We start from the raw sequence: 57,671 nt of genomic DNA on the forward strand, positions 1-57,671 counted from the left end.
GAATGCCCAACTTGTTTAATATGCAACGTTTTACGAATCGCCGCCACGCAATCATGGCTGCTCATCCCCGCTGCTTTATATAGTGGTAAAATTCCGTCCACTTAACCACTCCGTTTCTATTTCTCAAATACTTATAGTATACCGTAGAATGCGCAAAAATTAAAAATAGATTTTAGCGAATTTTTTATTTTGGGGCAACAAAAAAACACCCTTACGAGTGCTTTTTGTCAAAATTCTATTTTTCTGTTTCATGGAGCTGGCGAATAAGTTCATCAATTCGTTCCCCATATTGAACAGATTTATCTTGTAGAAAGGTTAATTCTGGAATTTTGTAAATTTTAATCCGTTGCCCTAATTCTCGGCGAATTAAGCCATTTGCTTTATCCAATCCAGCTTGTGCTTTTTCAACATCACTCGCTTTATCAGATAAAATAGAATAGTAAATTTTACAGTGTTGTAAATCACCGGTCAAATCAACACCGGTAATCGTGACCCCATCTACTCTAGGATCTCTGACGCGTTTTAATAAAATATCTGTTACTTCTTTATTAATTTCTTGTTCTACTCGTCCAATTCGATGTTTCATCATGCACCTCCAGTATTGAAATACAATTATTAATTACAATTATTTGGCTGGAACTTCTTCCATAATATATGCTTCAATTTCATCTTCAACTTTAACATCGTTATAGTTTTCAATGGTCAAGCCACATTCAAAGCCTTGACGGACTTCTTTAACGTCATCTTTGAAGCGTTTCAAGGAAGCTAATTTACCTTCATAAATAACGATCCCGTTACGAATCAAACGAACGCCTGAATCCTTTGTAATATAACCGTTATTTACATAAGCACCGGCAATCGTCCCAATCTTAGAAGCTTTATAAGTTTCCCGGATCGTTAAGTTACCCGTCACTTTTTCTTGATAAGTTGGTTCCAACATACCCTTCATGGCAGATTCAACTTCTTCAATGGCATTGTAAATGACATTGTACAAGCGAATATCCACGTCTTCGGTTTCAGTTTGGGACTTTGCATTAACGGTTGGCCGAACATTAAACCCAAGGATGATTGCTTGGCTGGCCGCAGCTAAGGTGACGTCACTTTCATTAATCGCCCCAACAGCCCGGTGAATAATGTTGACGCGAACGCCTTCAACTTCAATTTTTTCTAAACTATTGGCTAATGCTTCAACAGAACCTTGAACGTCCCCTTTGATGATCACGTCAACTTCTTTAAGTTCCCCTTGTTTCATCGATTCAAACAAGTTGTCTAAAGTGACATGGTTTGTATGGCTACGTTCTTCCAATAGTGCTTGTTTTGCCCGTTCTTCACCGGCGGCACGCGCTGTTTTTTCATCAGCAAAAACTGCAAATTTATCAGCTGCTGCAGGGACATCATTTAAGCCGGTAATACTAACTGGTTCAGAAGGCAAAGCTTCTTTAACACGGCGGCCCCGGTCATTGGTCATTACCCGGACACGGCCAAACGTATTCCCGACCACAATTGGATCCCCGACATGCATTGTCCCTTGTTGCACTAATAGTGAAGCGATTGGGCCTTTACCTTTGTCTAAGCGGGCTTCTAAAACAGTCCCGACAGCCCGTTGTTTTGGATTGGCTTTTAGTTCCAGCATATCGGCTTCCAAAAGTACCATTTCCAATAATTCATCAATATTTTTGCCGAACTTAGCTGAAATTTCAACAAAAATTGTATCGCCGCCCCAGTCTTCTGGAATTAAACCATATTCGGTTAATTGTTCCATCACGTGGTTTGGATTGGCGCCTGGTTTATCAATCTTATTCACCGCTACAATAATTGGTGCATGGGCTGCTTTGGCGTGGTTGATCGCTTCAATTGTTTGTGGCATGACCCCATCATCAGCCGCAACGACTAAGATGATAATATCCGTTACATCGGCCCCACGCGCCCGCATGTTTGTGAAGGCAGCATGTCCTGGTGTATCTAAGAAAGTGATGATTCGATCATTTAATTTAACTTGATATGCCCCGATATGTTGGGTAATCCCGCCGGCTTCACCTTCTGTAACATGGGTGTGACGTAATTTATCCAACAGGGTTGTTTTACCATGGTCAACGTGACCCATGATTGTAACAACGGGTGGCCGATTTTCAAGATGTGTGTCATTACTTGTTTCTTCTTCAAAGATTCTTTCTAAATCACTGATGTCCTCTTCGACTTTTTCTTGTGCGCCAATCCCGTAGTCTGTCGCAATTAATTCAATGGCGTCTTTACCTAGTGATTGGTTTTGATTGGTCATAACGCCAAGCATGAACAACTTCTTAACAATTTCTGCGGGTTCACGGTGTAAGATTTTACCTAAATCTTGCGCGTTCATGCCATCTGTATAAATTAATACTTCTGGCAATGGCCGATCTTTACGCTGTGGCATTACTTTCTTAGGGGCATTATTATCTCGGCGCCGATTGTTGCGCTTGTTACGGCGTTTATTATTGTTCCAAGAATTTCCCCGGTTATTGTTGCGGCCGTTATTATTGTTGTTACGATTGTTAAAGCCGCCACCGTTACTGTTGCCATTACGATTATTATTAGCTGTCCCAGAACTTGCAGGACGTTGCGTTGTATTGCTGTTGTTACGTGTATTATTCGTATTATTTGGCCGTGCAGCAGTCGTGTTATTACGATTGCTGTTGTTACGGTTTGTATTATTGTTATTGCTGCGATTTGTATTATTGTTGCTATTACGGTTCGTATTATTATTATTACGATTATTAGCTGTCGTTGTTATAGTACTACCACCTTGAGAATGATTATTGTTGTTATGGGTATTTTGGCCCCGATTTACATTTGCATTGGTTCTTTGCGTATTATTCGCCGATCTAGGTTGGCTATTTTGCGCGTGGTTATTGTGATTTTCTGAAACATGCTGGCTATTAGCAGCCGTTTGTGGTCGATTAGCATTAGTTTTAGCAGGCTGGTGTTGGCTTTGCGCTGGTGCCGGTTTTGCCTGAACAGGCCGTGCTGGTTTTGGCTTTGCCGTGCCGCCTTTTAAAATTTGTTTGATCTTTGTTTCTTGATCAGCTTCCACAGTAGCCATGTGATTTTTAATGTCTAAGCCGGCTTTTTGAGCGGCTTCGACAACCTTTTTACTCGGTAAATCTAATTCTTTTGCAAATTCATAAATTCTTTTTTTCCCCATATCTTCACGCTCCTTAATTTACATGAGCTTCACCATACCTTTTGCAAATCCAGCGTCATTGACACCAATAATTTTTCTTGGTCGGCCAAGGGCTTGAGTGAGCTGCTCCGTACTTAAATCGTCATGTATGGGTACATGATAGTAAGTTGTTTTATCGGTTAATTTTTTTTGTGTGGCTGTTCCAGCGTCACTGGCAATGATCACAAGTTTTAATTGATGTGCTGCTAATGCTTTTAAAACTTGTGGTTCACCGGTGGTCAATGCACCTGCTCGAAACGCTAAGCCAATTAAATTCAATAATTTTTGTGTTTGATCCATTGTCATTAATCGTTACCGAATAATTCCTGTCGCGCCTTTTTATGGTCTACATAATCAAACAATTCATCATAAAATTCGTCTGGAATAGGACTTTCAAAGACTTCATTTAAGATTTTTGCTTTTTTTGCAGCTTTAATGGCCTCTGGATTCAAAGACACATATGCCCCACGGCCCGGTTTTTTACCAGTTGTATCCAAAGAAATTTCACCGGCTTTATTTTTCACAATCCGGACCATTTCTTTTTTCGGGTGCATTTCATTGGTTAAAATATCTTTGCGCATAGGGATTTTACGTTTTTTCATAATTCACCTACTTCAATCATTCGTTCAAATCTGTCTCATCATTTGTTGTGTCTACATCTGATTCTGCAGTTTCTGGGGCAGGTGCTTCAGTCATCGGCGCACTTTCTGGCAGATTGTCTGCTTCACTTTCCCGTTCGATATCAATCCGATAGCCTGTCAATTTAGCGGCTAACCGCGCATTTTGACCTTTTTTACCAATGGCTAAGGATAACTGATCATCTGGGACAATTACAACACAATTATGGTCGTTGGTTTCGTCAAAATTCACGTTTAGCACTTCTGCAGGATTCAAGGCATTGGCAATGTAGTCGGCAGGATTTTCTTCCCAAGCGACAATATCCATGTTTTCACCATGTAATTCATTTACTACAGCTTGAACCCGTTGTCCTTTCGGGCCAACACAAGTGCCGACAGCATCAATATTGCTATCGGTTGACCGTACAGACATCTTCGTCCGATCGCCGGCTTCACGGACGATGGACATAATTTCAACAGTCCCATCATAAATTTCAGGCACTTCTTGTTCAAATAAGCGTTTGACTAAATCTGGATGTGTCCGGCTAACAAAGACTTGTGGGCCCTTTGTGGTATTTTCCACTTTAGAAACATAAACTTTGATCCGATCATGGGGTTGATAGTCTTCATTTGGAATCTGATCTTGACGGCCTAAAACCGCTTCAATCCGACCTAAGTTCACGTAAACAAACCGATTATCCCGGCGTTCTACGACCCCTTGCATAATTTCATTTTCGTATTGACTATATTCATTGTAAACAATACTGCGTTCAGCTTCACGAACCCGTTGCATAATAACTTGCTTCGCAGTTTGTGCGGCAATACGGCCAAAATCTTTAGGCGTCACTTCAAATTTGATTTGATCGCCAATTTCATAGCCCCGATTCAATTTTAAAGCTTCATCCAAACTCACTTCAAGTCGTGAGTCGAAAACTTCTTCGGTCACTTCTTTAACGGCGTAGACATGGATATTACCTTTTCTGTCGTCAAATTCTACTTCTACATTTTGGGCTTGTCCGTAATTACGTTTATATGCGGAAACTAAGGCAGCTTCTAGGGCTTCGATCACAATCTCTTTTTTGACACCTTTTTCTTTTTCTAAGGCATCTAAAGCTTCGATCATTTCTTTACTCATGTTAATTCCTTCCTGAAATCAAAATTCAATGGCCAAGCGTGCTTTGGCAATATTCTGGCGTTCGAATTTTTTTGTTTGATGACGTGTTTTAATTTTAATATCTAAAGTTAATGTTTGATCGGTGACTTCTAAAAGAGTCCCTTCATAAATCTTACTTTGATCAATTTTTTGATATAACGAAATATGAACATAGGTCCCAATCGCATTTTGTAAGTCTTGTTCCGTTTTTAATGGTCGTTCGGCGCCTGGTGAAGAAACTTCTAAAAAGTACGCTTCTTCAAAAGGATCTGGATTCAAAGCATCGAGTTTTTCACTCAACTGTTCACTGACTAAAACGCACTCGTCAATGTCAATGCCGCCGGGTTTATCAATATAGACCCGCAAGTACCAGGATTGACCTTCTTTTTCATAAACGGTATCCACAAGTTGGAAATGATGTGCCTCAACAATTGGCTGAACCAGCTTTTCAACAATAGTGACGACGTTACTCAAAAAATCACCTCCAATGAATTAGTTCAATAAAAAGAGTGAGCACTTCTGCTCACTCAAACGAAAAGTATCAAATTACAATGTTAAATATACCATAAATTTAATCGTTAGGCAAATTTAGAGCGGCCCTATCACATTTTGACTAAAATAATGACAATTGATTTTCATCTGGCAGCTCATCCAAAACATGGAATCGGGTCAAATCATCAATCAAGGTGCTGGAAACTTTACCTCGATTAGAAAGATCTTCCTTAGATAAAAATGGCCGCTCTTCTCTAGCTGCAACAATTTGCTTTGCAACGCTGTCCCCTAATTTATCAACGGCTTTAAACGGTGCCAGCAGTGTATGATCATCTAAAATAATAAATTGATCAGAATCTGACTTTTCAATATCCACCATTTTAATGGTAATGCCCCGTTCCAAACATTCATTAGCGATTTCCAAAACCGTTAACAAATTCTTTTCTTTTTGGGAGGCATCCCGGCCTTTATCATTGATTTCTTTCATCCGTGCTTTGACCGCTTCTTTACCAGAAGCCATCACTTCTAGATCAAAGTCATCTGCCCGCACAGATAAGTAAGCACAATAATAAATTACTGGGAAATAAACTTTAAAGTACGCAATACGCAAAGCCATTAAAATATAGGCCGTCGCATGGGCTTTAGGGAACATATACTTAATTTTCAGACAGGAGTCAATATACCAATCCGGTACATTTTCATTGGCGCGTAATGCTTCTTGCCAGTCATCGGGAATACCCCGGCCTTTACGCACATGCTCCATGATTTGAAAGGCCATTTGTGAATCCATGCCCCAGTGAATCAAATCCATCATGATGTTATCCCGGCAGCCGATAACTTCTTTCAAAGTAACGACGCCTTGATTAATCAATTCTTCAGCATTGCCCAGCCAAACATCGGTCCCATGGGATAGACCAGAGATTTGCAACAATTCCGCAAACGTTGTGGGATGGGTTTCTTCTAACATTCCTCGGACAAAGCGGGTCCCGAATTCCGGAATCCCCAAAGTACCAGTTTTAGACTGGATCTGTGCTTCCGTGATGCCTAAAATCTTTGGACTAGAAAATAACGACATCACCCCAGGATCATCTGTCGGAATCGTTTGCGGATCAACGCCGGATAAATCTTGAAGCATCCGGATCATGGTCGGATCATCATGTCCTAAAATATCTAATTTCAAAATATTATCGTGGATCGAATGAAAATCAAAATGGGTGGTTTTCCAAGCCGCATCTTGGGCATCGGCTGGGAACTGAATTGGGGTGAAATCATAAATATCCATATAATCCGGCACAACGATAATCCCCGCCGGATGCTGGCCAGTGGTGCGCTTAACCCCTACCGTCCCCGTCTTTAAACGATCAACTTCCGCATTTCGAAAATTCTGATTCGTCTCTTCTTCATAATGCTTCACATAACCAAAAGCGGTCTGTTCGGCTACGGTACCAATCGTCCCAGCCCGGAAAACATAATCTTCCCCAAATAATACTTTCGTATAATTGTGGGCCACAGGTTGATAGTCCCCTGAGAAGTTCAAATCAATATCCGGTACTTTATCCCCTTTAAAGCCTAAGAAAGTTTCAAATGGAATATCATGACCGTCTTTAATTAAATCGGTGCCACAGTTTGGACAAGTCCGATCTGGCAAGTCAAAGCCGGAACCAACTTCACCTTTTGTATAAAATTCGCTGTATTTACAGTTTGGACAGCGGTAATGCGGCGGCAAAGGGTTAACTTCAGTAATCCCCGTCATCGTGGCGACCAAACTAGAGCCCACAGAGCCCCGGGAACCAACTAAATACCCATCTTTATTCGATTTATAAACTAACTTTTGTGAAATTAAATAAATTACTGAGAACCCATTGCCAATAATACTGTCTAATTCCTTTTTTACCCGATCCGAAACAATTTTAGGTAAAGGCGCTCCATAAAGTTCATGGGCTTTATCCATTGTTAAATTCCGAATCTCATCTTCTGCCCCAGGCATTTTAGGGGTATACAGCTGATCTTTAACGGGGGTAATTGCCCCATCCACCATTTCAGCCACTTGATTTGGCCCTTCAACGACGACTTGATGGGCTTGATCTTCTCCTAAAAATTCGAATTCCTGAAGCATTTCATCGGTTGTTCTAAAATGCACATCTGGCAATGTCTGCCGCCGCAATGGACTGCTCTTTAAAGATTTAATCAAAATTTCACGGTAGATGGCATCTTCTTTATTCATAAAATGCACATCCCCTGTGGCACAAACGGGTTTGTCCAAATCTCGGCCAATTTTGACTAAATTTTTTAAAATATCATTTAGGGCGTCATAATTTTTGACTAACCCTTTATCAATCAACGGCTGATACACGGGCTTTGGCATGACTTCAATATAATCATAATATTTTGCCAGCTCTAAGCCATCCGCATAGCCTTTTTGCATGACCGCTTCAAAGACTTCCCCTTTATCACAAGCGGTACCGACTAATAAACCCTCTCGATATTCATTCAATAAGCTGCGGGGCACTCTAGGTTCATAATAAAAATATTTAACGTTAGAATCAGAAACAATTTTAAACATATTTTTTAAACCAGCTTGTGTCTGAGCCAACAAAATCGCATGATGCGGCCGGGATTGCTTGTACGCATCGGGGCCGCCCACATTGTCATTTAATTGTGCCACGTTATGTGTGTCATAACGTTTGGCCATTTGGTCCAATAATTTATACAATAAATGACCGGTGGTTTCCGCATCGGCATTAGCTCGGTGATGATGTTCTAAGTTGATTTCATATTTCTTCGCTAAGTTATCCAATTTATGGTTTTTGTATTCCGGATGCAGCAGCCGTGAAACTTCCAAAGTATCAATGACCGGGACTTCAATTTTTGGCAGATCGTGCCGCTGATAGGTTGCATTCAAAAAGCCCATATCAAAGGTCACGTTATGCCCTGCCAAAATGGCATCCCCTGTGAAATCTTTAAACAGCTGCATGACTTCCGCTTCGGATTTAGACCCTTTAACCATGTCGTCGGTGATGCTGGTTAACTCAATTGTAAACTGGGATAAGGGATGGCCAGGATCAATAAATTCATCAAAAGTGCCGGTCACTGCGCCATCTTTCATTTTAACAGCGGCCAATTCAATGATATTGTCATAAACCGCAGACAAGCCGGTGGTTTCCACGTCAAAAATAACATATTCGGCACCGTCTAGTTGCTGGTCTCGCAAATTAAACGCTAAAGGCTTCCCGTCATCCACCAAATTAATCTCCACGCCATACAGCATTTTGAGGTCATTTTTTAAAGCAGCGGTATGGGCGTCCGGGAAACCTTGCAGCCCAAAATGATCGGTAATCGCAATTGCGGAATGGCCCCATTTTTTAGCTTGGGCCACGTAATCTTTAATTGAGTTCGTCGCATCCATCTGACTCATATTTGTGTGCAAATGCAATTCGACTCTTTTTTCACCCGTTGCTGTATCTTGTCGGTTTTGATGATGAAAAACATTAATATCTGTCGCATTAATCGTTAAATCCCGCATAAAACTGTCTTCTTGAACTGAGCCGCGGACGGTAACCCACATGCCCTTACTAAAGGCTGCAAAAACCGCTTCATCATCGTTATCCCGTGAAAAGCGCTTCACCACAAAAGAAGAACTATAATCCGTTACCTTCAGCGTTAAAAGCTGACGGCCAGACCGCAATTTACGGACTTCTGCTTCAAACACATAGCCTTGAACTACGACACTGCGCTCTTCTTCTAAAATATCAGCCATCTGCCGAATCGGCTGATCGCCTTTAATTTTACGGCCTAACAAAACATCCTTGTCCCCACCACCAGGCCGAGGATTATTACGAACGGGCTGATTTTGTTTTTCTTCCGCGACAACTTTTGCTGTGGCTTGAATTTGCGCATCTTTTTGCGCTTGCCGCTGTTTAAACGCGTCAATTTTTTCTTGAGAAGCGGACTGGTCAATAATGGCCCGTATATTAAAACTAGGGAAACCAATCGCTGCAAAAACCGTTTCAATCGGCCCTAAAGCCCCTTTAACGATATAATCTTTAACCACTTCATTTTCAACCGGTAAAATCACCCGTCGATCATGAACTTGTGGCAGCTGACTTTCACAAACTTGTTTTAAAAGCATGGAACTCAGATCACTATGGGTTAAAACATAAGACCAGTAGTCCCGCAAAGTCGCCTGATCAAAGTCTGTTGTTGGCGTTTTAATATGAAAATGGACATCTGCGATCGCTTTAAAACTTTCCGTTAAACGCACTTGAAAGATATTAAATTCATCAAATGGTAAAAGCGCTGGCAATGAAAAAAAGAACTCCCATTGATTTGATTGATCATGAACCACAACTTTATCAATTTCGCCTTTAACAAAGTGGTCTTTATTTTTCAAATCAGCTGGCAGTTCAATTTGTGCCAACAACTTTTCGAAGAGTTCATTCTTATTTAACATTAACAATCTCCTCTAAAATCATTGTCTAATACTTATATAAAATTATTCAGTTGGGTCATCATCAATTTGTGATAGTAAAATACCAATCACATTAACTAATTCATCTTTTTTAACTTCGATGGTTTCTTCTGTTTTCCGAATACGGACTTCAACAATATCTTCAGTAGCTTTTTTGCCCACGGTGATCCGAATTGGCAAACCGATCAAATCAGAATCCGCAAATTTAACCCCAGGCCGTTCTTTCCGGTCATCCAATAAAACAGAATAATCTTCCGCTTTTAATAACGTTACAATATCTGCGGCTAAATTCATTTGAACATCTTGTTTTGGATTGATTGGGACAACATGAATATCAAATGGGGCAATGGCTTTTGGCCAAACAATCCCATTATCATCGCTGTGCTGTTCGATAATCGCTGAGAGCAGCCGTGAAACGCCGATCCCATAAGAACCCATAATAATTGGTTGTGTGCGGCCATTTTCATCTAAGAACGTCGCATTCATTGTTTCTGAATAACGCGTGCCTAATTTAAAGATATGACCGATTTCAATACCGCGGCTAAAATGCAAAGTCCCATTGCCGTCTGGAGAAGGTTCGCCTTCTTTAACAAAGCGGATATCTACATATTTTTCAATCTTAATATCTCGATCTGGTAAAACATTCTTGTAATGGAAGCCGTCTTCATTAGCCCCAACAACCCCATTAATCAAACCTTGAACAGATAAATCTGCCAAAATTTGCACTTTTTCAGGTGCTTGTACTGGGCCGATAGAGCCAATATGGGCATGGAACAAATCCGCAACTTGTTCTGGCGTTGCCATGTCTAAGAAATCTGCACCTAAATCATTTTTTAATTTAACATCATTGATTTCATAATCACCCCGAACTAAGGCCAAAACTGGCTTTTCATCCGCAATGAATAAGACACTTTTAATCAGTTTTGCAGCAGGGATCTTCAAGAATTCTGAAACTTCATCAATGCTCTTTGCGTTTGGTGTCGCAATTTTTTCCAGTTCATTACCCACTTCATCCGAAACAACTTGTGGCTGTTTGCTCGTTGCCATTTCCAAGTTCGCCGCATAATCGCTGCCATCAGACCAAACGATCGTATCTTCACCAATCGGTGCAATTGCTGAAAACTCTTTGGAATCTTTGCCGCCCATCGCCCCAGCGTCGCCAATAATCGTTCTAAAGTTTAATTTCGTTCGATTAAAAATATTGGTGTAAGCTGCTTCCATTTGATCGTAAACTTTATCTAAATCTGCTTGATTTGCCGTGAAGGAATAGGCATCTTGCATAATAAATTCCCGACCTCTTAACAAACCATAGCGGGGTCTATCTTCATCCCGATACTTTGTTTGAATTTGATAAAGCACAAATGGTAACCGCTTATAAGAGCGTACTTCATCCCGAACAAGATCCGTAAAGGTTTCTTCATGCGTTGGTCCTAAAACAAAATCCCGTTCATGCCGATCTTTTAACTTAAATAAATTGGGGCCATAAGTTTCATATCGCCCGGATTCTCGCCAAAGATCTGCAGGAATAAGGCCTGGCATCCGCATTTCAACCGCATCAATTTTAGACATTTCATCACGGATAATACCGTTAATCTTGTCCAATACTTGTAATGCCAGTGGCAAGTAAGCATAAACGCCCGCAGAAACTTGGCGGATATAACCTGCTCTAAGCATCAATTGATGACTGATGGCTTCAGCACCGCTTGGGACCTCCTTTAATGTTGGAATAAACATTTTTGACTGTTTCATATTCTTCAAAACCCCTTTGATGAATTTAATGCGTGAATATTCTTTGGAAATCATTAAATGTGACTGCAATCATTAGAAAAACTAACAGACCCACCCCAATTAAAGTCACAATGGCTTCTTTATCTTGAGAGATTGGTTTACCGCGAATACCTTCAATGATGTTTAATAATAATTTACCGCCGTCTAAAGCTGGAATTGGAATTAAATTAATAATTCCTAAGTTAACCGACAAATAAGCTAAGAAGTAAATAATCGTATTTAAGCCTTGACTGGTGGCTTGGGAAGTCATGGTGTAAATCCCCACAGGTCCTGCCAATTGGTCAATTGAAAAATGTCCCGTCACCATACGGCCTAATAAATAAAAGATTTGACCGCTTAAGTCCGCAAAGGCGGTGAAGCCATAAGCGATTTTTGCGCCAAAGTTTGTATTCATTGACTGCATAATGCCAATTTGCCCATACGTCTGTTTTTGCTGGGTCACTTTTTTCGGTGTAATTTTGAGCTGTTCCGTCTTTTGATTATGTTGTACTGTCAACGTAATCTGTTTGCCCGGATACTTAGAAATTTGGGTTTGAGCCGCCGTCCAATCAGCAGTCTTTTGCCCATTCACTTTTAAGATCTTATCGCCCGTTTTTAAACCAACTTTTGCTGCCGGGGAATCCGCCATAATTTGACCAACTTCATTGGTATTTTGCGGAACACCCCCACGCATAAAGGCCAATACAATAAATATTAAAATTGCAAAAATAAAATTATTCATTGGTCCGGCAAAGTTAGTAATCATCCGTTTTGGCAAGCTTGCTGACCGGAATTGACGATCAATAGGCGCAATTTGTACTTCTGTCCCATCTTTTTCAATAACCGTGGCATCATGCCAAACTTCAAACCGTTTTAATTCCTGTTCATCGCCATTTTCATAGCCTTCAACATAAAGTTCTTTTTCCAAATCAGTTTTATTGATCTGAATAGGGATGCCGTCGGTTGAAACGACTTTATTACTGGTATTAATTTTTTTAACCTTGCCATTATCGTCCAGCACTAAAGTGGCCATTGTCCCAGCTTCAATTTCAAGTTCGTCATCTGATGAGCCGGCCATCCGAACATAACCGCCTAATGGCAGCCAGCGGATTGTATAGGTGGTGCCATTTTTACGCGTCGCAAATAATTTTGGTCCCATCCCGATTGAAAATTCACGGACTAGAATGCCAGATTTTTTTGCGAAATAATAATGTCCATACTCATGAACTAACACAAGCAGTCCAAAAACAATAATAAAAACAATAATCGTTTTCAATCAGGTTAAACCTCCAATAAAAACACTGTCTACCTTAAAAGAAACCAAAGAAATGCAGTAGTGGCAATACAAGTAACAAACTATCAAAGCGATCTAAAATACCGCCATGCCCTGGTAAAATTTTACCCGAATCTTTAACGCCATAATAACGTTTGTAAGCAGATTCGACCAAATCTCCCAGCTGACCAATGACCGAAAACAATAATGCTAGGCCAATCATCGCCGGAATACTATAAAGTTGTGGGAAGAATTGGACATAAATTACAGCGACAACAACCGCTAACAGTGTCCCGCAAATAGAGCCTTCCCAAGTCTTATTTGGTGAAATTGCTGGCCAAAGCTTATGTTTGCCCAATTTTCGACCAAAAATATAAGCACCGGAGTCGGTCATCCAAACAACGAGTAAGAAGAAAAATAACGTGTCTAAGCCCGCATTATTACGGACGCTGGCTAGGGCATGAAAACCCATCCCTACATAAAGCGTCGCCAATGTGTTGACGCTAATTTCATCAAAATTCGTTCGATTTTTAGATAAAACCGTATAAACTAACAAGATTACCGTTAGTAAGAAGAAAACATCCATCTGAGAAATTGAATTTGGCAGCCAATTTAACAAATGCTTCGGTAATACTAACGCAACGACCGCAACGGCTGAAATTACAAAGTCCGGTGAAACAATAATGCGCTTTTGCATAATGTAAAATTCAGATAATCCAATAACACCCAACACAGCGGCTGCAAGTTCTAACCAAACACCACCGGCAATAAGCAGTGGTATAAAGATAATTAATGCAACGACTGCTGTAATAATTCGTTGTCGCAAAAACCTCAACTCCTATTTATTAGTTAGCCCACCATAACGACGATGACGGCTTTGAAATTGGGCAATGGCGTTATCTAAAGATGCTGGCGTAAAATCAGGCCAGTATTCATCTGTAAAAACAAGTTCACTATAAGCAAGCTGCCATAGCAAAAAATTTGATAAACGTTCTTCCCCACTGGTTCGAATCAATAAATCAGGATCCTGATAAGCCCCAAAAGCACCCGTCATTAACTGCGCATCTATGACCGATTCATCAATTTGTTCTGGTGCCAAGTCCCCATTAGCAACTTGGGTGGCAATTTTTTGAACTGCAGCCGTGATTTCACGGCGACTGCCATAATTTAGTGCAAAGTTTAAAATTAAACCTGTATTATCTTTTGTCTGATCTTGAGCCCGATTCACGGCATCTAACGTATAACTGGGCAATTCATCCAAAAAGCCCATGACGTTAACTTTAACATTTTCTTTAATTAATTCCGGCATGAACTTATCAAAAAAATTCCCTGGTAAGTGCATCAAATAATCCACTTCATCCGTTGGCCGTTTCCAGTTTTCAGTAGAAAAAGCATAAAGACTTAATACTTTAATACCAAGATGACTGGCATGTGTTGTAATTGTTTGAACATTGTCCATACCAGCCTTATGTCCAGCAATTCGGGGCATAAACCGTTTTTTAGCCCAGCGGCCATTACCATCCATAATGACGGCTACATGGGCTGGCACCTTATTTTCAGCCAATTGTTGATTACTATCTTTGTTTGATAACATCTATAACCCCCGCAAAGTTAATTGCTAAAAAAGAAAGAATGGCCTAAACAAATTGTTTATCACCATTCAATGTTCAAAATATCTGTGGTCTTAACCTTCAGTTATTTCTTTTTCCTTTGCAGCTGCGATATCATTAACACCTTCAACAGCGTCATCCGTTAATTTTTGAACATCTTTTTCTAAACGATGCAACTCGTCTTCTGTAATATCGCCATTTTTCTCTTGTTTTTTAAGATCTTCCATTGCATCCCGGCGAGCACTACGGATGGAAATACGTGCATTTTCAGCTTCTTTACCGACTTCTTTAGCGATTTCTTTACGACGTTCCCCAGTTAACTGCGGAATGACCAAACGAATCACGTTCCCGTCATTGGCGGGTGTTAAGCCTAAATCAGACGCTAATAAAGCTTTTTCAATGTTTTCTAAAGATGTTTTATCATAAGGCGTTACTTGTAAAACTCGAGGTTCTGGAATTGAAATAGCCGCCATTTGATTCAGCGGTGTTGGTGCACCATAATATTCAACCGTAATTCTGTTTAACAAGCTGGCATTGGCCCGGCCTGCCCGAATACCGCCTAATTGTCTTTCTAAAGCTTCTTGCGCTTTTTCCATACCATCTTTTGCTGTTGCTAAAGCACTATTTTGTGCCATTGTTTTTTCCTCCTTGAATGGTTGTTCCAATTTTTTCACCTTGAACAACACGTTTGATGTTGCCCGGTTCATTGATATTGAATACAACTAGCGGAATATCTGTATCCATGGATAATGAACTTGCTGTAGAATCCATCACGCCTAAATTTTTATTAATCACGTCTAATTGTGTTAATTCAGAGAATTTCTTAGCTGTTGGATCTTTCTTTGGATCAGCTGAATAGACGCCATCAACGTCATTTTTAGCCATTAAAATCACATCGGCATCAATTTCAGCAGCCCGTAAAGCAGCCGTTGTATCTGTTGAGAAGTAAGGATTACCAGTCCCACCGGCAAAAATGACAACTCGGCCTTTTTCCAAATGTCTGATGGCCTTACGACGAATGTAAGGTTCAGCGATTTGTCGCATTTCAATGGATGTTTGAACCCGTGTTGGGACATCCAAATGTTCCAAACTGTCTTGTAACGCCAAAGCATTCATTACCGTTGCCAACATGCCCATATAGTCAGCTTGAGAACGTTCCATCCCTAATTCTGCGCCAGTTTCGCCACGCCAGATGTTCCCGCCGCCGCAAACAATAGACACTTGTACGCCTAAAGCTGTTACTTCTTTTAATTGTTCAGCTAATTGAGAAATCACATGTGGCTTGATGCCAAAACCATCTGTACCAGCTAACGCTTCACCACTAACTTTAAGAACAATCCGATTATATTTAATATTTGCCATGAAATACCTCCGCTAATTTGCTAACCTATATTTTATCATAAAACCACTGCCTTGATGAGCATTATTGCCTAATACTTCATTTAATCCCAGTAATTATCCGAAATTGGCATGATTTTAAAAATTACCACAATAAAAGGGCTGTCGACAAAACATTGTTTCATCCCAGCCCCATAATGTGTTTAATTAGTCTTTAATTTGACTCATAACTTCATCAACAAAGTTATCTTCGCGTTTTTCGATACCTTCGCCAACTTCATAACGGGTAAAGGAAACCAATTTGCCACCCTTACTTGCAACGAATTGTCCAACAGATTGATCTGAGTCTTTAACGAATTCTTGATCAGCTAAGCAATTTTCTGAGAAGAATTTGTTCATCCGGCCTTCAACGATCTTAGGTACGATCTTTTCAGGCTTGCCTTCATTGATAGTTTCTTCAGTAAGCACTTGTTTTTCATGTGCCACAACGTCACTTGGAACGTCTTCTCTAGAAACATATTTTGGATTGATTGCAGCAACGTGCATTGAAACATCTTTAGCAGTTGCTTCATCAGCACCTTCTAAAACAGTCAATACTGTAATTTGACCTTTGTTATGCAAGTATTTACCAAATACTTGGTCTGCTGTTTTTTCAACAATCTTGAAGCGACGGAAACTAATTTTTTCGCCGATAACAGCCGTCAAATTCGTAATCTTGCTGGCAATTGTGCCGTCATCTAAAGGTAATGCTAAAGCAGCTTCCATATCTTTAGGTTCTTTTTCAGCAACGACTGCAGCAATTTTTTCAACTAGAGATGTGAAATCACTGTTAGATGCAACGAAATCAGTTTCAGAGTTTACTTCAATAATAGCAGCTTTATTACCTGTAAATGCAACTTCAGCTAAACCTTCAGCAGCAATCCGATCACTCTTTTTAGCAGCCTTAGCAGCGCCTTTTTCACGTAAAGCGTCGATTGCTTGTTGCATGTCACCATCACTAGCAACTAATGCTTTTTTAGCGTCCATCATACCAACGCCGGTTTTATCACGAAGTTCTTTTACTTGTGCAGCAGTAATTTTTGCCATTATTTGGCCTCCTTAAATATTATAGGTAGCTTTATTTATCTTTTAAATAAAATTATTTATTGTCTTCTTTGTTGCCTTCTACAGCTTCAACAATTTCTTCCATAGAATCAGCAGGTGTAACGTTATCAGCAGCAGCAGCTTGTTCAGCATCATCTGAAACTTGGCCTTCGTCTTGGCCTTGACGACCTTCAACGATTGCATCAGCCATTTTAGCAGTGATCAAACGTACGGCACGGATTGCATCATCGTTAGAAGGGATAATAACATCAATATCATCAGGATCAGTGTTTGTATCAACCATTGCAACGATTGGAATATTTAATTTTTGTGCTTCTTTAACAGCAATTCTTTCTTTTCTTGGGTCAACGATGAAGATAACATCTGGAATACCAGGCATGTCTTCAATCCCGCCTAAGAATTTTTCTAATTTTTCGCGTTCTTTGTTTAACAAAGCAACTTCTTTTTTAGGTAAACGATCAAAAGTGCCGTCTTCAGCCATTTCTTTGATGTGTTTCAAATATTGAATCCGTTTTTGAATCGTGTTCCAGTTTGTCAAAGTCCCACCAAGCCAACGATGGTTTACATAATATTGGCCAGCACGTGTTGCTTCTTCAGCGATTGAATCTTGAGCTTGTTTTTTAGTCCCAACAAATAAGAATGTGCCGCCATGAACAGCTTCATCTTTAACGAAGTTGTAAGCATCGTCAATCATTCTTACAGTTTTTTGTAAGTCAATGATGTAGATACCGTTTCTTTCAGTGAAGATATATTTCTTCATTTTTGGATTCCAACGACGTGTTTGGTGACCGAAATGTACACCTGCTTCAAGTAATTGTTTCATTGTTAATACTGCCATAAATCTGTTACCTCCAAATGGTTTTTCCGCCACCTGCTTCATTTAAAATAGCCACCTATCGCTAGGCACCAGCCATTAAATCCACAGATGTGTGAAATAAAATAATGTTGCGCTCTTACACGCACTGTAAAATTATACCTTATCTGATAATTAATCGCAATACCAACATTGCCGCTAATTAAATATCAATCTTTTTGTCCCTCAAATAGGCTTCTTTCTTTGCCCGCGTTAACTTTTTGAACCAAGCCTCTTTTTGCAAAGCTTGCGTCTTTGTCGTAAAACTTTCAAAGTATAACAACGTCACCGGCCGATGACTGCGGGTATACTTCGCCCCTTTGCCCGCATTATGCGTCGCCACTCTTTTTTTGACATCCGTCGTAAACCCCGCATAAAACGACCCATCCTTACATTTTAAAACATAAAAATAAAAATTTGCCTTAGCCATATAATAACTGCCGCACCTCGGAACTATACACACCCTGCTCATAAACAAACAGCGGCGGTAAAATCCGGACGCCATTGGGCTTGCCTTGTTTAATCGCCTCAACTAAAACCATATTAGCCTCTTTAGGCGCGTCTTTTTTAGGATAAATAAACCGAATCCGCTTAGCAGCCAAATGGTACTTTGTAAACAACGTAAATAAATCATCTAAACGGTCCGGCCGAAAAACAATCGCCACTTTACCGTTGGTTTTTAGCAGCTGACTGCTTATATTTAAGACATCCTCGATATTTATCTTCAATTCATGGCGGGCAATCGCCAAATAGGGATTGGGATTTTTACGGCTGAGGGCCTGCACACGAAAATACGGTGGATTACAAGTAATATAATCTATACTGTCTTTTTCAATAGCCGTTGTTGCCAGCTTGGCATCTAAGTTCACCATGGTCACTTGCGCCGCCAATTGATTTAATTCAATCGAGCGCTGAGCCATATCTGCAAGCTTTTTTTGCAGCTCAATCATCGTTATCCCAGCGGCTGTTTTAGCCGTTAAAAAAAGCCCCACTGCCCCGTTTCCTGCACATAAGTCCACCACTTTGCCCTGCTTCGGGACATTGGCAAAATCGGCTAATAAGACCGCATCTAAGGAAAAAGAAAAGACATTTTCGGACTGAATAATTTTTATATTAGAGCTATACAGCTGGTCAATTCGCTCATCATCGTTTAACATAGATCTATCCTTCCAATTTAAAGTTTTAACCCCTATAATAATGACATTGAAATTTTTTCAAGAGGTGGCTTATGATTTATTCTATTTTTTATCACATTGCACATTTTATTTTGTTTTTGCTTAACGGCAATATTATATACGAAAATAAAGAAAAATTGCCAACCACTGGTTATATTTTAGTAGCCCCCCATCGAACTTGGTGGGAACCTATTTTATTTGCGGTAGGCGCTTGGCCTAAAAAATTTGGGTTTATGGCTAAGAAAGAACTCTTTAAAAATCCAATTTTGCGCTTTATTTTGCATCATGCCAATGTTTTCCCAGTAGATCGGGTTAATCCCGGTCCTTCAGCGATCAAAATCCCGGTGAAACAATTGCGCGACGAGCATTTGTCTTTAATTATGTTCCCCTCTGGAACCCGTTATTCCAACGAATTAAAATCTGGTGCTGAAGTCATTGCACGCTTGGCTAAAGTGCCGTTGATCCCCTTAGTTTACCAAGGGCCGTTGACCCTCAAAGGTGTCTTACAGCGTCAAAAAATGACCGTCCGTTTCGGTGACCCAATCACGATAGAACGTAAAGGCAAATTGACAGACGACAAAGTTCATGCGATTAACCAGCAGCTGCTCACTGCTTGGCAGACACTGGACAAAGCGATTGATCCCAACTTTGTTTATACACCTGATCATCAAAAAGAATTAGCTGAGGAAGCTAAAGGCGAATTATAAATAAAAACAGGGTTTAGGGTGAAAGCCCTAAACCCGTTTTTTATTTAACTTCATAAAATTAACGTTTCTTTTTATTAAGTTGTTGTTTTTGTTGTTGTTTCATAGCACTCATCATTTGGTTCAACCGTTTTTGAGAAGGTTTTTGACCCATTTGTGCCATCATTGTCCGCATCATATCTTCATTAATTGGCGGATTATCAGTTAAATATTTCTTCATATAACTTCTAGAAACTAAGAAACCAATAATAATTCCGACGATCAGGCCGATGAAAACGCCGATCATAATTGCAACACCTGTACTCATTTATCTGCCTCCGTTTTTAAATATCCATGATTAATAATACACAACTATCGTCTATTTGAAAACCAAAATATTAATCCTCACGTAAACCTTTTTTACGTTGAATTTCCCGAACCTTTTCAGGGGTAACTTCTTTACCGCCTTTATCAAAGACTCTTAATGTTTCGATTTGTGACCGAAAACCTTTTTTAAAGTTGTCCAAATAGGCTTTTCGTAACTTTTCTTGTTCCAACCGTTCCGCTTCAGTTAAGCCAACGGTCTTTTTTTTGTGGGCTAATTCGTTAATTCTTTTGATACGTTCTTGAGATTCTAAATCTTTTTTTTCAGTCATTATGATTCCTTTCATAAAATGCGAACATTTGTTTGAAAAACGTTGTGAAGTGTGCTATGATAACATTAATAAAAATTAGGGGTGTCGATATGACTAAAAACCAAACTTCGAAACAAATGGAAGTTTTGCGTTACATCTTTGACCGGGTCAATGCGCAAGGCTATCCACCCACAGTTCGTGAAATTGGCGAAGCTGTTAAGCTTTCTTCTACTTCAACGGTCCATGGTCATCTACAAAGATTAGAGAAAAAAGGCTTTTTACAAAAAGATCCTACAAAACCGCGGGCAATTGAACTAACACCTGCTGGTCTTGAAGCGTTGGGTCAAAGCCCAACCAAAATTCCATTATTAGGCGTGGTCACTGCAGGTGTACCCATCTTGGCCGTTGAAGAAGCAACTGAATTTTTCCCAATTCCACCAAACATTCAAGATGCCCATGATATTTTCATGTTAACCATCCGTGGTGAAAGCATGATCAATGCAGGGATCTTCAATGATGATAAAGTTATCGTCCGTAAACAAAGTACGGCAGATAACGGGGATATTGTCATTGCAATGACCGACGAAAATGAGGCCACTTGCAAACGTTTCTTTAAAGAAGAAGACTACTACCGCCTACAGCCTGAAAATGACACACTTGATCCAATCATCTTAGATCATGTGACGATTTTAGGCAAAGTTATCAGCCTTTATCGCGAATATGTCTAAGCACCGCTGAATCTAAAAAAACTGCAAGTTTACCATTACGGTACTTGCAGTTTTTTGATTAATAACGACGTTCTTTAATTCTAGCTGCTTTACCACGTAATGCACGTAGATAGTAAAGTTTCGCACGACGTACACGACCATGACGAATAACTTCGATTTTAGCAACTCGAGGTGTGTGTAATGGGAATGTTCTTTCTACACCAACACCACTACTAATTTTACGTACAGTATAGCTTTGGCTAATGCCTGTGCCACGGCGTTTGATAACAACACCTTCAAATAACTGAATACGTTCACGAGTACCTTCGACGACACGTACGTGAACTTTGACAGTATCCCCTGCACGAAATTCAGGGATGTCTGTGCGTAATTGATCTTTGGTTAATTCTTGAATCAATGGATTCATATTTAGCTCTCCTTCATAACAGATATTCTTAAGTGACTTACCCCAGCGGAATATCGTTGATATCGTGATAACCTATCACAAAGTAAAATAGTAGCATATAATTTTAAACCTGTAAAGATTTTTTCTTAACAGTTCTGAATATTTTTAATTTCTCGTAACATCTTTTGCGCTTCATCTGATAGTTCTAAATCATCCAGAAGTTCCGGACGATTAAGATAAGTCCGCTTTATGGCTTCATACAAACGCCACTGCCGAATTTTTTCATGATTGCCATTGCGCAAAACCTCTGGGACTTCTTTGCCCGCAAATGAAACCGGTCGTGTGTATTGCGGATATTCCAATAAACCCGCACTAAACGAATCAGAAGCCGCTGAAGCCTTATTCCCCAATACACCTGGAATTAACCGAGAGATGGCATCAATCATCACCATCGCCCCTAATTCACCGCCTGTCACTACAAAATCCCCAATGGACACAATATCTGTCGCCAAATCATAGATTCGATGATCGTAGCCTTCATAATGCCCGCAAATAAAGGTCACATCGTCTTCTTGGGCCAAATCTTCAGCCATCCGCTGATCAAACGTTTGTCCAGCAGGATCCAAAAGAACGACCCGGCGTTTTGGATTTTCATCTAAAGCCGCCATCGCTTTATAAATGGGCTGTGGCATCAGCAGCATCCCCGCACCGCCGCCATAAGGCGTATCATCAACAGAATTGTGTTTGTTTTCCGTGTAATCCCTAAAATTCACTAAATTAATATCTAATAAACCCTTATCCTGAGCCTTGCCTAATAATGAAGTGCTCAATGGCGTAAACATTTCTGGAAACAGTGTTAATACATTAATCTTCATCGATCAAACCCTCTGGTAGTAGAACGTAAGCTTTTTTCTCAGTCAAATCAATGCGCTGCACTACAGACTTCAAATAAGGCATCAAGATTTCCTTATAGTCCGGTGTGCCAATAACCCACACATCATTTGGCCCTAAATCCATAATTTCTTTGACCGTGCCATAAACGGCCGCTGTTTCTTGGTCAATGACGGTCAAGCCAATAATATCATGGTAATAAAATTCATCTTCTGCTAACTCATCTTTTGGTCGATCTTCGGCCGCAATTAATAAGTTGCAGCCTTTGAAAACTTCCACTGCATTAATATCTTGATATTCTTTAAATTTCAAAATTTGAAAATTCTTTTGCTGCCGCACTTTTTCAATTGTTACGGCAACTTGTTGACCTTTGAAGTCGACATAAAGTCGATTATTTTGGCGAAACCGATTTTCAGGAAAATCTGTATTGGCAATCACCCGAACTTCCCCTTTGATCCCTTGCGTATTTACAATTTTACCAACCACTAAAAAATTATGATTTGTCATGTTTACCTCAACTTATATTTTATAATAAAAACAGAGGTCCTTGACATTGACTGCCCCGACCTCTGTTTCAGACAAATATACAAATTAGATTGAACTTAAGCACAGTCATCACGCAACATGAAATATCTTAAATGATATTTAATCGAACTCGTTTATTGTAATCCGCCTTAGCGGCATAAACAATATTACGAATGGATTGTACAACGCGCCCTTGCCGACCAATAATGCGACCAACGTCATCTGGATCTAACTTCAAATCAAATTCAATGAACTTATCTGACTCATGTTGTTTGATTTGAATACTTTCCGGATGACTGCACATTGGCTTTACAATGACTTCAATTAGCTTTGTAATATCTACCATAATAATTATTTCTTAGTAAAGCGTGCTTCATGATATTTCGTCATGATACCTTTAGATGAAAGTAAATTACGAACTGTATCTGAAGGTTGTGCACCTTTTTGTAACCAGTCTAAGATTACATCTTCATCAAGTTTTAATTGAACAGGTTCTGAAATTGGGTTATAGTAACCAACTTCTTGAATAAACCGACCATCACGAGGTGCGCGTGAATCGGCAACTACGATACGGTAAAAAGGTTTACGTTTAGAACCCATACGTTTCATACGAATTTTTACAGACAAATATGACACCTCCAAATATTTTATCAACGCAAATAAATATACCAGTAATTCATGAAGATGTAAAGAGTTTTTTCTTTACAGTTTAAGATTTAAATCTTTTTGCGTTTTTTAAGCGCTTCTTTTTGTTTTTCTTTTGCTTTCTAGCCATTGAATGCAAGGCCATTTTACCCAAACGGCCTTGCACCCCATTACCAAATAAATTCTCCATGCCGTTCATATTGCCTTTAGACATTTGCTGCATCATCTTTTTAGAAGTCTCAAATTGTTTAATAATTCGATTCACTTCCGCAATCGGCCGGCCGGCACCGGCTGCTAACCGCCGTTTTCGGCTAGGATTTAGTAAGTTTGGTTCTTCCCGCTCTTGCGGCGTCATTGAATAGACAATAGCCTTAATATGATCTAAGTCTTTAGAAGACACATTCAAATTTTTAGTCGCCGGATTATTGGCTAACCCGGGAATCATCTTCATTAATTCATCCACAGGCCCCATTTTTTGAATTTGATCCATTTGATCTAAGAAGTCGTTAAAATCAAAACTATTTTCTTTGATTTTATCGGCCATTTCTTGGGCTTGCTGTTCATCATAATCCGTTTGTGCCTTTTCGATTAAGGACAGCATATCCCCCATGCCTAAAATCCGATTTGCCATTCGATCTGGATAAAAGACATCTAATTGATCTAATTTTTCACCTTGCCCGGTAAATTTGATCGGTTTACCAGTCACTTCACGAATAGATAAAGCAGCCCCACCACGGGTATCCCCATCTAATTTCGTTAAAACAACCCCAGTGATGTTTAATTGTTCATCAAAACCCTTGGCCACCTCTGTTGCTGCTTGCCCGGTCATCGAATCAACTGTCAGTAAAATTTCAGTTGGGTGAACTTCATTTTGAATGTTTTCCAACTCGGTCATTAACTTCTCGTCAATTTGCAGCCGACCGGCCGTATCAATAATGACATAATCATTTTTTTGTAAATCAGCTTGAATCATCCCTTGTTTCACAATTTCTACAGGATCATGATCCGTGCCCATATCAAAAACAGGGACATCTAACTGCTGGCCAATTGTTTTCAACTGGTCCACAGCGGCTGGCCGATAAACGTCGGCCGCAATCATTAACGGCCGTGCTTTTTGATTTTTAATTAAATAATTTGCTAATTTACCAGCGGTCGTTGTTTTCCCGGCCCCTTGAAGCCCAACCATCATAATGATCGTTGGGATATGAGGGGATTTATTTAACGGCACTGCCTCTTCACCCATTGTCTTCGTTAATTCATCATTAACAATTTTGACAATTTGTTGCGCAGGCGTCAAACTATCTAAAACTTCTGCACCAACGGCACGTTCACGTACTTTTTTTACAAAATCCTTAACGACTGTAAAATTAACATCGGCCTCCAAGAGCGCTAACCGGACTTCCCGCATCATTTCGCGGACGTCAGCTTCAGTTACTTTCCCTTTTTTACGGAGTTTGCCAATGGCATTTTGGAGCCGATCTGACAGACTTTCAAAAGCCAAAATTCATCATTCCTTCTTAATCATCTAATGTCGTTTCAATTTGTTGCACTAAGTTAATTAATACTCTATCATCTGGATGATTTTTTGCAATATAATCTTGCAGCTGTTCCGTTGCTTTTGCTTGTTCTTGATAATGAGCATATAATTTTAACTTTTTTTCGTAATCATTCAAAATTGCTTCAGTTCGATGAATATTATCATACACCGCTTGTCGGCTTACCGAAAATGTTTCCGCAATTTCGCCTAGAGAATAATCATCTCGATAATAAAACTGGATATAGTCATGCTGCTTAGTCGTTAATAATGAACCATAAAAATCAAACAATTCATTAATGCGATTATTTTTCGCCAGTTCCATCGGTTTCACCCTTATCTTCTGCCGTTGTTGGTTCCGTTTCTGTTTCAATTGCTGCTTGTGCCTCAGGTTCAACAATCAAGCCCTTAAATAAGCCATAGATAAACTCATCTGCCTCAAAGTTTTGCAGATCATCCATCTGCTCCCCTAAGCCCACCATTTTAACTGGAATATGCAGTTCATTTCGGATCGCTAAGACAATGCCGCCTTTTGCGGTGCCATCTAATTTAGTCAGCACAATCCCAGTAACCTTCGTGGTTTCGTTAAATTGTTTAGCTTGTGACAAGGCATTTTGACCGGTTGTTGCATCCAAGACTAAAAGTACTTCTTGTGGCGCATTCGGCAATTCTTTTTGAATGACGCGCTTTATTTTTTCAAGCTCTTTCATTAAGTTTACTTTATTTTGCAAGCGGCCGGCAGTATCCACTAATAAAATATCTGCTTGCTGTGCCTTGGCCTCTTTAACCGCATCAAAAACGACGGATGCCGGGTCGCTGCCTGCTTTGCTGGCAACTACAGGCACATTCACCCGTTGACCCCATTCTTGCAGCTGTTCAATGGCACCAGCTCTAAATGTATCACCGGCAGCCAGCAGCACTTTTTTGCCTGCTTGCTGATAACGATGGGCTAATTTACCAATCGTTGTGGTTTTGCCGGCACCATTGACCCCAACAAATAAGAATACAGTTGGTTCATCGGCTTCTGCAAAGTGTAAAGTATTATCTTCACTTTCCCCGGCTTCACCATAAATGTCCACTAATTTTTGAACAATAACTTGTGAAACTTCATTTGTCTTTTTGACATTTTTTAATTTTACTTCTTCACGTAAGGCTTCACTGATTTTTAACGCGGTTTCATAACCCACATCCGATTCAATCAGCATCTCTTCTAAATCATCAAAAAACGCTTCATCAACCGTCCGAAAATTAGCAAATAACGCATTAATCCGTTCACCAAACGTTTGGCGGGATTTTTTAAGCCCTTCGTCATATTTCTGTGTTGTTTCGACTTGTTCCGGTTCTTGAGTTTCCTGTGGTTTACCGGTAAAAGCCTGCTTGATTTTATCAAATAAGCCCAAAATTTTCCTCCTTTTAGGTTTTACCCTGAAATTTGATCTGTCAGTGCTACCGAGACAATTTTTGAAACACCTGATTCCTCCATTGTAACACCATACAAGCGATTCGCCCGCATCATCGTCCCTTTTCGATGGGTAATCACAATAAATTGGGTCTGCACATCATAAGTTTTTAAAAAGTCCGCATAACGATCCACATTGGCATCATCTAACGACGCTTCAACTTCATCCAAAATACAAAATGGCACCGGCCGTACTTTAATAATGGCAAACAAAACGGTAATCGCTGTTAATGCCCGTTCTCCACCGGACAAAAGACTTAACCGTTGCAATTTTTTGCCAGGCGGCTGGGCATTAATTTCTACACCGGTTGTTAACATATCTTCTGGTTCCGTTAAGCTCAGCCGTGCCTGTCCACCACCAAACATTTGTGGAAAAATCTCACTAAAGGCTTGAGAAACTTCTTTAAACGTCTGTTCAAATCGCTGGCTGACTTCAGCATCCAGTTCATGGATCGTCGCCATCAATGTTTCTTTAGCCGTCAATAGATCATCACGCTGCTGGGTCAAAAAGTCATAGCGGGCTTTTGTCCGGCTGTAGTCATCAATCGCATTTAAGTTCACAGGTCCAATATCATCTAAACCCCGTTTTAATAATTTTAACTGCTGATTGATCTCCGAAAGCGCTAATGAAGGCAGTGTTTTTAATTTGGCTTTTGAAGCTTGATAGGTTTCGTGATAATCCGTCTCCAGTGTCGTCAAATGTTCTGTAATCTGCTGCACTAATAACTCATGTTTCTGACGGTTTGTCGCCAATTCTGTTTTTGTATTCTCGACCAATTCAACTTGGCGCGTTAATTGTTGCTGTTGTTCAGCTACCAATGTTTGTAACGCTTGCCGCTGGGTTTGTAATTTTTTAACAGCGGCTGTTGTCGTTTTTAATTTTGCCTCAGTCACCGTCAACTGCTGTTTTACTTCAGCTTGCGACGTTAACCGGTTTGAATTTTGTGCTGTCAAATCTGCTATCTTTTGCGTTAATGTTTCAATTTGCGCACTTACTGCAGTTTGCCGACTTTGATTGGTGGTTAATTGCAGCTTTGAACTTTTAATTTGTTCTAATAACGCTGAATTTTGAATGAGCTTTTGATTCAATTGCGTATTGTTTTCAAAACGTTGCTCATCATAATCCGCCAAAGCCGTTTTTAAGGCTGCAATTTTTTCATTCGTTGTTGCAATTGCCGTTACCGTCGTTGCTTGCTGCGCTTGGTTCTCTGCAATTTCTGTTTGCAAATCCTCGGCTTGTTCTTTAGACGTCTCCAAATTATAAGCCAGCGTTTTTAATTCCCGCTGTGCATAATCTGCTTCATTTTCCAAATTAGTCAGTTCGTCATGATATTGACTGTAGGCGGTATTATCCGACTTTTGCTGAACTTGCAATGTTTGAATCTTTTGATCTAATGTGGTCAACTGGGCCTTTTGTGCTGCCACAGCACTTTGTTTTTGATCCAAAGCCACCGACATTTTAGCAATTTGAACCTTCGCCGTTTCAATCTGTCGGTTTTGCTGCAATAAATTACTGCTGTTCCGAGCCAAAGCACCCCCGGACATGGCGCCGCTAGTGCTGAGTAAATCACCAGCTAACGTGACGATTCGATAGCGCCGATGAATCAAACGGGCAATTTGAATCCCATGTTCCAAAGTATCCACCATCAACACCGTACCCAACAAATGCTGCGCTACTTTTTGATACTGAGGTTGGACTTGCACAAGGTCAGCAGCGGTACCTAAATAACCCGGCTGGCCCGTTAACTGCTGACTAACGGCTGTGGCCACCGAAAATTGTTTGATGCTATCCAGCGGTAAAAAAGTGGCTCGACCTTGATGATCCTTACGTAATAGCTCAATACAAGTCTTGGCCACCGCTTCACTTTGCACCACAATATTTTGCAATTGACTGTTTAAGACCGTTTCAATCCCGGTTTGATACGTCTCAGGAACCGTGATTAATTCGGCCACTGCCCCTTGAACGCCGGCAATTTGAGCTTTACGCCGCAAAATATACTTAGGCCCTTGATAAAAGCCATTAAAACTATTTTGTAATTCTTGTAAACCCGTCAATTTCGTTTGGGCTTTTTGATAAATTTCAGTCGCCCGCAATAAATCTTGATTGGCTTGATGATACTGCTGGTCCAATTGCTGCTGTTGGTGCTGTAGCGTTTCGATTTGTGCGGTCATCGCATCAAATTGCTTTTGACCATCTTGAACGTTAGCTTTAACCGTTTTAATCTGAGCCGCAAATTTTTCATAAGCCGCTGTCTTAGCTTGATGTTGCGCTGTTAATCGCTGGATTTGGTTTTCCAAAACTTGATTTTGCTTGTCCAGCATTACTAAACTGTTGCGAATTTGCGCCTGTTGCTGCAATAAATCTAAATAATGATCATTTTGATCTTGCAGTTTGGCGGCCAAATCATCTTTTGAATCTCCAGCTTGGGCTTGCAGTAACGTAATTTCGGTTTTTAAATCTTTAGCCGCCTGATCTAGCGTAGCCGCTGCTGCATTTAAAGCCGTTTTAGCCGTTGTTAGCTGCTGCTGTTCGGCTGTATAAGCTTGCAATTGCGTTTGATACTCTTGAATCTGACTGCCGATTTGATTATGTTGTTGATCGGTGGCATTTACGCGGCCTTTGAGTGCTTCCAACGCTTTTGTAGTGGTTACTAATTGCTGTTGTTGCGCATCTAACTGCTGATCAGTGGCCGTTTGACTGTGCTGATTTTGCGCTAAAGTTTCTGAGAGCTCAGTCCGCGTTGTTTTTAATTTTTCTAACGTCGTCTCTAACGTTTCCAGCTGCGTTTCTGTCGCCAATTTTAACGTATTTTTTTGATCAATATTCAACGTTAACCAAGCTTGATATAACTTATCATATTGACCTTTTTGCTCAATATACTCTTTGGCCAAACTGCTTTGTTCATGTAGCGGTTCCAACTGGGTCTCAATTTCATTAATAATATCTTCAACCCGATTTAAGTTGTCCCCGGTTTTTTCTAGTTTCTGTAGCGCAGCATCTTTTTGAATTTTATATTGATGGACACCTGCTGTTTCCTCAATAATCGTGCGCCGATCTTCAGGCCGACTGTTAAAGATAGCCTCAACTTGACCTTGTGAAATAATTGAAAAAGAAGCTTTGCCCAGACCTGAATCTAAAAATAAATTGGTAATATCCTTCAAGCGGCAAGCCTTTTTGTTAATATAAAACTCGCTGTCTCCATTACGAAAAATTTTGCGGGTCACGACTAATGTATCCTGGTCCATTTTTAACGCCCGGTCCCGATTATCAAAATTCAAAGTGACTTCTGCCAAATTTAATGCTGGCCGCAGCTGCGTTCCGGCAAAAATCACGTCCGACATGCGCTCGCCCCGTAACCCTTTGGCAGACTGCTCCCCCATGGCCCAACGAACAGCTTCCGTAATGTTACTCTTACCGCTGCCATTGGGGCCCACAATACCGGTGACACCTTGTGTAAATTCTAATGTTGTTGGCTCGGCAAAAGACTTAAAGCCAACAATTTTTAATGACGATAATGGCATATACTAGCACTCCAGTTAATCAATCTATATTTGGCCTTGATTGATTTTAGATAACGCTGTTTCTGCAGCAGACTGTTCGGCTCTTTTTTTACTAGGGCCTTGACCTTCACCTAAAATCTTACCATCAGCTGAAACGTTGACATGGAATACCCGCTGATGTGCCGGGCCGTCTTCAGATAACGTGTTGTATTCAATGGTCACATCCCCATTGACTTGTAAGCGTTCCTGTAAAGCTGTCTTATAATCTGTAAAGTTATTAAACTGACCCACATCAATTTTAGGAAAAATGATCTGCTGAATAAACTTCACAACCGCTGCTTTACCTTGATCTAAGTACAACGCCCCATTGAACGCTTCAAATAAATCTTCCAACAGCGTGTCTCGGTCTCTGGCGCCCATCATTTCTTCACCTTTACCTAAACGAATATATTTGTCAAAATGCGCTTCTCGAGCAAAGCTGCTGAAGCCTTTCGTGCACACAATTGACGCCCGCATTCTTGTCAGTTTACCTTCTGGCAAATCTGGAAATTGCTTAAATAAATGTTCTGAAACCGTTAACTCTAAAACAGCATCCCCTAAAAATTCCAACCGCTCATTGTCTTTGATGTTTAATTCTCGATGCTCATTGACAAAAGACGAATGGGTGAACGCTTCATCCAATAAACTGAGATCTTTAAATTCGATATCGTAATTTAAACGTAGCTCGTTTGCAAGGTCTTGTATCATTCGTTAACTCTCCTCTATTTTTTGTTTTAAATTCACCGTTAAATTTGATTTTTTCTTATATCTATACCGTTATAAATACATTAAAAAAGCAAATTAACGTAACACTTAATTTTACCAAAATTTAGCCCCTAACGCATGTTTTCTTTGCCGGTGATTCAAAAATCAGGCTAAAGCATGAGTCCCCGCATTTTACGGCACAAGGCTTTATTTTAACCCAAAAAAATAAAAGGGTCTACAAAAATCATCTTTTGCAGAAATACCCTTTTAAGTGATTACTTTTTTAAAAAGCTTTATTTTAATCTTTAGCAACCATATGCTCTTTGATGTAGTCCACTGCATCGCCAACGGTTTGAATGCCTTCTGCATCCTCATCTGGAATTTCGCCGCCAAAAGTATCTTCTAATTCAATGACAAATTCAACAATATCAATTGAATCTGCTTCTAAATCTTTTTTAAAGTCTAACGTCTTCGTCACTTTATCTTTATCCAAATCAAATCGGTCTTCTAAAATTACAGCAACTTTATCAAAAATTTCTTGTTCAGTCATTTTAAGCCTCCAACTCTTAATGAAAAATAGTCTAATCGTTTTTTAGATAATTGTCTAGTCCTTCTCATAACTTTCACAACGCAACAAAATAAATTATCGGTTAAAAGCCGATCTAACCTAACTATTTAGCAAAATAATCTTTAAACTTAGTAACCGTATCTTTGCGGACCATCTCGTGAATTTGCAACATTGCATAATAAACGGCCCGATTATCCGAAGCCCCGTGGGATTTAACAACCGGCGCATTACAGCCTAATAACACAGCACCGCCATAACGGGAAGTATCAAATTTTGCCTTAACACCCTTAAACGCCTGTTTAGATAGGGCCGCACCGATTTTGACTTTAGTGCCGGAATGCATCAAATTATCTTTTAATAACGTCATCATCGCCCCAGCGGTACCTTCAATTGTTTTCAAAACCGCATTTCCCGTAAAGCCATCTGTTACAACGACATCCGCGCTGCCTTGTAAGATGGTAGTTGCTTCAACATTGCCCACAAAATTCAAATCTGGATCGTCTTTTAGCAGCTGATACGTTGCCTTGTGCACATCGTCACCTTTATCATATTCGGTCCCATTATTTAATAAGCCAATTTTAGGATTTTGTACCCCCCGAACATCTTCAGCGTAAAATGCCCCCATCTTAGCATATTCATGTAAATGCTCTGGTTTGTTGCTGGCATTAGCGCCGGCATCTAGTAAATTAAAGCCAGCATCATTGGTAATCGTTGGCATTGTTGGCATTAACCCTGGCCGTTCAATGCCTTTGATCCGGCCGACAACAAAAATACCGCAGGCTAAAACAGCCCCTGTATTCCCACAAGAAAAAAATGCATCTGCCTCATGATCTTTAACGGCCTGCGCTGCTAAAACCATGGACGCCTGTTTTTTTCGACGGACAGAACGCACTGGCTCATCTTCACCCGTAATCACTTCTGTGGTATGTCTAATTTCAATCCCATGGCCATCTGAAATCAACGGCTTAATTTGGGCTTCATCACCAAACAAAATAAACGTTGTATCCCTAAATTCAGTGGCATCCCGTGCCCGTAAAACACCTTCAACAATTGCTTTAGGCGCATGATCGCCACCCATTGCATCTACTGCAATTTTCATCTATTTAGCTCCTTATCGTGTGTCCTTTAAATTAATCTAATGAATTGGTCAAGCCATACTGATGTAAATAAGTCTGCAATGCCCCATGATTTTTTAAGTCAGGGTCATTGCTAAAAATTTGCTGCGCTTCAATTTGAGCAGCCTGCAAGACGTTAAAATCCGTCACAGGATTCCCCACTTTAAACTCTGGTAATCCAGACTGCTTCGCCCCAAAAACATCCCCTGGACCTCTTAATTCTAAATCTTTTTCGGATAAAACAAAACCATCATTTGTTTCGACCATCGCTTCCATTCGGGCAACAGCCACATCGTTTTTAGGATCCGCAATTAAAATACAATAAGCCCGCTTGTTGCCACGACCCACCCGGCCTCTTAATTGATGCAGCTGTGACAGCCCAAAACGATCCGCATCATAAATCACCATCATGGTGGCATTAGGGACATCCACCCCTACTTCAACCACCGTTGTGGAAACTAAAATTTGAACCTCGTTATTACTAAAAGCCGTCATAATCTCATTTTTTTCACTATTACTCATCTGGCCATGTAATAACGCCACTCGATAGGTGGGTTCAAAGCGGGCCACATAAGTGTCATACAACGCTTGTGCATTTTTTAAGTCTAACGATTCGGATTCTTCGATCAACGGCGAAATAATAAAGGCTTGATTATGCGCCTGTAATTGTTGCGCCAAAAAAGTTTGCACTTGATTCGTCTGATTGCTTTTCACCCAACTGGTTTGTATCGGCTGGCGGCCAGCCGGAAGTTGGTCAATGGTGGAAACATCCATTTCCCCATAAGTTGTAATCGCTAAAGTCCGGGGAATTGGTGTAGCCGTCATCATCAACACATCTGGACTAAAGCCCTTTTGTCGTAACCGTTTTCGCTGGGCAACCCCAAAGCGATGCTGTTCATCAATCACTACAAACCCTAGATTTTTAAACGTCACATTTTCTTGAATCAGCGCATGGGTGCCGATCAGCACATTAATTCTACCCGCAGCCAAATCACTATAAATTTCCCGGCGTTCTTTTGCTGTGGCAGAACCCGTCAGTAAAGCTGTTTTCACAGTCATTGTGTCAAACAGAACTTTCAATTTTTCAAAATGCTGGGTTGCTAAAATTTCAGTCGGTACCATCAGCGCGGCCTGATAGCCGGCTGTTACCGCTGAAAATAAGGCAATTGCTGCCACAATGGTTTTCCCACTGCCCACATCGCCTTGTAACAAACGATTCATCTGATGACTGCTTTTCATATCCCGGGCAATTTCGTTTACCACTTTTTTCTGAGCTTTTGTCAATTCAAAGGGTAATTCCTGAATAAAAGCTTGAACCGCTGCTAAATCATAATGCAACGCCAACCCGTTTTCTGAAGTCCGTTCTTGACGCCGTAAATTTTGAATGCGGCACTCAAATAAAAAGAATTCCCGAAAAATCGCACTGCGCCTTGCCGCCTTAGCTTGGGCATCTGTTTTAGGAAAATGCATCCCGGCCACAATCTGCGCTTCGGATAACAGCCGGTAATGCTGGCGAATCGCTTCTGGGACACTTTCCGTTAACACCGACTTATATTGGGTAAAAGCCAGCTGAATCATTTTGATCAATGTCGATTGCCGCAGCCCTTTTGTTAACCCATAAACCGCGTCCATCCCTTGTGCCTCGTCAGCGCTTGGTGTAAAAATTTTTAGCCCGTTTAAACTGCGGCGGCGTTGATCCCATTTGCCAAAAACCGCAATTTCTTTATCCGGAATAAATTTGTCTTTTAGCCACGGCTGATTAAAAAAAGTCGCAATAATAACTTGATCTTGAATTAATAAACGGATAATTAATCGTGTCTTATGGGGTCCAAAGCGCGTTAAAATTGGCTGGGCGACCACGATGCCTTTTAAAGTTACTTTTTCTTGATCGGTAATATCGGCAAGTTCTTTAACTTGTAAGTCTTCATAACGAAATGGAAAATAATATAGCAAATCATAAATTGTTTGAATGCCTAATATTTTTAAGGTTTGTACCCGTTTAGGGCCGACCCCCTCCAAAACCGAAATGGGATCCATCAAGTCCACTACTATCACTTCCAACCATCATGAGGCCGAAACAAAACTTCTGTTTTGCTCCAGCCTCATAGATTATTGCTTATTTTAAATTAAAATTATTCAACAGCGATCAAATAAGGATATACCGGCTGATCGCCTTCATGGATTTCAACTTCAATATCTTCGTATTGTGCTTCTAATTGCGCACTGATTTCTTGAGCTTCCGCTTCACTGCCATCAACGCCATAAATCACGGTGACAATTTCGCTATCGTCATCAATCATCATTGATAACATCTGCATTGTTGCCGCTAACCGATCAGCCATTGCAACTTTGATTTTACCATCAATTAAGCCGATAAAATCATTTTGCTTAATGCTAACCCCATCAATTTCAGTGTCCCGGGTTGCCGTGGTCACTTGACCGCTGACCACACCGGCTAAAGCTTCGGTCATTTCTGACTTGTTTGCTTCCAAATCCGCACTAGGATTAAACGAAAGCATCGCCGTCATCCCTTGCAAGACCGTTCTTGTCCGGACAACAGCAATTGGGACATCACTGACTTCAGCTGCCTGATCTGCCGACAAGAAAATGTTACTGTTATTCGGCAAAACAATGACCCGCTTGGCATTAACCGCCGTTACCGCATCTAAAATATCTTGCGTACTTGGATTCATTGTCTGGCCGCCATTGATCACATAAGTTACGCCTAGGCTCTTGAACAGTTGCGTCAAGCCATCGCCGGATGCAATCGCAATTACGCCATAATCAACTTTTTCACGTTTTTGCTTCGTAGCGGTTTCTGCATCACTAACCACATTTTCATTTTGAATCCGCATATTGTCAATTTTAACTTTTTGCAGACTACCGAATTGTAAACCATAACTAAAGATTGCTTCGGGATGTTCCGTGTGTACGTGAACTTTGACCACTTCATCATCTGCAACAACTAATAAGCTGTCCCCAAAACCATCTAAATAATTTCTGAAATTTTCATAATCAAAAACTTGCTGCCCAGTTTTTTGAGCCGTCAAGTCAATCATCATTTCTGTACAATAACCAAATTTGATATCTGCTGTAGCGATCTGGCCAGAAACTGCCCGATGATGGACCGCATTGACCATCTCATTCATTTCAGCTTCATCCGGGGTATAAATATCCTTTTCAGCTAATTCGCCGCTGAGCCCCTCTAAAAAGCCCTCGTAGATAAAGACTAAACCTTGGCCGCCGGAATCGACAACGCCAACTTCTTTCAAAACTGGCAATAAATCCGGTGTCTTGGCTAATGCCTTTTTACTAGCTGTAATGACGGCCTTTAAAACTTCCACAGCATCGTCGGAGGAATTAGCCGCTGTATTGCCGGCTTTAGCACCTTCTCTAGCAACGGTCAAAATTGTACCTTCAACTGGTTTCATCACTGCTTTATAAGCCGTTTCTACCCCAGCCATGAATGCATCCGCTAAAGTACGAGCGGTTAATGTTGTTTCACCTTCAATTTTTTTAGTGAAACCTCTAAAAATTTGTGAAGAAATGACACCAGAATTACCTCTGGCCCCCATTAATAGCCCCTTCGCCAAAGATTTACCTAACTCGCCAACTGATTGACTTGGATTTTCATTGACGGCCTTTGCACCACTGGCAAAGGTTAGACTCATATTCGTACCGGTGTCCCCATCAGGAACGGGAAAAACGTTCAGCGAGTTGACAAACTCACTATTTTTTTTAATACGATGGGAAGCAACCCGAATCATGTCTTTGAACTTGTCCCCATTGATTTCGTTAACTTTCAAAGATGTTCCTCCTGTACACATAAACTAGGTCTAATCTAGATCTTCAGTTACTTTAACGCCTTGGACAAAAATATTTACTGCCTCAGCGTCAATCCCTAGCATACTCTGCAAATTATACTTAACATTATCTTGGACATTACGCCCAACTTCGGATAATTTTACACCATAACTGATAATAATGTAGATATTGACTACAATTTGATCTGCTTCTTGGCGTACAACCACACCACGACTATAATTTTCGTGTTTCAAAATCGTATTTAAGTTATCACGAATTTGATTTTTACTAGCCATACCCACGATACCGTAGATATCCGTGGCTGCTCCACCCACAACTGTTGCAATCACGTCATTAGAAATATCAATATCTCCATACCGGGTTTTTATTTTAACAGCCATAAAGTATCCTCCTAAACGAAAGTGTTAAAAAATTGATACTACCAACGATTTTAGCATAGCTAACCAGTTATTAAAAGAAAATTCAGCGCTTTTATTGCCCTGTCAAGTAAAAATACTTTAAAGAAAAACCTTGCAATGAAGCCGTTCTTATGATAACGTAGTTTGGTAAATATTAGATGCCTAATCATCTTACGAAGGAGGTAATGGTATTGGCTAAAGATTTTATCACTGGTCGTAAGACTCAATTTGGTAATAAACGTTCTCACGCCTTAAACTCAAGTCGTCGGACTTGGAAACCAAATTTGCAAAAAGTTCGCATTTTAGTAGACGGCAAACCTAAACGCGTTTGGGTTTCTGCACGTGCTTTAAAATCCGGTAAAGTAACACGCGTTTAATCGCAAATAAAAAGGACTCGCTATTAGCGGTCCTTTTTTTGTTGTCTTAATCCGTACTTTGAATCACACACATAACCCCATTGCTTAGGGCAAAATGAACGGTATTCCCCACAAATTCATTGCTGGCATAAGCCCGATCATAGGTCAATTTTTTATGGGTCAACCGATATTTTGCATCAAAAATATCAAAAGCATCAATCGGCGTCAAATTAATAAACGCTAAATATTTTTTGTCTTTTTCTCGATGGATCACATGCTCTCCCGCCAAGAAAAAGCGAATCGTATTTTGTTTGTCCACTAATTTTACTTTTGGCGCATAAGCTCGAAATCTAGGTTCCAACAGCATCAATAAATTCACTAAAAAGTGATCAATCCGTGCCCCAGTAGCCCCATAAATCACCACTTCATCCGCCTGTAATTTTTCAAAAGCTAACCGTAAACCTAATTCACTATCCGTATCGTCTTTTTCCGGTTGGGCATAATGAATATCGGCCACTTGCGTCTGCACTAATTTTAATTCCTCAGGCGTTAATGAATCAAAATCCCCCACCGCTAAAACCGGTAAGCGCCCTAAATTTAATAAACGTAAAGCGCCCCGATCTACCCCCAGCCAATCACCAGGAATACTTTGCGGTTGTTGCTGTAAAACAGTGGGCCATTGGGTCATTGGCCCACCTAATAATAAATTGATCCGTTTCATTCGATCAAATCCCTTAAAGTTTGAATCTGCTGTTTTGGTGAATTGGCTTCAAAGACAAAGGAGCCGGCCACAAAAACATTGGCCCCCGCTGCAGCCACTTGTTGAATGGTTTGGGCATTAATGCCGCCATCCACTTCGATGTCAAAATCTAACGTCGGTGTCGCTTGTCGTAATTGGACTAATTGTTCAATTTTTTGAATTGAAGCGGGTAAAAACTGCTGACCGCCAAATCCAGGATTAACCGTCATCACTAAAACTTGCTGTACTAATGGCAATACTTCGCTTAAAGCGGCCACAGGTGTCCCTGGATTAATCACTACGCTGGCATTAACCCCCAATTGTCGAATCATCTGCAAAGCATGGTAAATATGCGGTGTACTTTCATAATGAATTGATAAAGTATCCGCACCAGCTTTTGCAAACATTTCAATAAAGTTTTCGGGCTGAGCCACCATTAAATGAACATCCAGCGGTAATGTGGTCACTGGCCGTAAAGCCGCCACAACTTGGGGCCCATAGGCTAAATTAGGGACAAAATGACCGTCCATTACATCAATATGCAATAGATCCGCCCCGCCAGCTTCTAAGGCCGCCACATCTCTTTGTAAATTTATAAAATCAGCGCTTAATATGGATGGGGCAATTTTCATAAGCCATAAACTCCTTATTTTTTCTTATATTGATGCTTATCTTGTGCCGCAATTTCAGTTCTAAATTGTAAATAATTATCGTAACGTGCTTGTAAAATTGTACCTTCTGCAACGGCTGCTTTAACCGCACAATTAGGTTCATTGACATGCTGACAGCCTCTAAAACGACATTGATCGCTTAATGCTGCAAAATCAATAAAATGATCTTTTAGCGCCGTTAACGGAATTTGTGTGATTGACAACGATGAAAATCCAGGTGTATCCGCAATCCAACCAGCACCAACTTTCATTAATTCCACTTGACGGGTCGTGTGTTTCCCCCGATTTAAACTTTTAGAAATTTCATTGGTCGCTAGAGCCAATTGCGGTTCTAAATGGTTTAATAACGTTGATTTGCCAGCACCAGATTGGCCGGTGACCACCGCTGTTTGTGTCCCTAATTGGGCTTGCAGTGCGGTTAATTTTTCCGGTTTAAAGGCTTCTGGTGCCATAATTAACGGATAGCCAATTTTTTGATAATAGTTTAAAAACTGCTGATATTTTGCAAACTCGGTAGTACTGATTAAATCACCTTTTGTAATATAGATCAATGTTTTAATCCCAGCAAAGTGTTGGGCAATCAACAATCGGTCTAATAAATTAGCCTGAAAATCAGGCCCCTTTAAAGAGGTTACAGTAATCACTAGATCAATATTAGCTACGGGTGGTCTAACTAAGGCGTTGCGGCGGGGCAAAAGTTCTAAAATATAGCCATCTTCTAAACTGGTGGACTCAAAAATAACATCGTCCCCCACAATCGGTTTTAGCCCTTTTTTTCTAAAATTACCGCGGGCTCTCGTTTGATAGATGGTGTCCTTATTTTCAACATAATAAAAACCACCAATCAATTTAACAATTCTGCCTTGACCTTTCATAACACACTCCAATTTTTTAATAAATTAATTATCTGGCTGAACCTCATCACTAACGATCACTTCACCATCTCGAACAACCCGATAATAAGCGGTTTCATCTGATGTCTTTACGGTAAAACTCAAAGTTACTGAAGTGTCTTTTGTGATTACCAGCTGCTTGTAAACGTCATCAATGCTATGATCGGCATCCTTCACAAAAATTGTCACATAGTTTTCTTGCGCACTGCTGGTACTGCTAGTACTGCTGCTAGTACTGCTGCTGTCTGAACTGGCACTACTCGTACTGTGGCTGCTAGAAGATGACGACGATACTGCGGCTGCACTAAACGGAATAGTTATTGTCTTTGAAAAAGTCACCGTTTCCGGTTTTGTCGTTTTTTCACCTAAGGATAAAACAATATTTAAGGTACTGCCCTTACTAACCGCTGTGCCTGCCGCTGGATTTTGGGAGATGACCAGTCCTTTTTCCACATCATCTGAATATTCATAACTCAAATTCAAAGTAAGCCCATTTTCGTTGGCATAATCTTGGACACTCTTTTGTGTATAGCTGGTTAAATCTCTTAATTTAAAAACAGCTTCCCCGGTGCTCACGGTCAAAGTGATAATTGAATTTGCAGGAACAACAGCTTTGCCTTCTGGAATATCTTGTTTTACGATGGTCCCTTTGCTGTATTTACCAGAGGTAACCGCGTTCTTACGGACTGTAAAACCTAATTTTTCCAGTTTTTTCTTAACGGTCTTATAATTTTGGCCGACGTAATTACCCACATCAACTTTTTTAGGGCCTAAACTGACTAACAACCCCACCTTACTGCTTTCTTTTACAACCATACCCTCTTTAGGATACGTGCGAATAACCCGGTTTTTTTGAACGCTATCACTGTGTTGTTTAGAAATATCCCCCATCGTTAGTTGATTTGTATTTAAAGCCGTTTTAGCCTGGGATAAGGTCATGCCGGAAAGATCTGGAATACTGACATTTTTTTTCAAAGAACCGGACACAATGCCTACGGTCAAAATGATAATTAAGGCCACAATGCCACCATAAATCCAAAAACGTCTTTTTTTATAAAAAGGTTTAGCAGCCTTTTTTTGTTCTGGGGCCACCGTTTTAGTGGCCATTGTTTGGGTTTGTTCATCGGCGGCTGCTTGTACCAATTCCGTTTCGGGAATCGTGATGACTTTTGTTTCATCTAAGTTGGGCGTTGTTGGAACAAACTTGGGCTCGTTTAAGCGTTTTTTGTCCAAAGACGTTGCCAGATCGGTCCGCATTTCCAACGCAGAAGCGTAGCGGTCCATTGGGTCTTTGGCGGTGGCATGCAAGACAACATTTTCTAATGCTTGGGGAATTCTAGGATCGGCTTTTTGTACAGAAGGTATTTCACTTTGAAAATGCTTAATAGCAATGGATACAGCGGATTCGCCTTCAAAGGGCACTTTGCTGGTCAGTAATTCATACAAAATGATGCCTAGCGCGTAAATATCCGATCGTTTAGTTGCCATGCCGCCTTTAGCCTGTTCCGGCGATAAGTAATGCACCGACCCTAATAGCGTATTGGTCTGTGTCAAAGAATTGTCATGTAACGCGACCGCAATGCCAAAGTCGGCAATTTTAATATGATCGTGGTTATCGATCATTATGTTTTGCGGTTTTAAATCTCTGTGAATAATATCATGGTCATGGGCCACTTGTACGGCCGATAAAATCTGTTCCATGATATCAATGACTTTTTGATAAGGAATTGGAAAGTTTTTTTGAATATATTGTTTAAGATCCATACCCACAATATATTCCATCACAATGTAATTCATCCCATTTTCTTCGCCGATATCAAAGACTTTGATAATATTGGGATGGTTTAATTTTCGGGATGCCCGAGCTTCCCTTTGGAAACGTTTTTTAGTATTAAGATTATTTTGTAAATCCAATCGTAAAACTTTAACTGCCACTTGCTGTCCGGTTTGCTGATCGTCCGCTAAATAGACATTGGCCATGCCGCCTTCACCGATTGGTTTAGAAACTTTATAACGTCCATTTAACAAATAGCCTGGTTCCATCATCAGCTGCTCACCTCGGAATCATCATAAAGTAAGAGGGCCGTTATATTATCCAGACCGCCGTTTTCGTTGGCCATTTGCACTAACTGATCGCATTTTTCTTGTAGCGTTTTTTCAGTTGCCAATACCGTTTGAATTTGGGCATCGGTAATCATATTGGTCAAGCCATCTGAACATAGCAATAAATAGTCTTTAGCGTAACTATGGTAAATTGTGACATCCGCATCCACGTCTTTAGAAATTCCTAGAGAACGGGTGATTAAATTTTTTTGCGGATGATGTTTGGCATCTTCTGGTGTAATATCCCCATGCTTCACCAATTCGTTCACTAAAGAATGATCCTCTGTCAACTGTTTTAAAACACCATCCCGAAAACGATAACAGCGCGAATCACCGATATTGGCCACAATATACGTATCTTTAGCCATTAATACCGCCACAAAAGTTGTGCCCATGCCTGAAAGATCTGTATGATGCAACGCCTTTTCTAGTATCCGTTCATTTTCCGAATTTAACTCAAAAATCAACCAACGAATTAGTTCGTCCACGGTTTCAGAACGGTTATCTTCAAAAGTGCGGCCTAAATGAGAAACCACCATTTCAGAAGCGACATCGCCGCCTTGATGGCCCCCCATGCCATCCGCAACAATCGCAATCTCTGCGCCAGCAGCATTTTTAAAAACACCTACAGAATCTTGATTATTCGTTCGTTTATGCCCGATGTCTGTCCGATATGCGAATTCCATGGTCCCCACCTCAATTATTTCTTTTTAGGCTAGCGATAAAAAAGCCATCTGAATTAAAATCATCTGGATAAATCGTCAAATAAGCGGTTGCTCGGTCGGCTTTAACATTTTGTGCCGTATCCGTTTTTTCCAATTCAAAGTTTGGATGTGTTGCTAAAAATTGCGTGATCACTTGTTCATTTTCTTCTGAAACAATAGTACATGTACTATAAACCAAATGACCCCCAATTTTCAAAACTTTTGCTGCAGCGGCTAAAATTTCTAGCTGTAATTTTTGTAAGTTTTTGAAATCTTGCGTTTCTTTTCGGTATCTAATTTCTGGTTTTCGACGCATTAAGCCGATGCCAGAGCAAGGCGCATCTACTAAAATTTTGTCAAAGTGCTCTGGGCCAAATTTTTCAGCCACTTGCCGGGCATCTAACCGTTGTGCTGTAATTTTGTCAGCTAATTGTTGGCGCTTTGCATTTTCATTAATTAACTTGATTTTATTCGGATACTGATCTAACGCCGTAACATGGCCGTTTGCCCCGGTTAAAGCGGTGGCGATTTGGGTCGTTTTACCCCCAGGTGCCGCACAAGCATCTAAAACTTGATCGTTCGGCTGGACGTTTAAGGCAGGTACTGCCAACTGGGCACTTTCATCTTGCAACAAAATGGCTCCGGATTGAAACAGCTCGGTGGCTGCCAAATGTCCCCCTGCTGCAACTAGGCCCACTGGGGAGAGCGTACTGAGTTCCGCTGTAATCCCCGCTTCAGCTAATTGTTCTATGACAGCCGTTTGATTCGTCACGGCCGTATTCACCCGCAAACTCGTTTTAGGCGGTTGATTGATTGCTTGTAAAATTTGTTCCGTTCGAGTGGCACTAAGTTGCTGCGCCAATAGTTTGACGATAGGTAGCGGCACACTATATTGCACACTGTAACGTTGTAAAGGGTCTTTGATAATTTCAGGTTCACGCCAGCCCGCCCGTTGATAATGGCGTAAAACTGCATTGACGAGCTTGCCAATGCCGGCATGACCTCTTGTTTTAGCAATTTTGACACTTTCAAAGATTGCCGCCCGTTCTGGAATTCGATCCAAATAGTGCATTTGATAAACCGCGCTGGTTAACAAAATTAAAACCCATGGCTCTAATTTCTTAGGATTTTTTAAATACGGTTGCAGCTGAAAGTCTAAAGTCAATTTATGCTGTAAAACGCCATAAACAATTGTTGTTAATAAATTACGGTCTTGTGGCGATAATTCATGCTGCTTTAAAACTTGGTCTAATTTAAGATTAGAGTAAGCTCCTGATTCAAAAACGGCTTCTAATACTTCTATGGCTAATGCTCGAGCTGTCTTAGCGATTTGCGTCATCTCCTGTAATTAATTGATCGCCCACTTGAATGTGTTGGCCAACGCCATTTAAAAAGGCAGTGATTGGCATTTTTGCTTTGCCGGCGGGTTGTAACTCTAAAATGGCTAACCCGTTTTCAGAATCTCCTGTAGCTAAAACCAGTTGTTTTTTAGTCCGAACTAACACAGTCCCTGGCTGAGCCGTTGTCGTTACGGGTATCGGCTGCCCGAGCCAAATTTTTACCCGCTGATTTTCAAAATACGTGTAGGCCACAGGATCTGGATTTAAGCCGCGAATTTGCTGATCTAACGCAGCGGCTGATTTAGTAAAATCGAGTTTTTCCTGGTCTGCTGTCAGATTATAAGCAAAGGTCGCTTCAGCAGGATCTTGGGGCTTTCCAGTGATCGTCTGGGCTTCAATTTTAGGCAAAGTGGCTAATAAAAGATCTCGACCCACAAGACTTAATTTGTCAAATAAGGTCCCCGAAGTTTCATCTGGTGCAATGGCCACTGCTTGTTGGGCCAGCATGTCACCGGCGTCCATTTTTTTAGCCATATACATAATTGTAATCCCGGTTTCCGGTTCACCGTTAATAATTGACATTTGAATCGGTGCCCCACCCCGATATTTCGGTAATAAAGAACCGTGTACATTCACTGCTGCCAGTTTGGCCGCATTTAAAACGGACATTGGCAAAAATTGGCCAAAAGCTGCTGTAATAATAAAATCTGGTGCAATGGCTTTGATTTCATCCGCTTCAGGACTGCCCCCCATTTTACTAGGCTGCAGTACTGGTAAATTTTTTGTTTGGGCAAAAACTTTTACTGGAGAAGGTGTCAGTTTTCGTTTGCGGCCCACCGGTTTGTCCGGTTGCGTTACGACTGCTTTGACGTCATAGCCAGCCTCGATCAGCCCTTTTAAAACTACAACTGAAAAATCTGGGGTACCCATAAAAATAACAGAAGTCATTGTTTTACCTCTTCCTACATAAATTGTAATGGTTCTCGATCAATGGCGATATAAAGCTGCTTAGAAAATGAACGCTGCGTTGTCTGCAAAATATCCGCCAATAACGGCGCCAGTTTTGGTTCTGATTTATATTTCACAATAATTTGGTAGTAATAGCGATTTTTGATCCGCGCAATTGCCCGGGGCGTCGGGCCTAAAACAATTGCTTTAGCCGACAATGCCGGCTGCAGCCGTTTTAACATCTGATAAGCCGCTTTAGCTGCCTGATTTTCTTCGGGATGACTACACGATATTTGCACTGTGAAATAATAAGGCGGGTAATTGCCTTGATGGCGAATATTCATTTCCGTTGCAAAGAAATGTTCATAATCATGCCGTTTTGCCAACTGAATCGCATAATGGTCTGGATTATAAGTTTGGACAAAAACTTCGCCTTTTTTGTCCCCACGCCCAGCGCGGCCAGCAACTTGCGTTAACAATTGAAAGGTCCGCTCACTTGCTCTAAAATCTGGCAAACCTAAGGCCGTATCGGCATTAATTACGCCAACTAAGGTGACATTGGGAAAATCTAGCCCCTTAGCAATCATTTGCGTGCCCAGCAGTATATCCGCATCCCCTTGGCCAAACTGCTTTAACAAGCGTTCATACGCCCCTTTACGACGGGTTGTATCCACATCCATCCGAATAATTTTTGCTTCCGGATACATATGTTGCAATTCTTGTTCAATTTTTTCAGTTCCCGTCCCAAAATAACGAATTTTGCGGCTTTGACAATTGGGACAAGTTTTAGGAATCGGTTCTTCATGTCCGCAGTAATGGCATTTCAAACTATGGCTGCTGACATGCAACGTTAATGAAATATCACAATTGGGACATTTCACCACATAACCGCAGTCTCGACACATAACAAATGACGAAAAGCCTCGACGGTTCAGCATCAACACACTTTGTTCTTTTTTAGCCAGCCGTAAAGTAATGGCATCGGCCAACGACCTTGAGAAATCTAAATTGCGATTCTGCTGAATATTTTCCCGCATGTCCACAATGTGCACTTCTGGTAACGGGGCTTGATTTACCCGCTTTGGTAAACGCAATAGTTGATAAACCCCTTTTTGTGCCCGGGCTCTAGATTCCAACGACGGGGTGGCACTGCCCAAAACGACTGGACAATGATAATAAGCCGCCCGGTGAATGGCCACATCCCGAGCGTGATAACGAGGGGTGTCTTCTTGCTTATAACTAGATTCATGTTCCTCATCCATGATGATTAACCCGATATTTTCTAAAGGTGCAAAAACCGCTGACCGCGCACCGACAACAACTTTCGCTTCGCCAGCCTTAATGCGCCGCCACTCATCATATTTCTCGCCTTCCGATAAGCCGCTGTGCAAAACAGCTACTTGATCGCCAAAACGTTGATAAACCCGCTGAACCATTTGCGGGGTCAACGCAATTTCAGGCACAAGCATTAAAGCGGTCCGCTGATGAGTTAACACATTGGCCATTGTCTGTAAATAAACTTCTGTTTTACCGCTACCAGTAACGCCCTCCAATAAAAAGACTTGCTGCTTTTCAGCGGTACTCGCCGCGTCAATGGCAGCCACAGCTTTGGCTTGATCTGGTAAAAGGACTTGTTTTGCTTGAATTTCAGTTTGGGCTGGTAAAACCCGACGTTTCACCTCAACGGCTTCAATCGTGATCAAGTCATGTTTTTCAGCCGTTTTAAGCACACTGGCTGAAAAATCAGCTTGTAGCGTTTTTGTAAAAATAACCTTTGTTTTGGCAGTTTGCGTCGCTAAATATTGTAACAATGCCTTTTGCCGCTGTAACTTCTTAGGCAGTGTTGCTGCTTGCTGTGTATACTGGGCTGCCGTTTTATTTAAGATGACCGCCTGTCTTGTTTTAATCCGAGCTTTATTATGCACTTGGTATTCAAACCGAACGGCCCCACTATTTTTTAAGCGCACTAAAGTCGTCAATTGCGCATTGGTCAATTGATTATCGACAGTCAGTGCTTTTTTGTCATGAAATAACGCCGCTGCTTCTGGTGCATCAGGCGTCACTAAATAAGCAATTTTTTCATAGTCACCGCGCATCACACCGGGCAAAATTGTTTGTAAACAGGTAATTTGAAAAGCATACGTTGTCTGGGCCAGCCAACTGGATAAATCCAGCAATTCCGGACTTAAGATCGGTTCTAAATCAACCACATCTTTAATTGCCTTTAGACCAGTGGGCGCTTTTGCCAGCGTTTTAAGGTTGATGACAAAACCTTGCAGTGTTCGATCGCCCTTGCCAAAGCCCACGAGAACCCGCATCCCCGGTTGAACCACCGTTGCCAATGCCATTGGAATTTCATAATCAAATGGTTTATTGGTTTGCATAGCCGGTACATCGACAATGACTTCAGCAATATTGAACATTATTTCACCTCAAGTTAAATTCGTGTTGCAATCAATTCAATCAATTTTTGAGCCAGTACTGTTTTTGGCGCTTTAGGCAGTACGACTTTCGCTTCATCGGCACTAATCACAACAACTGCGTTTTCATCGCTGTTAAAGCCAATGCCAGCTTGACTGACATCATTAGCAATGACCATATCGGCATTTTTAGCTTTTAATTTTGTTTGCGCAAAAGCTTCAAGTTCCGTAGTTTCTGCTGCAAAGCCAACTAAAAATTGATTTTGTTTTTGTTGTCCTAACGTCGCTAAAATATCTGGATTTTTTACTAATGTAATTTTTTCTAAACTTTCAGCAGAATCTTTTTTGATTTTATGATCAAAAGTTTCTTCTGGCCGATAGTCCGCCACAGCCGCCGCCATAATCACAACATCCGTTTTAGCAAATTCCGCTTCAACTGCTGTCTGCATTTCTTTAGCTGTCGTTACAGGAACCAATTTCACGCCATTGGGTTTTGGTTGATGACTATTGGCGCTGATTAAAGTCACATGGGCACCGGCATAGGCTGCGGCCTGTGCTAAAGCATAGCCCATCTTACCTGAAGAATTGTTGCCGATGTAACGGACAGGGTCGATGGCTTCGCGTGTCCCGCCAGCGGTGATCACCACATTTTTATTTTTCAAGTTAGATTCACTTAGCCGACAACTTTCCAACAAAGTGATTTTATCAAAAATTTCATCTGGTTCAGGCATGCGGCCGTCACCGGCATAACCTTCTGCTAACAACCCATAAGCTGGCGTGAGAATTGCAACACCATCGGATGCCAACTGGGTTAAATTGCGTTGTGTTGCCGGATTATGTAACATTTTGCTATTCATTGCTGGGACTAAATATTTAGGACAGTCCATCGCAATTAACGTAGACGTCACTAAATCATCGGCGATACCATTGGCCATTTTACCAACAATATTTGCGGTTGCTGGTGCAATAATGGCCATATCGGCCCAATCCGCTAATTTAATATGTACTGGAGATGGATTGAGGTCGTCATTAAACATTTGCGTATAAGTATGTTCATGGATCAATGATTCAAAAACTAATGGTGTGACAAATTCTTTAGCATGCTCTGTCAAAACAACCCGCACATTTGCCCCATCTTTTTGGAAACGCCGCATTAACATCGGAATTTTGTAAGCCGCAATCCCACCACTAATAAAAATCACAATATTTCTGTTTTCAAACATCATAAATACCTCCTAATTTTTTTATAAAATATAAAAAAACTCTTCACCAAATAAATTAATCTTGGGAAGAGCCTTAAACTATTAATTAGATGAATCGTGTTTAGCTTCGCTGTCTAAGCGCTCAGCCTCTTTTTCCATCAAAATTGATTTTGGATCAATAATAACTTTACCATCCGCAATTTCTTCCATGGCTTGGCCAACTGTCTTTGGTGATTTATAATCTGACAACATTTTAACATCGCCAGCTTCTAATTCATGGGCACGTTTTGCTGCTAACACCGCCAAAGAATAACGCGAATCAACTTTGTCTAATAACTTGTCGATTGACGGATATGAAATCATCTATCTAACAACTCCTATCATTTTTTTGTACGTATCAATCACTCGAGGCACCCGTAAATGCTCGCTCTCAATAATTTTTTCAATACGATGAACCGCTAGTCCTACTTTATCATTTACCACGGCATAATCATAGTTTTGCATCATTTTTATTTCACCGCGGGCTTTTTCCAACCTTTTTTCAATAGTTGCTTCATCATCTGTGCCCCGCTTAACAATTCGGTCTCTAAGGCTGACCAAATCTGGTGGGGTTAGAAAAATGAAAACACCATCGGGACATTTCTCGCGAACTTGCATAGCACCATTGACTTCAATCTCTAAAAAGACATCCGTGCCTGAAGCTAATGTTTCGTTCACGTATCTTAAAGGCGTCCCATAATAATTATCAACATATTTGGCATATTCTAACATGCCATCATTTGCTATTTCTGATTCAAATTCTGCTTTTGTTCTAAAATAATAGTCTACCCCGTCCACTTCACCGGGCCGCATTTGCCGGGTGGTCATTGAAACAGAATATTTAAAGTTTTGTGCCTTATCTTGTAACATCGCCTGTCGAACAGTACCCTTACCTACTCCGGAAGGCCCAGAAAGGACGATTAGCATGCCGCGCTTTGACATTCTTTTACTGGCTCCTTTTTTTGTTTATTAAAACTATTTTGCACTTTTTCCGATTAATTTTCAAGAAAATTAAAAGAGTTCATTACATTTCATTTAAAATATTTTTTAAATTGGTCAATTCTTCATTGCTAAGGGTGATCCCTTTACCCATCTTTTCATGATCTTTGGACCAATCTCTTAAATCAAATTTAGGGGCGCGCTGGTTCCAAGAAACAAGGTTTAGTTCTTTCTGCCAGCCAGATTCATTTTCAGATAAAACCCCAATGTGTTCCATGATTTCATACTCAATTTTAGCCATCTTTAAAACTCCTTAAAGAACTTAATAAAATTTTTAATTGATTTTTAGAACGTGCGTTCATATAATAGAATCATAGTCAAACAAATGTTCGGAGGCCAATTATGGAAGCTAAAAAAATATTTTTACATTCAATTAGAGAAATTACCGCCAATTTAATGACCACTTATGAAAGACTAATGGATGACGAATCAACCTATTCAGCACCATCTACTTTATTAAATAAACAAATGCCAATTGCACAATTAGACTGCTTTATCAAACAAGCACAAGCTCGGAAATATACCATTCGCTTACAAACTAAGCAGCAACAAACATTAGTCGGGCGTATTGTCGAAATCACAGATCAGCAACAACTTATTTTAACCAATCGTAATCACCATCAAAATGCTTTATTGCCCCTCAATAGTGTGCAAGCCATTCAACGTCAATAATTTAATTTATCAAAAGTCAGATTAAAAATTAATTTTGAGCTGGCTTTTTTATCGTTAATTCACCTAATATTTGGCACCGTTACGGTCAGCCCCCTTGTTCATTTAAGCGCACCAGTCGTTTATTCATTCTTAAATAAGCAAGAAAATGAAAAATAATACTTGCTACTAATAAAAAGGCCCCCAGCCAAACGGACCAAAAAGTGGCTAAGATGGCTAAGCTATACATAATGACACTGCGTACTGGATCAAATTTAATGGCGGTGTAAAAAGAGGCCGCCCCAGGATTACTTTTTAATTCTGGATGACGGTGTAAATAAAGATAGACGAAAAAGAAAGTTGCCGAAATGAATAAGGCCACTAGATCATATGCCACGAAAGCCGTTTGCATATCCTGTCGATTACGACTAGTTAAAGCCGTCGCCACCAAAGATATGGGATAGTCCAATAAGGTAATGCTAAATAACATCAGTAAATTTAATAAGTTGATGTTACGATCAATTTGCCGCAGCAGACTGAAATAGTCATGGTGGAACAGCCATAATGTGCCCACATAAAAATACGAGAGACCATACGCCAAAAGCAACGGCCATTGTCCCAATAATCCGGTTAATAGGTGGCCTTCCTGGTAATTCGGGATATGAAATTCTAAGACCAAAATCGTAATTAAAATTGCAAAAATACCATCACTAAATGCTTGGAATCGTTCGAGCTTCATTGACATCCCTCCCAATAATTTCATTAGAATAGCACAATTTATCAACAATTACGAGTGGCTCGTAAAAATAAATTGTTATTTGAAATTAAAGTTCAACCGCCAATTTAGTTTTTTAATTGTGTCAGCTGTTCTTTTTCCACATCAGCTAACCGCAATAACTCATGGGCATGTTCTAAAGACAACGCCGTTATTTCAGTGCCGGCGATCATCCGAGCGATCTCTTCAACCCGCTCTTTGGCTACCAATGGCGTTACCGAAGTTGTGGTGCGATTGGCTTGAACCTGTTTTTGAATCAGCAGCTGAAAATCCGCCATAGCCGCAACTTGCGGTAGGTGGGTAATACATAATACTTGCGAGCTTTGACCAATAATTTCAATTTTGTTGGCAATCGCTTGAGCGACCCGGCCGCTGACGCCTGTATCAACCTCATCAAAAATTATACTGGTGACCCCTTCATTACGGGAAAAAATCGTTTTTATAGCTAACATAATTCGTGATAATTCCCCACCAGACGCAATTTTAGCCAGTGGCTTACTGGTTTCACCAGGATTGGTTTGTATATAAAATTCAACGCTATCTTGTCCCGTTTCCATGAAATGTGGTGTTTGGTCAGCGTCTAGAAAAACAACTGAAAATTTAGCCTTATCCATGTACAAATCTGCCAATTCTTGCTGTACGGCACTTGTTAATGCTAGGCCTGCTTGGTGGCGAACCTTGGAAAGTTTTGCTGCGGTTTTAGTCACTGCGGCTTTTGCTGTGGTGACTTGTTGTGTTAGCTCATCATTATCGGCGTCAATGTTTTCCATTTCGTCCAATTCTTTTTTGATCTTATCATAATATTTCAAAACCGCCGCGATATCTTGACCATACTTATGTTTTAATTCCGTCAAAGTTTCCAAACGCTTCTCAATCGAATCCAGACGACCCTCATCCCAAGATAGACTGTCTAACTGCCGCGAAATTTCACTGGCCGCATCTTGCAGCTCATAAAAAGCACTGTCTATACTTTCGGACAAAGCTCCATAAGCTGGGTCTAGAGCCGCAATATCTTGCATCGCGGACATGGCCACGCCTAAACGGTCAATTGTATTTTGTTCATCCCCATTTAAAGCTTGATAGCTACTGGCCAAACTTTCATTAATCCGCTGAAAATTTTCCAGCCGATCCCGTTCTGTGATAAGCTGATCTTCTTCATTTAATTGCAAATTCGCTGCTTCAATTTCAGAGGTTTGAAATTTCAAGATATCTAATCGTTGGGCCCATTCTTGCTCATGTTCTTGACGTTTTTTTAAAGTTTGACGTAATTTTTTATACTGCGCATATTGTGTTTGATATGTTTTAAGAACGGGTTTAATTTTTTTCTGGGCGAAATGATCCAATAAGCCTAGATGTTTTTCTGGATACATCAACTCTTGATGTTCATTTTGGCCATGAATATCCACCAGCATTTCACCGATATGCTTCAAAATAGTTGTATTCACTAAATGACCATTAATCCGACAGCTGCTGCGGCCATTTTGATTAATGTCGCGTTGCACTAAGATAGTGTCATCTTCTTGAGGGATGCCATAAGTTTCCAACCGTGCCTTAATTGCCGTGACATCATCCACAACAAATAAACCTTCTAAGGTACATTTCTTTGCACCAGTTCGAATAAAATCCGCTGAGCCACGACCGCCGGCTAATAAACCGACTGCATCAATAATAATGGATTTTCCGGCACCGGTTTCCCCAGTCAAAACAGTCATACCACGATTAAAATCAATCGTTAATGTTTCAATGATTGCAAAGTCATGAATTACTAATTCTTGCAACATTTATTCTCTCACCTTTTTCAAAGCATCCCTAGCGTTTAATTTTTACATCTTTTAAACCACGATTAACCCTTCAGTGACAATCTATAAAAATCTGATTAAAAAAAGAAACTGGGTCCAAAAGCCTAAGCCTTGTCTCAGTACCTTTTTAATAAATAAATCTCTAAAATTTTAAATGAAAGTTATTTGATCAGATTTAAAATTTTCTTCTGCAGCGCTTCTGCACTGGTTTCATTTTTAGCCACAATAAAAATCGAATCATCATCACCAATATTTCCAAATAATTCTGAAAAATGCATTTGATAAATTAAGCTGGAAATTGCAGCAGCACTGCCCGGTAATGTTTTTAAAAATAATAATTCATGCTGCCGAGTTAATGATACAAAAGCATCTTTTAAGGAACGACTGAGTTTTTTATCCACGTCCATCTGTCGTTCAACCGGTAGACTGTAGCGGTAGCCACCATGACTTGCTGGGACTTTAATCAATTCCATCGCTTTGATATCCCGAGAAATCGTTGCTTGAGTCACATCAAAACCTTTGTCATTTAGCAGCCGGACAAAGTCTTGCTGGCGCTGCACTTCATGTTCTCGGATCAATTGCTTGATTAAATGTTGTCGCTCGGCTCTATTCATTGCTATCACCTACTACTTACTAATTAATATATGCATATTATATCATTAATTTGGGCACAACATGATTTAAAACGAAATTTTATTCACTTTTTGTATGCTTATTCAATTCTTCATTAGTTCGATTTAACAAAGCCTCAATATCCACACCTTCCGCAATTGTCCCCGGCTCAGTGACCCGATTGCGCAGCCAAATTAAAAATTCAATGTTACCGCTGCCGCCCTTAATCGGCGAAAAATCTAAGCCTAAGACATCATAATGATGCGCCGCTGCAAACTGAACAATCATCTCTAAAACTTGACGGTGCACCTTAGGATCGCGGACAATACCGTGCTTGCCAACATTTTCTGGACCAGCTTCAAATTGCGGCTTAATCAAAGCCACTAAATCATGATCCGGTTTTAAAATCGCTGCAAGTGGCGGTAAAATCAACTTTAATGAAATAAATGACACATCCGTCACTGCAAAATCTGGTAAACCTTGTGTAAAATCTTCAGGCTTGCTATAACGGAAATTTACCCGCTCCATCACGGCAACTTTGGGATGTTCCCGTAGTTTCCAAGCCAATTGGTTATAGCCCACATCTAGGGCATAAACTAATTTGGCACCGTTGCGCAAAGAGACATCCGTAAAGCCCCCCGTAGAAGAACCGATATCCAGCACCACTTTGTCAGTAACATCAATCTTAAATACTTTTAAAGCCTTCGCCAATTTTAAACCGCCGCGACTGACATAAGGTATCTTGCGGCCTTTGAGCTGCAACTGGGTATCTCCAGGAATTTTGACCCCTGGTTTATCTAAGCGTTGATTGTTTTGATCATATATTTCTCCGGCCATCACCGACCGTTTTGCCTGTTCACGGGAATCAAACAACCCTTGGGCAACTGCTAAAACATCTACACGTTCTTTTTTCATCGCACCTGCCTGAAATATTCAAAATAACTATCTAACAACGTTAAATCCGGTCCTGAAATGCTATTTAAAGCGGTTTTAGCTTTAGTTAACGTTTGTGTCAAATACGCTTTGGCCGCCTCAAGTCCTAACATCGTTGCAAAAGTGGCTTTCTTTTCAGCGGTGTCTTGACCGCTTTCAAAATCACTGATGTCATCAGCAATTTGAAAAGCCAAACCAAAATTGCGGGCAAAAACCGTTAAAGCTTCGTATTGCTGGGCATCTACTTTGGCGATCGTTGCCCCCATCAAAATAGCACTTTGCAATAACGCAGCTGTTTTTTGCAATTCCATTGTTTCTAAAGTGGTTAAATCAATCTTTTCACCGGTTGTTGTAATGTCGGTGTATTGACCCGCGACCATCTGGCTTGGGCCAGCAGCTTGGCTCAATAAAGCAACCAGCTTAATCCGAATCGCTGCATCAAATTCACTGCGGCTCAGCCATTCAAAAGCCACCGTCAACAGCCCGTCCCCGGCTAAAATAGCTTGGGCTTCACCGAATTTTTTATGATTTGCTAATTGCCCCCGACGATAATCATCATTATCCATAGCTGGTAAGTCATCATGAATTAACGAATAAGTATGCACTAATTCTAAAGCAGCTGCCGGTAAATAGCTTGCTTTTGTAAGCGTTCCAAAACTAGCCACCGTGCTCAATAGTAATAATGGTCGCAAGCGTTTGCCACCAACACCGATAGAATATTGCATCGCTGTTTTCAACGTCGGATGTGACACCGTCTGTCCCATAGTCTGTTCAATTGTCTGCTCTAATGTGGGTAAAACCTGCTTGGCGAAGTCTTGATAATTAAGCATCATGGTCTACCGTATTTTCCGTATGTTCAGGGGATTCAAAATCAACGATTTCACCGTTATCGGTCATGACTTTAGTCAGCGTTTCTTGAACGCTAGTCAATGTCTGTTCCAAAGTTTGACTGAGCTTTACCCCAGTTTGAAATTGCGCTAATGCCTCTTCTAACGGCACATCGCCTTGTTCCAAGTTGGCAACAATTTTTTCTAACTGTGCTAAATTTTCTTCAAATGTTGGTTTTTTAGTCATTATCTTCCATCCTCTTGATTTGTGTGACTTGTGCCTTTAAAGTACCGTCTTTTAAGTGAACTTCAATTGTATCTTTGGGCTGAACTTTTGTTACAGTAGTCACAATTTCTTGAGCGACTGTTGTATAGCTGTAACCCCGACCTAAAATTTTTAAAGGGCTTAAATGATCTAAACCTTGAATTTGCGTCTGCACTTGTAGCTGGCGTTGCTGCAAGTACCGCTGAAATTGCTTATACAGGTTGGTTTCACTTTGCTGTAACGCTTTTTTCTGTGTCAAAATCTGCTGATCTAAATGTAATAGCTGTAAGCGTTGGCTTAAATTAGCTACTTTTTGCTGTTGCTGCTGAACTTGTGCAGCTGTTAATTTGATTAAATTATTTTTTGCCAGATCCAAGCGCTGACTGTAATTTTCGTACAATCGTTGCGGCTGCTGCAGCACGTAACTCTGGGTTAGGCGCTGCACATGCTGTTGCTGGCTGATAAGCTGCCGTTTTAAGACTTGTATCAATCGCAAGCGCAGTTTTTGAATATTGAGTAATTCATCTTCTAAAACTGGGGTTGCCAATTCAGCTGCAGCTGTTGGCGTTGCCGCGCGCACGTCAGCTGCCAGATCGCTCAGTGTTGTGTCTGTTTCATGACCGACAGACGAAATAATCGGAATTGCACTGTTAGCAATTTCACGAACAACAGCTTCTTCATTAAAAGGCCAGAGATCTTCCAATGATCCACCACCGCGGCCGATAATAATCGTATCAAATCCACCAAGCAGTTTAATTTCTTTTAACCGGGCTACTAGACTGTCCTTAGCTTGATCCCCTTGAACAACTGCCGGGAATAAAACCAATTCCACAATGGGGTAGCGCCGTTTAACCGTCGTCATGATATCTCGAATCACGGCGCCGCTGGGACTGGTTACAACTGCAATCCGCTTAGGAAAACGGCTTAAAGGCCGTTTTTCTTGCGAAAAAAGACCTTCTTTTGCTAATTTTTCTTTTAATTGCTCGTAGGCTAAATACAAGGCCCCTAAGCCATCAGGCATGATTTGTTTCACGTAAATTTGGTAGTTACCTGTTGGTTCATAAACAGAAATTCGGCCGGTAATTAAGACTTGCATGCCAGTTTCCAATTCAAATTTAACTTTTTCAAAATCAGATTTAAACATCACCGCATCAATTTTTGCATGGGCATCTTTTAAACTGAAATACTGATGTCCAGGCCGCAGCCGAAAATTAGAAATCTCACCCTTTAAAAAAATTTGATCTAAGTAAGGATCCACTTCAAATTTGCGTTTGATATATTGGGTTAACGCTGTGACGGTTAAATACTTATCGCTTGTTTCCTGTGTCATTGAGTGCCCTTCTTTTGGCGATATTAATGGTTTGCTGCATCAACATTGTAATGGTCATTGGGCCAACACCACCAGGAACGGGGGTAATCAAACTGGCTTTATCAAAGCAATCTTCATAGTCCACATCGCCGGTTAATTTATTATTAATATCCCGATTCATACCAACATCTATCACAACAGCGCCGGCTTTAATATCTTTCGCCTTAATGTATTCACTTCTACCAATGGCAACGACTAAAATATCGGCTTGCTGTGTAATTTCTTGTAAATTTTTAGTTTGTGAATGCACGATAGTTACTGTGGCATTGGCATTAAGCAACATTGCAGCCATTGGTCGACCAACGATTGTACTGCGGCCAATAATGACGGCATTTTTCCCAGTAGGATCAACGTTATAAAATTCAAGCATCTTCATGATGCCAAACGGCGTACTCGGCACAATTTCAGCCCGGTTGCTCCAAAGTTTGCCCACATTCACTGGATGAAAGCCATCCACATCTTTTTCAGGTGTAATACTATCCAAAACAGCTTCCGCATTAATATGACTTGGTAAAGGCAGCTGCACTAAAATACCATCAATTTTTGGATCATGATTTAATAAGCTGATTCGTTCCAATAATTCTAACTGCGTTGTTTCAGTAGACAAACGAATCACAATTGAATTAATGCCAATTTTTTCTGCTTTACGGTGTTTATTACGTACATAAATTTGACTGGCATCATCTTCACCGACAATAATCACTGCTAATCCCGGTACAATGCCATTTTCTTTAAGTGCTTGAACATCCCCAGCCATTTGCGTAATGCAATGTTGTGATAGGGCCTTACCATCTATTATTTTAGCCACGTTTTAATCCTCCAGAATAATTGATATGTCCTTTAGTATACCAACAAAGCCAGCTTAGCGCCTAGACTTTAGTTTGTAAAAAACATTCGTTAAAAATTACGCAAAAAAACTCAAAAGCAATCAACGTTGCTAAAAAAATAAGAGGCTCGTCGACAAATAAAATTGTCATAGCCTCCTTTTTTAATCATTTATTGAATCTTTTGTATCGACATAATTGGATAAGACACCGTTAATAAACTTACGGGAGGTATCATCTCCAAAATCTTTGGCCAATTCAATCGCTTCATTAATCGCCACTGGATTAGGCAGCTGGGTTTCTTCTAAAATTTCAAATAACCCTAACCGTAAAATTGTCAAATCCGTACGGTTTAAACGTTCTAACCGCCAGCCATTTTTTAAGTTAACTCTAATTTTTTCATCCAGTTCCGTCTTATGGGCTAGGACACCTGTCACCAAAGCGGTTAAATAAGGTGGAATCTCTAAAGGGGCCAACTCATCATCTTTAATATGTTGCACAATGACCCAGACCTTTTCGATAG

Annotated in this window: 60 protein-coding genes (2 of these 60 cut by a window edge); 4 read left to right on the forward strand and 56 right to left on the reverse strand. The window is 40.5% G+C overall.

Features of this window, described 5'->3' with window-relative positions:
* The 18 genes from truB to EKM93_RS03245 all read right to left on the reverse strand — a co-directional run.
* A protein-coding gene (gene truB, locus EKM93_RS03160) for a tRNA pseudouridine(55) synthase TruB (protein ID WP_125713003.1) crosses the window boundary here: on the reverse strand, nucleotides 1-101 show its 5' end (the start). It extends 811 nt beyond the left edge of the window; the window shows 101 of its 912 coding nt (coding positions 1-101); it begins with the start codon at nucleotides 99-101; its stop codon lies beyond the left edge, outside the window.
* Between the two features lie 134 nt (nucleotides 102-235).
* Nucleotides 236-586: a 30S ribosome-binding factor RbfA gene (gene rbfA / locus EKM93_RS03165; RefSeq protein WP_191988479.1), complete on the reverse strand. Its 351-nt coding sequence runs from the start codon at nucleotides 584-586 to the stop codon at nucleotides 236-238.
* Nucleotides 587-625: 39 nt separating this feature from the next.
* Nucleotides 626-3,178, reverse strand: coding sequence for a translation initiation factor IF-2 (gene infB, locus EKM93_RS03170; protein WP_125713007.1), 2,553 nt, complete (start codon nucleotides 3,176-3,178; stop codon nucleotides 626-628).
* Between the two features lie 18 nt (nucleotides 3,179-3,196).
* A complete protein-coding gene (locus EKM93_RS03175; protein WP_125713376.1) occupies nucleotides 3,197-3,496 on the reverse strand; it encodes a ribosomal L7Ae/L30e/S12e/Gadd45 family protein in 300 nt (99 codons plus the stop codon).
* 5 nt (nucleotides 3,497-3,501) lie between these two features.
* Nucleotides 3,502-3,798, reverse strand: coding sequence for an RNase P modulator RnpM (gene rnpM, locus EKM93_RS03180; RefSeq protein WP_125713009.1), 297 nt, complete (start codon nucleotides 3,796-3,798; stop codon nucleotides 3,502-3,504).
* A gap of 16 nt (nucleotides 3,799-3,814) precedes the next feature.
* The gene (nusA, locus tag EKM93_RS03185) at nucleotides 3,815-4,948 is read right to left on the reverse strand and encodes a transcription termination factor NusA (protein WP_125713011.1); all 1,134 of its coding nucleotides are present in this window, start codon (nucleotides 4,946-4,948) and stop codon (nucleotides 3,815-3,817) included.
* An 18-nt stretch (nucleotides 4,949-4,966) separates the two neighbouring features.
* Nucleotides 4,967-5,440, reverse strand: a complete 474-nt coding sequence (rimP, locus tag EKM93_RS03190; protein ID WP_125713013.1) for a ribosome maturation factor RimP — start codon at nucleotides 5,438-5,440, stop codon at nucleotides 4,967-4,969.
* Nucleotides 5,441-5,579: 139 nt separating this feature from the next.
* Complete coding sequence (locus tag EKM93_RS03195; RefSeq protein ID WP_125713015.1) at nucleotides 5,580-9,908, reverse strand: PolC-type DNA polymerase III; 4,329 nt, start codon at nucleotides 9,906-9,908, stop codon at nucleotides 5,580-5,582.
* Nucleotides 9,909-9,950: 42 nt separating this feature from the next.
* Nucleotides 9,951-11,675 (reverse strand): proline--tRNA ligase, encoded by a 1,725-nt coding sequence (locus tag EKM93_RS03200; RefSeq protein WP_125713017.1) that lies wholly within the window; start codon nucleotides 11,673-11,675, stop codon nucleotides 9,951-9,953.
* A gap of 25 nt (nucleotides 11,676-11,700) precedes the next feature.
* Entirely contained in the window at nucleotides 11,701-12,969 is a 1,269-nt protein-coding gene (gene rseP / locus EKM93_RS03205) for an RIP metalloprotease RseP (protein WP_125713019.1), read from the reverse strand.
* A gap of 34 nt (nucleotides 12,970-13,003) precedes the next feature.
* A complete protein-coding gene (locus EKM93_RS03210) occupies nucleotides 13,004-13,792 on the reverse strand; it encodes a phosphatidate cytidylyltransferase (protein ID WP_125713021.1) in 789 nt (262 codons plus the stop codon).
* A 12-nt stretch (nucleotides 13,793-13,804) separates the two neighbouring features.
* A complete protein-coding gene (locus EKM93_RS03215; protein ID WP_125713024.1) occupies nucleotides 13,805-14,560 on the reverse strand; it encodes an isoprenyl transferase in 756 nt (251 codons plus the stop codon).
* Nucleotides 14,561-14,650: 90 nt separating this feature from the next.
* Nucleotides 14,651-15,211: a ribosome recycling factor gene (gene frr, locus EKM93_RS03220; protein WP_125713026.1), complete on the reverse strand. Its 561-nt coding sequence runs from the start codon at nucleotides 15,209-15,211 to the stop codon at nucleotides 14,651-14,653.
* Nucleotides 15,198-15,938: a UMP kinase gene (pyrH, locus tag EKM93_RS03225; protein ID WP_125713028.1), complete on the reverse strand. Its 741-nt coding sequence runs from the start codon at nucleotides 15,936-15,938 to the stop codon at nucleotides 15,198-15,200. The genes frr and pyrH overlap by 14 nt, the downstream gene beginning before the upstream one ends.
* Nucleotides 15,939-16,121: 183 nt before the next feature.
* Complete coding sequence (gene tsf, locus EKM93_RS03230; RefSeq protein WP_125713030.1) at nucleotides 16,122-17,000, reverse strand: translation elongation factor Ts; 879 nt, start codon at nucleotides 16,998-17,000, stop codon at nucleotides 16,122-16,124.
* A 52-nt stretch (nucleotides 17,001-17,052) separates the two neighbouring features.
* The gene (gene rpsB, locus EKM93_RS03235) at nucleotides 17,053-17,856 is read right to left on the reverse strand and encodes a 30S ribosomal protein S2 (protein WP_125713032.1); all 804 of its coding nucleotides are present in this window, start codon (nucleotides 17,854-17,856) and stop codon (nucleotides 17,053-17,055) included.
* A gap of 178 nt (nucleotides 17,857-18,034) precedes the next feature.
* On the reverse strand, nucleotides 18,035-18,301 hold the full coding sequence (locus tag EKM93_RS03240) for a GIY-YIG nuclease family protein (RefSeq protein ID WP_125713034.1): 267 nt from the start codon (nucleotides 18,299-18,301) through the stop codon (nucleotides 18,035-18,037).
* Complete coding sequence (locus tag EKM93_RS03245) at nucleotides 18,294-19,028, reverse strand: tRNA1(Val) (adenine(37)-N6)-methyltransferase (protein WP_125713036.1); 735 nt, start codon at nucleotides 19,026-19,028, stop codon at nucleotides 18,294-18,296. Before EKM93_RS03245 ends, EKM93_RS03240 begins: the two co-directional genes overlap by 8 nt.
* 71 nt (nucleotides 19,029-19,099) lie before the next feature.
* On the opposite strand from EKM93_RS03245, the gene EKM93_RS03250 reads away from it, so the two are divergent.
* Nucleotides 19,100-19,753 (forward strand): lysophospholipid acyltransferase family protein, encoded by a 654-nt coding sequence (locus EKM93_RS03250; RefSeq protein ID WP_125713038.1) that lies wholly within the window; start codon nucleotides 19,100-19,102, stop codon nucleotides 19,751-19,753.
* A 58-nt stretch (nucleotides 19,754-19,811) separates the two neighbouring features.
* Here EKM93_RS03250 and EKM93_RS03255 read toward each other — a convergent pair whose 3' ends face one another.
* Both EKM93_RS03255 and EKM93_RS03260 read right to left on the reverse strand, forming a co-directional pair.
* Nucleotides 19,812-20,057, reverse strand: coding sequence for a YneF family protein (locus tag EKM93_RS03255; RefSeq protein ID WP_125713040.1), 246 nt, complete (start codon nucleotides 20,055-20,057; stop codon nucleotides 19,812-19,814).
* Nucleotides 20,058-20,127: 70 nt separating this feature from the next.
* Nucleotides 20,128-20,385: a DUF896 domain-containing protein gene (locus EKM93_RS03260; protein WP_125713042.1), complete on the reverse strand. Its 258-nt coding sequence runs from the start codon at nucleotides 20,383-20,385 to the stop codon at nucleotides 20,128-20,130.
* Between the two features lie 89 nt (nucleotides 20,386-20,474).
* On the opposite strand from EKM93_RS03260, the gene lexA reads away from it, so the two are divergent.
* Nucleotides 20,475-21,092, forward strand: coding sequence for a transcriptional repressor LexA (lexA, locus tag EKM93_RS03265; protein WP_125713044.1), 618 nt, complete (start codon nucleotides 20,475-20,477; stop codon nucleotides 21,090-21,092).
* A gap of 58 nt (nucleotides 21,093-21,150) precedes the next feature.
* On the opposite strand, the gene rplS is transcribed toward lexA, so the two are convergent.
* The 15 genes from rplS to EKM93_RS03340 form a co-directional block, all read right to left on the reverse strand.
* Nucleotides 21,151-21,498: a 50S ribosomal protein L19 gene (rplS, locus tag EKM93_RS03270; RefSeq protein WP_125713046.1), complete on the reverse strand. Its 348-nt coding sequence runs from the start codon at nucleotides 21,496-21,498 to the stop codon at nucleotides 21,151-21,153.
* Between the two features lie 125 nt (nucleotides 21,499-21,623).
* The gene (gene trmD / locus EKM93_RS03275; RefSeq protein WP_125713048.1) at nucleotides 21,624-22,352 is read right to left on the reverse strand and encodes a tRNA (guanosine(37)-N1)-methyltransferase TrmD; all 729 of its coding nucleotides are present in this window, start codon (nucleotides 22,350-22,352) and stop codon (nucleotides 21,624-21,626) included.
* On the reverse strand, nucleotides 22,342-22,875 hold the full coding sequence (gene rimM / locus EKM93_RS03280) for a ribosome maturation factor RimM (RefSeq protein ID WP_125713050.1): 534 nt from the start codon (nucleotides 22,873-22,875) through the stop codon (nucleotides 22,342-22,344). The genes trmD and rimM overlap by 11 nt, the downstream gene beginning before the upstream one ends.
* 127 nt (nucleotides 22,876-23,002) lie before the next feature.
* Nucleotides 23,003-23,239, reverse strand: coding sequence for a KH domain-containing protein (locus EKM93_RS03285; RefSeq protein ID WP_125713052.1), 237 nt, complete (start codon nucleotides 23,237-23,239; stop codon nucleotides 23,003-23,005).
* Between the two features lie 5 nt (nucleotides 23,240-23,244).
* Complete coding sequence (rpsP, locus tag EKM93_RS03290) at nucleotides 23,245-23,520, reverse strand: 30S ribosomal protein S16 (RefSeq protein ID WP_125713053.1); 276 nt, start codon at nucleotides 23,518-23,520, stop codon at nucleotides 23,245-23,247.
* 82 nt (nucleotides 23,521-23,602) lie between these two features.
* Nucleotides 23,603-25,039: a signal recognition particle protein gene (ffh, locus tag EKM93_RS03295; protein WP_125713055.1), complete on the reverse strand. Its 1,437-nt coding sequence runs from the start codon at nucleotides 25,037-25,039 to the stop codon at nucleotides 23,603-23,605.
* Nucleotides 25,040-25,055: 16 nt separating this feature from the next.
* Complete coding sequence (locus tag EKM93_RS03300; RefSeq protein ID WP_125713057.1) at nucleotides 25,056-25,397, reverse strand: putative DNA-binding protein; 342 nt, start codon at nucleotides 25,395-25,397, stop codon at nucleotides 25,056-25,058.
* Nucleotides 25,378-26,472, reverse strand: a complete 1,095-nt coding sequence (gene ftsY, locus EKM93_RS03305; RefSeq protein ID WP_125713059.1) for a signal recognition particle-docking protein FtsY — start codon at nucleotides 26,470-26,472, stop codon at nucleotides 25,378-25,380. Before ftsY ends, EKM93_RS03300 begins: the two co-directional genes overlap by 20 nt.
* Nucleotides 26,473-26,492: 20 nt before the next feature.
* Nucleotides 26,493-30,053 carry a chromosome segregation protein SMC gene (gene smc, locus EKM93_RS03310; RefSeq protein WP_125713061.1) on the reverse strand — a complete coding sequence of 1,187 codons (3,561 nt, stop codon included), beginning with the start codon at nucleotides 30,051-30,053 and terminating at the stop codon, nucleotides 26,493-26,495.
* 24 nt (nucleotides 30,054-30,077) lie between these two features.
* Nucleotides 30,078-30,779 carry a ribonuclease III gene (gene rnc, locus EKM93_RS03315; protein ID WP_125713063.1) on the reverse strand — a complete coding sequence of 234 codons (702 nt, stop codon included), beginning with the start codon at nucleotides 30,777-30,779 and terminating at the stop codon, nucleotides 30,078-30,080.
* 295 nt (nucleotides 30,780-31,074) lie between these two features.
* A complete protein-coding gene (gene acpP, locus EKM93_RS03320; protein WP_125713065.1) occupies nucleotides 31,075-31,326 on the reverse strand; it encodes an acyl carrier protein in 252 nt (83 codons plus the stop codon).
* Between the two features lie 121 nt (nucleotides 31,327-31,447).
* A complete protein-coding gene (plsX, locus tag EKM93_RS03325; protein WP_125713067.1) occupies nucleotides 31,448-32,443 on the reverse strand; it encodes a phosphate acyltransferase PlsX in 996 nt (331 codons plus the stop codon).
* Between the two features lie 31 nt (nucleotides 32,444-32,474).
* Nucleotides 32,475-34,505 (reverse strand): ATP-dependent DNA helicase RecG, encoded by a 2,031-nt coding sequence (gene recG / locus EKM93_RS03330; protein ID WP_164506976.1) that lies wholly within the window; start codon nucleotides 34,503-34,505, stop codon nucleotides 32,475-32,477.
* A gap of 86 nt (nucleotides 34,506-34,591) precedes the next feature.
* Nucleotides 34,592-36,265, reverse strand: coding sequence for a DAK2 domain-containing protein (locus EKM93_RS03335; protein ID WP_125713069.1), 1,674 nt, complete (start codon nucleotides 36,263-36,265; stop codon nucleotides 34,592-34,594).
* Between the two features lie 30 nt (nucleotides 36,266-36,295).
* Entirely contained in the window at nucleotides 36,296-36,664 is a 369-nt protein-coding gene (locus EKM93_RS03340; protein WP_125713071.1) for an Asp23/Gls24 family envelope stress response protein, read from the reverse strand.
* Between the two features lie 209 nt (nucleotides 36,665-36,873).
* On the opposite strand from EKM93_RS03340, the gene rpmB reads away from it, so the two are divergent.
* The gene (gene rpmB, locus EKM93_RS03345) at nucleotides 36,874-37,059 is read left to right on the forward strand and encodes a 50S ribosomal protein L28 (RefSeq protein ID WP_125713073.1); all 186 of its coding nucleotides are present in this window, start codon (nucleotides 36,874-36,876) and stop codon (nucleotides 37,057-37,059) included.
* A 46-nt stretch (nucleotides 37,060-37,105) separates the two neighbouring features.
* Here rpmB and EKM93_RS03350 read toward each other — a convergent pair whose 3' ends face one another.
* From EKM93_RS03350 to EKM93_RS03405, 12 genes are all read right to left on the reverse strand, one after another.
* A complete protein-coding gene (locus EKM93_RS03350; RefSeq protein WP_125713075.1) occupies nucleotides 37,106-37,759 on the reverse strand; it encodes a thiamine diphosphokinase in 654 nt (217 codons plus the stop codon).
* The gene (rpe, locus tag EKM93_RS03355) at nucleotides 37,756-38,409 is read right to left on the reverse strand and encodes a ribulose-phosphate 3-epimerase (RefSeq protein ID WP_125713077.1); all 654 of its coding nucleotides are present in this window, start codon (nucleotides 38,407-38,409) and stop codon (nucleotides 37,756-37,758) included. The genes EKM93_RS03350 and rpe overlap by 4 nt, the downstream gene beginning before the upstream one ends.
* A gap of 14 nt (nucleotides 38,410-38,423) precedes the next feature.
* On the reverse strand, nucleotides 38,424-39,323 hold the full coding sequence (gene rsgA, locus EKM93_RS03360; RefSeq protein ID WP_125713079.1) for a ribosome small subunit-dependent GTPase A: 900 nt from the start codon (nucleotides 39,321-39,323) through the stop codon (nucleotides 38,424-38,426).
* A gap of 24 nt (nucleotides 39,324-39,347) precedes the next feature.
* Nucleotides 39,348-41,387: a Stk1 family PASTA domain-containing Ser/Thr kinase gene (gene pknB, locus EKM93_RS03365; protein ID WP_125713081.1), complete on the reverse strand. Its 2,040-nt coding sequence runs from the start codon at nucleotides 41,385-41,387 to the stop codon at nucleotides 39,348-39,350.
* The gene (locus EKM93_RS03370) at nucleotides 41,387-42,130 is read right to left on the reverse strand and encodes a Stp1/IreP family PP2C-type Ser/Thr phosphatase (protein ID WP_125713082.1); all 744 of its coding nucleotides are present in this window, start codon (nucleotides 42,128-42,130) and stop codon (nucleotides 41,387-41,389) included. The genes pknB and EKM93_RS03370 overlap by 1 nt, the downstream gene beginning before the upstream one ends.
* Before the next feature lie 10 nt (nucleotides 42,131-42,140).
* On the reverse strand, nucleotides 42,141-43,487 hold the full coding sequence (rsmB, locus tag EKM93_RS03375; RefSeq protein ID WP_125713084.1) for a 16S rRNA (cytosine(967)-C(5))-methyltransferase RsmB: 1,347 nt from the start codon (nucleotides 43,485-43,487) through the stop codon (nucleotides 42,141-42,143).
* Nucleotides 43,471-44,436, reverse strand: coding sequence for a methionyl-tRNA formyltransferase (gene fmt / locus EKM93_RS03380; RefSeq protein ID WP_125713086.1), 966 nt, complete (start codon nucleotides 44,434-44,436; stop codon nucleotides 43,471-43,473). The genes rsmB and fmt overlap by 17 nt, the downstream gene beginning before the upstream one ends.
* A 14-nt stretch (nucleotides 44,437-44,450) precedes the next feature.
* Nucleotides 44,451-46,859 carry a primosomal protein N' gene (gene priA / locus EKM93_RS03385; RefSeq protein WP_125713088.1) on the reverse strand — a complete coding sequence of 803 codons (2,409 nt, stop codon included), beginning with the start codon at nucleotides 46,857-46,859 and terminating at the stop codon, nucleotides 44,451-44,453.
* A gap of 14 nt (nucleotides 46,860-46,873) precedes the next feature.
* On the reverse strand, nucleotides 46,874-48,079 hold the full coding sequence (coaBC, locus tag EKM93_RS03390; RefSeq protein ID WP_125713090.1) for a bifunctional phosphopantothenoylcysteine decarboxylase/phosphopantothenate--cysteine ligase CoaBC: 1,206 nt from the start codon (nucleotides 48,077-48,079) through the stop codon (nucleotides 46,874-46,876).
* A gap of 81 nt (nucleotides 48,080-48,160) precedes the next feature.
* Entirely contained in the window at nucleotides 48,161-48,421 is a 261-nt protein-coding gene (gene rpoZ, locus EKM93_RS03395) for a DNA-directed RNA polymerase subunit omega (protein ID WP_125713092.1), read from the reverse strand.
* Nucleotides 48,422-49,039 carry a guanylate kinase gene (gmk, locus tag EKM93_RS03400; RefSeq protein ID WP_125713094.1) on the reverse strand — a complete coding sequence of 206 codons (618 nt, stop codon included), beginning with the start codon at nucleotides 49,037-49,039 and terminating at the stop codon, nucleotides 48,422-48,424.
* 82 nt (nucleotides 49,040-49,121) lie between these two features.
* Nucleotides 49,122-49,337 carry a YdbC family protein gene (locus EKM93_RS03405; protein ID WP_125713096.1) on the reverse strand — a complete coding sequence of 72 codons (216 nt, stop codon included), beginning with the start codon at nucleotides 49,335-49,337 and terminating at the stop codon, nucleotides 49,122-49,124.
* A 101-nt stretch (nucleotides 49,338-49,438) separates the two neighbouring features.
* On the opposite strand from EKM93_RS03405, the gene EKM93_RS03410 reads away from it, so the two are divergent.
* Nucleotides 49,439-49,768 (forward strand): hypothetical protein, encoded by a 330-nt coding sequence (locus EKM93_RS03410; RefSeq protein WP_125713098.1) that lies wholly within the window; start codon nucleotides 49,439-49,441, stop codon nucleotides 49,766-49,768.
* Between the two features lie 85 nt (nucleotides 49,769-49,853).
* Here the strand turns inward: EKM93_RS03410 and EKM93_RS03415 are convergent, their stop codons facing one another.
* The 9 genes from EKM93_RS03415 to nusB all read right to left on the reverse strand — a co-directional run.
* A complete protein-coding gene (locus tag EKM93_RS03415) occupies nucleotides 49,854-50,483 on the reverse strand; it encodes a TMEM175 family protein (RefSeq protein ID WP_125713100.1) in 630 nt (209 codons plus the stop codon).
* A gap of 104 nt (nucleotides 50,484-50,587) precedes the next feature.
* A complete protein-coding gene (recN, locus tag EKM93_RS03420) occupies nucleotides 50,588-52,300 on the reverse strand; it encodes a DNA repair protein RecN (RefSeq protein WP_125713102.1) in 1,713 nt (570 codons plus the stop codon).
* A 179-nt stretch (nucleotides 52,301-52,479) separates the two neighbouring features.
* A complete protein-coding gene (locus EKM93_RS03425; RefSeq protein WP_125713104.1) occupies nucleotides 52,480-52,932 on the reverse strand; it encodes an arginine repressor in 453 nt (150 codons plus the stop codon).
* A gap of 79 nt (nucleotides 52,933-53,011) precedes the next feature.
* Nucleotides 53,012-53,845, reverse strand: a complete 834-nt coding sequence (locus EKM93_RS03430; protein ID WP_125713106.1) for a TlyA family RNA methyltransferase — start codon at nucleotides 53,843-53,845, stop codon at nucleotides 53,012-53,014.
* Nucleotides 53,842-54,693, reverse strand: coding sequence for a polyprenyl synthetase family protein (locus EKM93_RS03435; protein WP_125713379.1), 852 nt, complete (start codon nucleotides 54,691-54,693; stop codon nucleotides 53,842-53,844). The genes EKM93_RS03430 and EKM93_RS03435 overlap by 4 nt, the downstream gene beginning before the upstream one ends.
* Nucleotides 54,686-54,937, reverse strand: coding sequence for an exodeoxyribonuclease VII small subunit (locus EKM93_RS03440; protein WP_125713108.1), 252 nt, complete (start codon nucleotides 54,935-54,937; stop codon nucleotides 54,686-54,688). Before EKM93_RS03440 ends, EKM93_RS03435 begins: the two co-directional genes overlap by 8 nt.
* The gene (gene xseA, locus EKM93_RS03445; RefSeq protein WP_125713110.1) at nucleotides 54,930-56,285 is read right to left on the reverse strand and encodes an exodeoxyribonuclease VII large subunit; all 1,356 of its coding nucleotides are present in this window, start codon (nucleotides 56,283-56,285) and stop codon (nucleotides 54,930-54,932) included. Before xseA ends, EKM93_RS03440 begins: the two co-directional genes overlap by 8 nt.
* On the reverse strand, nucleotides 56,263-57,132 hold the full coding sequence (gene folD / locus EKM93_RS03450; protein WP_125713112.1) for a bifunctional methylenetetrahydrofolate dehydrogenase/methenyltetrahydrofolate cyclohydrolase FolD: 870 nt from the start codon (nucleotides 57,130-57,132) through the stop codon (nucleotides 56,263-56,265). The genes xseA and folD overlap by 23 nt, the downstream gene beginning before the upstream one ends.
* A gap of 180 nt (nucleotides 57,133-57,312) precedes the next feature.
* Nucleotides 57,313-57,671, reverse strand: partial view of a transcription antitermination factor NusB gene (gene nusB / locus EKM93_RS03455; protein WP_125713114.1) — the 3' portion only. Its footprint extends 88 nt past the window's final position; the window shows 359 of its 447 coding nt (coding positions 89-447); its start codon lies off the right edge, out of view; the stop codon is at nucleotides 57,313-57,315.

This window comes from Agrilactobacillus yilanensis (assembly GCF_003946725.1).
In the GTDB taxonomy this organism is placed as follows: domain Bacteria; phylum Bacillota; class Bacilli; order Lactobacillales; family Lactobacillaceae; genus Agrilactobacillus; species Agrilactobacillus yilanensis.

Bases quoted from the DNA above. Each gene is read 5' to 3' on its own strand.
- rbfA (WP_191988479.1), bottom strand. From the start codon at position 586: ATGAAACATCGAATTGGACGAGTAGAACAAGAAATTAATAAAGAAGTA.
- infB (WP_125713007.1), bottom strand. From the start codon at position 3,178: ATGGGGAAAAAAAGAATTTATGAATTTGCAAAAGAATTAGATTTACCG.
- EKM93_RS03175 (WP_125713376.1), bottom strand. From the start codon at position 3,496: ATGGATCAAACACAAAAATTATTGAATTTAATTGGCTTAGCGTTTCGA.
- rnpM (WP_125713009.1), bottom strand. From the start codon at position 3,798: ATGAAAAAACGTAAAATCCCTATGCGCAAAGATATTTTAACCAATGAA.
- nusA (WP_125713011.1), bottom strand. From the start codon at position 4,948: ATGAGTAAAGAAATGATCGAAGCTTTAGATGCCTTAGAAAAAGAAAAA.
- EKM93_RS03195 (WP_125713015.1), bottom strand. From the start codon at position 9,908: ATGTTAAATAAGAATGAACTCTTCGAAAAGTTGTTGGCACAAATTGAA.
- EKM93_RS03200 (WP_125713017.1), bottom strand. From the start codon at position 11,675: ATGAAACAGTCAAAAATGTTTATTCCAACATTAAAGGAGGTCCCAAGC.
- EKM93_RS03215 (WP_125713024.1), bottom strand. From the start codon at position 14,560: ATGTTATCAAACAAAGATAGTAATCAACAATTGGCTGAAAATAAGGTG.
- frr (WP_125713026.1), bottom strand. From the start codon at position 15,211: ATGGCACAAAATAGTGCTTTAGCAACAGCAAAAGATGGTATGGAAAAA.
- pyrH (WP_125713028.1), bottom strand. From the start codon at position 15,938: ATGGCAAATATTAAATATAATCGGATTGTTCTTAAAGTTAGTGGTGAA.
- tsf (WP_125713030.1), bottom strand. From the start codon at position 17,000: ATGGCAAAAATTACTGCTGCACAAGTAAAAGAACTTCGTGATAAAACC.
- rpsB (WP_125713032.1), bottom strand. From the start codon at position 17,856: ATGGCAGTATTAACAATGAAACAATTACTTGAAGCAGGTGTACATTTC.
- EKM93_RS03240 (WP_125713034.1), bottom strand. From the start codon at position 18,301: ATGGCTAAGGCAAATTTTTATTTTTATGTTTTAAAATGTAAGGATGGG.
- EKM93_RS03245 (WP_125713036.1), bottom strand. From the start codon at position 19,028: ATGTTAAACGATGATGAGCGAATTGACCAGCTGTATAGCTCTAATATA.
- EKM93_RS03250 (WP_125713038.1), top strand. From the start codon at position 19,100: ATGATTTATTCTATTTTTTATCACATTGCACATTTTATTTTGTTTTTG.
- EKM93_RS03255 (WP_125713040.1), bottom strand. From the start codon at position 20,057: ATGAGTACAGGTGTTGCAATTATGATCGGCGTTTTCATCGGCCTGATC.
- EKM93_RS03260 (WP_125713042.1), bottom strand. From the start codon at position 20,385: ATGACTGAAAAAAAAGATTTAGAATCTCAAGAACGTATCAAAAGAATT.
- lexA (WP_125713044.1), top strand. From the start codon at position 20,475: ATGACTAAAAACCAAACTTCGAAACAAATGGAAGTTTTGCGTTACATC.
- rplS (WP_125713046.1), bottom strand. From the start codon at position 21,498: ATGAATCCATTGATTCAAGAATTAACCAAAGATCAATTACGCACAGAC.
- trmD (WP_125713048.1), bottom strand. From the start codon at position 22,352: ATGAAGATTAATGTATTAACACTGTTTCCAGAAATGTTTACGCCATTG.
- rimM (WP_125713050.1), bottom strand. From the start codon at position 22,875: ATGACAAATCATAATTTTTTAGTGGTTGGTAAAATTGTAAATACGCAA.
- EKM93_RS03285 (WP_125713052.1), bottom strand. From the start codon at position 23,239: ATGGTAGATATTACAAAGCTAATTGAAGTCATTGTAAAGCCAATGTGC.
- EKM93_RS03300 (WP_125713057.1), bottom strand. From the start codon at position 25,397: ATGGAACTGGCGAAAAATAATCGCATTAATGAATTGTTTGATTTTTAT.
- smc (WP_125713061.1), bottom strand. From the start codon at position 30,053: ATGCCATTATCGTCATTAAAAATTGTTGGCTTTAAGTCTTTTGCCGAG.
- rnc (WP_125713063.1), bottom strand. From the start codon at position 30,779: ATGATACAAGACCTTGCAAACGAGCTACGTTTAAATTACGATATCGAA.
- acpP (WP_125713065.1), bottom strand. From the start codon at position 31,326: ATGACTGAACAAGAAATTTTTGATAAAGTTGCTGTAATTTTAGAAGAC.
- plsX (WP_125713067.1), bottom strand. From the start codon at position 32,443: ATGAAAATTGCAGTAGATGCAATGGGTGGCGATCATGCGCCTAAAGCA.
- EKM93_RS03340 (WP_125713071.1), bottom strand. From the start codon at position 36,664: ATGGCTGTTAAAATAAAAACCCGGTATGGAGATATTGATATTTCTAAT.
- EKM93_RS03350 (WP_125713075.1), bottom strand. From the start codon at position 37,759: ATGAAACGGATCAATTTATTATTAGGTGGGCCAATGACCCAATGGCCC.
- rpe (WP_125713077.1), bottom strand. From the start codon at position 38,409: ATGAAAATTGCCCCATCCATATTAAGCGCTGATTTTATAAATTTACAA.
- rsgA (WP_125713079.1), bottom strand. From the start codon at position 39,323: ATGAAAGGTCAAGGCAGAATTGTTAAATTGATTGGTGGTTTTTATTAT.
- pknB (WP_125713081.1), bottom strand. From the start codon at position 41,387: ATGATGGAACCAGGCTATTTGTTAAATGGACGTTATAAAGTTTCTAAA.
- EKM93_RS03370 (WP_125713082.1), bottom strand. From the start codon at position 42,130: ATGGAATTCGCATATCGGACAGACATCGGGCATAAACGAACGAATAAT.
- rsmB (WP_125713084.1), bottom strand. From the start codon at position 43,487: ATGACGCAAATCGCTAAGACAGCTCGAGCATTAGCCATAGAAGTATTA.
- fmt (WP_125713086.1), bottom strand. From the start codon at position 44,436: ATGACTTCTGTTATTTTTATGGGTACCCCAGATTTTTCAGTTGTAGTT.
- priA (WP_125713088.1), bottom strand. From the start codon at position 46,859: ATGTTCAATATTGCTGAAGTCATTGTCGATGTACCGGCTATGCAAACC.
- coaBC (WP_125713090.1), bottom strand. From the start codon at position 48,079: ATGTTTGAAAACAGAAATATTGTGATTTTTATTAGTGGTGGGATTGCG.
- rpoZ (WP_125713092.1), bottom strand. From the start codon at position 48,421: ATGATTTCATATCCGTCAATCGACAAGTTATTAGACAAAGTTGATTCG.
- gmk (WP_125713094.1), bottom strand. From the start codon at position 49,039: ATGTCAAAGCGCGGCATGCTAATCGTCCTTTCTGGGCCTTCCGGAGTA.
- EKM93_RS03405 (WP_125713096.1), bottom strand. From the start codon at position 49,337: ATGGCTAAAATTGAGTATGAAATCATGGAACACATTGGGGTTTTATCT.
- EKM93_RS03410 (WP_125713098.1), top strand. From the start codon at position 49,439: ATGGAAGCTAAAAAAATATTTTTACATTCAATTAGAGAAATTACCGCC.
- EKM93_RS03415 (WP_125713100.1), bottom strand. From the start codon at position 50,483: ATGAAGCTCGAACGATTCCAAGCATTTAGTGATGGTATTTTTGCAATT.
- recN (WP_125713102.1), bottom strand. From the start codon at position 52,300: ATGTTGCAAGAATTAGTAATTCATGACTTTGCAATCATTGAAACATTA.
- EKM93_RS03425 (WP_125713104.1), bottom strand. From the start codon at position 52,932: ATGAATAGAGCCGAGCGACAACATTTAATCAAGCAATTGATCCGAGAA.
- EKM93_RS03430 (WP_125713106.1), bottom strand. From the start codon at position 53,845: ATGAAAAAAGAACGTGTAGATGTTTTAGCAGTTGCCCAAGGGTTGTTT.
- EKM93_RS03435 (WP_125713379.1), bottom strand. From the start codon at position 54,693: ATGCTTAATTATCAAGACTTCGCCAAGCAGGTTTTACCCACATTAGAG.
- EKM93_RS03440 (WP_125713108.1), bottom strand. From the start codon at position 54,937: ATGACTAAAAAACCAACATTTGAAGAAAATTTAGCACAGTTAGAAAAA.
- xseA (WP_125713110.1), bottom strand. From the start codon at position 56,285: ATGACACAGGAAACAAGCGATAAGTATTTAACCGTCACAGCGTTAACC.